The following is a 57,671-nucleotide window of genomic DNA, read 5'->3' on the forward strand; positions in this document are numbered from 1 at the left end:
GAATGCCGGCCTGTCACGCCGGAGGTCGCGAGTTCGAGTCTCGTCCGGTCCGCCATTAAGCACCTTCGGTTTATACCGAACGAATTCTAAAACCCCGGATCATTGATCCGGGGTTTTTCGTATGTGCGCTGGTTGGTTACGCTAGTCAGGCAACCGCGCTAACACCTGCCTTGGCAATCTGGACATCCTGCTCAGGTTTTACACCGGAAATGCCTACCGCGCCGATCACTTGCCCATCGACGATCACCGGAACGCCACCTGACAATAAGCCAGGGAAGGGCGCGGAAACAAATGCAGTGCGGCCACCGTTAATCATCTCTTCAAACACCTGCGTTTCCTTGCGGCCAATAGCGGCATTACGCGCTTTATGAGAGGCGATTTCTGCGCTAAAGGGCGCGGCTCCATCCAGGCGGCGTAGCGCCAGTAGGTGGCCGCCATCGTCAGTGACCACAATCGTCACCGGCCAGCGGTTGTTGTCAGCTTCTTGTTGCGCAGCATCAAGTATCTTGTTGATATCGGTAAGCGTCAGTACGGCTTTGGTTTGCATAGCATTTCCTATTGGTTAGTTGATAAACAGTGCTTTAAAGAGTATCTGGTTAATGAATGTTATTGAGCGAGTGCGGCGTCTACCACTTCGACCCAGTGACGAACCGGCGTGCGGTTCGCGCCTGCCAGGTGCGTTTGGCAGCCAATATTAGCCGTTACAATAAGCTCAGGATTGCCTGCCTCCAGGGCATTGAGCTTATTGTCGCGCAGCTGTGTGGCCAGTTCCGGTTGGGTGACCGAGTAGGTGCCCGCTGAGCCGCAGCAGAGATGAGCATCCTGCACCGGGGTCAGCGTAAACCCTAACGTGGTTAATACGCCTTCAACCGCGCCGTTAAGCTTCTGGGCGTGTTGTAGTGTGCAAGGGCAGTGAAAGGCCAGCCGCTGAGTCTCTTTTACCTGAAGGGCGTCCAGGGGTTCCTCTTGAAGTATCTCAACAATGTCTTTTGCCAGCGCACTGACTCTCTGGGCTTTTTCAGCATAGCGCGGGTCATCCTTGAGCATATAGCCATACTCTTTGATAAATGCCCCGCAGCCACTGGCCGTTTGAACAATGGCTTCCGCTCCTTGCTCAATATGTGGCCACCAGGCATCAATGTTGGCGCGCATGCGTGCTCGGCCGTCGTCCTGGGCATTGAGGTGAAAGTCAATGGCCCCGCAGCAGCCAGCTTCTGTGACGGGCGTTAAGCTAATATCCAGTCGGTCCAGCAGCCGCGCTGTGGCGGCGTTGGTGTTGGGCGATAATCCAGGTTGTACACACCCCTCTAGCATCAGCATTTTCCGAGTATGCTGCGTACTGCCCGGCCGTTTGCCAGCATCAGCGGGCGCGGCTGGTATTTTATTGCGCAGCTTGCCTGGCACCAGCGGCATGAAGGTTTGGCCCAGTTTAAGCAGCGCCTTGAAGCGCGTTGGCTCCACCATCATTTTACGCAGCGCATAGCGCTGGGCACGCTCGGCTGGCGGGCGCGGTACTCGACGCTCAATTTCAGCGCGGCCGATATTTAACAGCTTGTGATACTCGACCCCGGAAGGGCAGGTCGTTTCACAGTTCTGGCAGGTTAGGCAGCGGTCCAGGTGCAGCCGGGTTTCTGCGGTGACCTGGTCATCGTCGTCGCGGCTTTCCAGCAGTTCCTTCATCAGGTAGATGCGCCCGCGGGGGCCGTCACGCTCATCGCCCAGCAACTGGTAAGTGGGGCAGGTTGCGTTACAGAAACCGCAGTGTACGCAAGTGCGAAAAATGCGCTCCGCCTCCTGAATATGCGGCTTTTGAAGATCCGCATCGGTAAAATGCGTTTGCATATCAGCTCTCCTGATTAAAGCGCCGCATAAAGACGACCGGGATTAAAAATAGCGTGAGTATCCAGCTCCGCTTTCAGCCTACGGTGATACTTTTCAACCACGCTGTTTAACGGCGTAAAGGGCTCAGCGGCTCCGCCTTGCGCCTGCGGGGTGTAGCAGGTAGCGTGCCCGCCTGCGGCCTGGCATGCCTTGCGTAACGTTGCTGCATCGAGGGTGGTTTTTACCCAGCGCTGGCTGCCGCCCCAGTCGTAAAAGATATCTTGCTGGGGAATATCCAATGCAAGCGGGGCAGTGTTCGGAGGGAGAGAAAGGCGCCACAGCGGTGGGTCATCGCGGCGCTTAAAGAAGTCATGGGTATGATCACGAAGCGAGGCCCAAAAGCTGGCCTCCAGTGGTTCGCCATCCAGGCGCTCACGGGTCGCTTTTACCGAGCTTTCGCCCCCCTCCAGGCGAATAAACAACTCGCCAGCGTGCCAGGCTGCGGCAGTGATGGGTAGCGGCTCGCGGCCAAGTGCAGCCAGTTTGTGTAAGGCCTCTTCAAGGCTTAGTGACAGGCGCAGACAGTGGCTTGCGGTGGGAACAGGCAGCACCTTAAAGGAGATATCGGCCAGCACGCCAAGCGTGCCTTGGGCACCGGTCATTAAGCGGGAAAGATCATACCCCGCCACGTTTTTCATCACCTCGCCACCAAAGCGCAGCAGTTTGCCCTCTTGGGTAATAATGCGTGTGCCGAGCACAAAGTCGCGTGCGGCACCCGCCCAGGGGCGCCGGGGGCCGGAAAGCCCGGTCGCCACGGCGCCCCCAATGGTGCTGCTCTCATCAAAAGAGGGCGGCTCAAAGGGGAGCATTTGATGGTGTTCGGCAAGCGCTGCCTGAAGCACGCTTAATCGAGTGCCCGCACGCACGGTGACCACCAGCTCTACCGGGTCGTAAGAGACGATACCGCTGTGCTCTGCCATGTGCAGCGGCTGGCCTTCCACTGGGCGGCCATAAAACGCGCGGGTGTTCCCCCCTGCAATACGCAGTGGCGTGCGCGTTTCACCCGCGTTACGCACCTGGTCACACAGATGCTCAGAGATATCGCGGTCTGCGGCGTTAATCGCTAGATCGGTCATGAGTGTTCCTTATGCCATCAAAACCGCGGAAGCTCCGGGTGCGGCAATTCATTGTTATGCACATGCATGGCGCCAAATTCGGCACAGCGAGCAAGCGTGGGGATGTTTTTGCCGGGGTTGAGCAGGCGCTTTGCATCAAACGCGGCTTTTAGCGCATGAAAAATGCGAATCTCATCGGCCTGGAACTGACTGCACATCTGATTGATTTTTTCGCGCCCCACGCCGTGCTCGCCGGTAATGGACCCGCCTGCTTCCACGCAAAGCTCCAGAATCTTGCCGCCAACGTCCTCGGCAAGCGCAAGCTGCCCCTCTTTGTTGGCATCAAACAGAATCAGCGGGTGCATGTTGCCATCGCCTGCGTGAAACACGTTGGCCACGGCCAGGCCACTCTGTTCAGAAAGTGCGGCGATCCCCTTGAGCACACGCGGCAATTCGCGGCGCGGGATCGTGCCGTCCATGCAGTAGTAGTCCGGCGACATACGACCAACCGCTGGGAAGGCATTTTTACGTCCGGCCCAAAACATGGCTCGCTCAGCCTCATCGCGGGCCTGCTGAATTTGCGTGGCGCCTGCCTTTTCGAGTACCCGACGTACCGTTTCACAGTCGTCATCTACATCTGCCTCAACGCCATCAAGCTCACAGAGCAAAATGGCTTCAGCATCCATGGGATAACCCGCTTTAACAAAATCTTCGGCCGCTTTAATGGCTAGCCTGTCCATCATTTCCAGCCCGCCTGGAATGATGCCTGCGGCAATAATATCGCCCACCGCTCGGCCCGCTTTTTCAATATCGTTGAAGCTTGCCATCAAGACCTTGGCGGTTTCTGGTTTGGGCAGCAGCTTGACGGTAATTTCAGTCACCACGCCGAGCATGCCCTCTGAACCATTCATCAGCGCCAGAAGATCAAACCCCGGCGCATCCAGCGACTCGGCGCCCAGCGTCATGTGCTCGCCTTCAATAGTAAGTACGTCAACACGAAGTACGTTATGCACCGTGAGCCCGTACTTTAAACAGTGCACGCCGCCTGCGTTTTCCGCCACGTTGCCGCCAATTGAGCAGGCGATTTGAGATGACGGGTCAGGGGCGTAGTAAAGCCCGTAAGGCGCGGCCGCTTCAGAAATAGCCAGGTTGCGTACCCCAGGCTGCACACGCGCCAGACGGGCGTCCGGGTCAACGCTTAAAATACGATTAAAACGCGACATTACCAGCAGCACACCTTGTTCAAGCGGAAGTGCGCCGCCGGAAAGGCCGGTGCCCGCACCGCGCGTCACTACGGGCACATCAAGTGCGTGGCAGCGCTTTAGCAGGGCTTCAACCTGCTCAAGGTTCTCAGGCAGCGCCACCAGCATGGGTAGCACCCGGTACGCCGCCAAGCCATCGCACTCAAAAGGGCGCAGGTCTTCTTCCCGGTGCAGCAGGGTCATGGTGGGTACCGCCTGCTGTATATCGCTTAAAACCTCGGCTTTATCGCGGTGGACAAGCTCGCCGTCAAGGCGCTCATCAAAGAGAATATTCATCACAACTTCTCTGGTTTTTTATCGTTAAAGGTAACCGCACGGTCAATTAGCTATGGCGTTAATCTGAGCTTTTTTTGTGCGGCTGTCCAGGGTGTGGTGCAATGGTCAGACCAGTAATTGGTCGATGTTGAAACGCGATGGCGCCTACTTGCCGATGAGTAAATCTCACCTTGCCATTGGCGACCAACCGACGCTTGGATGAGAGAAAACAGATGCCCTTTTCCAATCAAGAACCTGTGCTTGGCCTGCGTACGCCTGACCATGTTGCCGCCCGTTTGGAGCGCTTGATTCTGGATGGCGTCTTTCGGCCAGGCCAACTGCTGCCTTCTGAACGGCGCCTCTGCGAGCGGCTTAAAGTATCCAGAGCCTCGCTGCGTGAAGGCCTGCGCATTCTACGTAGCAGAGGCGTGATAGAAACTCGCCAAGGGCATGGCTCAACCGTGGCATCGCTTCTACCCATGCAGGATAAAAGTCCGTTGATGCACCTGTTCCATGATCATCCGCGCACGCTGTTTGATCTGCTCGAAGTGCGCGCCCTGCTGGAAGGAGAGTCGGCTTTTTTGGCGGCGACGAGAGGTACCTCCATGGACCGCGTGTTGATTACCCGGCGCTACCAGGAGCTGGCAGATTATGCCGAGCACGCCGAGAGCATTGATGTTGAGCGGCTGGCACGGCTTGACCACGCCTTTCATCTAGCAGTCTCCCAGGCATCGCACAACCCGGTGCTGGTACATACGCTGCAAAGCCTGACCGACCTGCTGCTAAGTTCGGTATTTGCCTCGGTTAAGCATCTTTACCACCGCGCGGGCCCGCGTGAAATGATCAACCGCCAGCATGCCCGGCTGCATGATGCGGTTGTCGCCGGCGACGCCGAACAGGCCAGGCAGGTGGCTCTGGAGCATCTCACCAGCATTACCGAGCTGCTACGGGAGCTGGAAGCAGAGAGCGAGCGCCTGGAGCGCTCAGCCATGCGTATGGAGCCGTGGTAGCACGCTTAAGCGTTAACAACACTATGCTCTTCAATGGGCGCTTCGTCTTCGATCACCCCAGCTAACGTCGCCACTTCAAGTTTATTGCACAGGTGGTCACGCAGAATCTGGCCGAGCAGCTGGCTATCGCGTTTTTCCAGGGCGTTGATCATGTTTTCATGATCCTTGACAGCCTGATCCCAAAACGCTTGGGTCATCTTTTTCGAGTAGCGCACACGCTTTACGCGTTGGCTAAGATTGCTGTACATCTCCTGAAGTACTTCGTTTTGAGACGCAGTCAAAATGCCTTCGTGGATTTGTCGGTTAAGCTCGAAATACGCTTTTAAATCATGTTGATGGTAGTGCTCAAGCATGTTGTTGTGCAGTGTGCGAATGGCAGCAATTTCTTTATCGGTGATATGTTGGCAAGCTAGTTCACCGGATAGGCCTTCCAGCGCCGCCATAAGATCGTAAGTGTCCTTGACCTTCTTGAAGGTTAAGCGAACCACCCGGGCGCCACGGTTGGGCAGCAGTTCAATCAAGCCTTCGGTCGCCAGTACCTTGAGTGCTTCTCTTAGGGGAGTACGCGAAACGCCAAATTTTTCACATAGCTGTTTTTCTGAGATCCGCTCGCCAGGCGACAGCTCGCCGTGCTCGATAAGATCGCCAATACGGTCGGCGACTTCGCGGTACAAATTGCGCTGCAGTATCTTCGTCATTGTTCTCTCCCTTCTCGGTCATCCACCTGGCGATCCTATCAAGCTTTGCATAGTGCTAATGTAATTTAGCCGACTTCCCGCTTGGTATAGTGGCGAGTCTGCGTATGATCTGTAAAAGTAATTATGAATTCAATATTAACTAAGTTGTAAAGAACCCTCCATTACGGGTACTCGCTTTCTCCTGTTATTAGGAGAACTTAGCAGTTAACAAGGATAACAAGGAGCAATCAATGGCAGGTAACGTATATCTCGCAAATGTGCAGCTGACCCGAGCCCAGGCTAGAGCAATGGTGGAAGGGGCGATTACCCAAGCCCGGGAAGCTGACCTTACGCCCTTAACCATCGTGGTGCTGGATGGTGGCGGCCACGTCGTGGTAGCTGAGCGCGAAGATGGGTGCGCGCCTTTGCGCTACCCCGTGGCGCAAGGTAAAGCCTATGCCGCGTTAGGTATTGGTGTCGCCAGCGGCGTAACAGGGGAGCGAAATCAAGAGCGGCCGGCCTTTCTTGCTAGCGTCGCTGCTGGCTCTCAAGGCCATTTTATTCCCGTGGCCGGTGGCGTACTCATTCTTGATGAACAGGACTGTGTGATTGGCGCAGTGGGCGTTAGCGGGGCATCGTCAAGCGAAGATCAGCAGGCCGCCATTGCCGGTATTGAGGCCGCAGGGCTCAAGTGGGGGCTTGAGCCTACGCCTGATTAACGCTGACCCTTGTAGTGTTATTAACAAAAGCGCCTTAACGGAGGCGCTTTTTTATAGCTAAAGATTTTTACGCTTATCGCCTATAGCTGATTGCTTGTAAATCAAGCAGCTGTGAAACGGATCTTACGATCAATACGAAAGTTTAATACCTAATTTTGAATTTTGAATTCAAATTGAATGAGTGCACAGCAGCGGTGTACGCGTCGTAAGGAAGCGACAACAGAATGAGCGTGTAAGGCTCATCGGGCCTTAAGCCCCGATGGCGACGATCCAACAACAATAAGTTTCTCTTGGAGTGCTCTATGAAATTTTTCAAAACAACGCTTTTGACCGTTGCCGTGGCGATTGGCTTACAGGCCTCTGCGGCGAGTGCCAATACGGAAGTGCGGCTGGGCCATGTGGGCGGCCCAGGCTCGCTGTTTGAAATTACCGCCAATCGCTTTGCCGAGCTTGCCAATGAACGCCTGGAAGGTGTAGCTGAAGTGAATGTGTACGGTAATAGCCAGTTGGGAAGCGACGAGTCGATGATGCGTCGCTTGCGATTGGGGTCGTTGGATTTATCGATTCCCTCAACGGTAATGAGCTCTGAATCCGATCAGTTCGCTTTATTTGAAATGCCCTACCTGATTAAAGACCGTGAGCACATGAAGCGGGTTCGCGATGAAGTCGTTCGTGGACCGCTTTATGAAGCAGCCGAGGCGCGCGGTTTTAAAATTATCGGCGTCTGGGAAAACGGTTTCCGTCAGATCACTAACAACGAAAGACCTATCGTCGTGCCAGAGGATCTTGACGGCATCAAGCTGCGCACGCCCAGCGGCGTATGGCGCATCGAAATGTTTAGAAGCTACGGTGCAGCCCCTTCTCCAATGTCGCTTTCTGAAGTATTCGTGGCGCTGCAAACCGGTGCAATGGATGGCCAGGAAAACCCCCTCATTCAAACCTACTCTTCGCGGTTTCAGGAAGTTCAGGACTATCTCTCCTTATCCAATCACGTCTATACGCCCGCTTATCTAACTGCGGGGGCCAGCTGGAATCGTCTGCCTGAAGACGTGCGCACAGTGCTTGAGGAAGTTGCTCTGGAAATGGAAGATTTCGCCCTCGCAGAGGGACAGCGCTTGGATGAAGAAACCTTGGAGAAAATGCGCGAAGAGGGTATGGAGGTCAATGAAGTCGACTTCGATGCCTTTGTGGAAGCTTCTCAGACCATTTACGACAAGTTCGCCAACGATGTCGAGGGTGGACAGGAACTTATCGATACGGTAGCTGGACTGCGCGACTAAACCAGGTAACCGTCTCTTCGAGGCGCAACACCTGCGTGCAGGGCGCCTCATCGTTCTGGAGGTTTCAATGGGTGCTTACACCAAGTTCAAGAACGCGTACTTTTCGTTTCTTGAAGCAATCGTGGTCATTCTGGTTATTGCTCTGGCCGGGGTCGTGACCATTGGGTTTATCTCGCGGTATCTCGGTTCTCCTCTGAGCTGGTACGACGAGCTGGCCGCTGTGCTGCTGGCGTGGGTGACGTATTACGGGACGGCGCTGGCGGCCGCTAAAGGGGCGCATATTACGTGCCCCAGCGTATTGAATATGTGCCCGCCCTCGATCCGGGTGCCGGTCGCGTTACTAGCAGAGGCAATCACCATCGGCTTTTTCGTATTTCTCGGTCTGGCCAGCTACCAGGTAATGCTGATCCTTGAGGGCGTCAATATGGTCAGTCTGCCGTCCATCTCCATGCAGCTTACCCAGTCGGCTATCCCCGTGGCCTCCGTACTGTTCATTATCGCTGAGCTGCTGCGCCTGCCCGAGGTGCTGAAAAGCGCCCGCGGCAAAGGGTTTATCGATCATGAACTGGAAGAAGCCGGTATCGATGCCGAAGAGGTTGAAGCTGTCAGCACTCATCAGCGAGGGTAGGTAACCAGCATGACCATACTTTATATATTTCTCGCATTGATCGTGCTGATTCTGATCAATGTGCCGGTGGCGGTTGCCTTGGCGTTAGTCGGCACCATTGCCACCTTTATGACTTACGGCAGCATGGCGATGCCGACGGTCGGCATGACCATGTTTGAGGGGGCCACGAATTTCCCCCTGATAGCCATTCCACTGTTCATTCTCGCCGGCGCGATCATGAATGCCTCCAGTATCTCCCGGCGTTTGATCGATTTGGCCATGGCCATGGTCGGGTTTATCAAGGGCGGGCTTTCCATGGTGACCATCGGGGCCTCGGTGTTTTTCGCTGAAATATCCGGCTCATCAGTGGCAGGCGTATCGGCGATCGGCAGTATCCTGATTCCGGCCATGCGTAAAAAAGGCTACTCGAAAGAGTTTGCCGCTTCCATCTCTTCATCTGCGGCCAGCTTGGCAATCATTTTGCCGCCTTCGATTCCCATGATTCTGTACGCCGTTATGTCCGGCGAGTCCGTGGTACAGATGTTTGTGGCAGGTATTTTTCCGGGCCTATTGGGCGCCATGGGGTTAGCCGCCATGTGCTACTACCTAGCCCGAAAGTATAACTTTCCGTCTGAGGGGCGTTTTCAGGTCTCCAATCTGTGGAAAGCCTTCAAGGAAGCGATCTGGGCGCTGCTGATCCCGGTGATTATCCTGGGCGGTATCTTTGGCGGTTTTGTGACGGCAACTGAAGGCGCGGCTCTTGCCGTCTGCGTGGCAATCTTCATCAGTGCGGTGGTGTATCGCGAGTTTACGATCAAGAATTTTATCGACTCGTGCAAGAGCGCTGGTGTGCAAACGGCGGTGGTGATGCTGCTGGTCGCGGCTTCTGCGGTGGTGGGCAGCTATCTCACCGAGACCCGCGTGCCCCAGGAAATTGCCATGCAGATCAGTGACCTGACGGATAACAAATACGTCATTCTGGCCCTTTTGAATGTCATCTTCTTGATTTTGGGGATCTTCCTGCACTCGGCAGCGGCGATCATTCTGGTCGTGCCTATCGTGCTGCCGTTGGTTCTGGAAGTGGGCATCGATCCGCTGCACTTTGGTTTGATTGTCACGCTGAACTTGGCGATCGGCCAGCAAACACCACCCGTGGCAAGTGTACTGATAGCTTCCTGCTCGATTGCCAAATCGGATATCTGGGCGACGTCCAAAACCAACCTGTGGTTTATCGCCGTGCTGTTCACGATTTTGATGATCAACACCTACATCCCCGCGTTTGCACTGGCGCTGGTTAACTTTATCTACGGCTAAGGGAGTCATTTATGAAAGATTCACATGATTCACCGCTAACCGACAGCGTGCAGTTTGAAATTTGTGACGGTGTTGCCTGGGTCGGTTTTAACCGCCCGCAAAGCCGCAATGCGATGACCTGGGAGATGTATAACGCCCTGGAGCACTACTGCGATGTTCTGGTGGATGATGACGAGGTTCACGCCGTGGTGCTTCACGGGGTAGGCGGCGAGGCATTCGTGGCAGGTACGGATATCACCCAGTTTGCCAACTTCTCGGAGCCTGACGATGCCATCGGCTATGAACGCCGGATCGATCAGGTGGTGGGAAAACTTGAGCGCTTTCCCAAGCCGACCCTGGCGCTGATTGAAGGCGCCTGTGTGGGCGGCGGCGCAGCACTCGCTCTGGTATGTGACTTCCGCTACGCCACCTCCACTATGAAATTTGGGGTACCCATCGCCAAGACGCTGGGCAATACGCTGTCGATCAGTAACGTATCGCGCCTGATCGACATGGTCGGCGTGGCCCGCACCAAGGAAGTGTTAATGATGGCGCGGCTATTTAGCGCTGAAGAGGCACAAGCCGCCGGGCTTGTGAACCGCATCTTTGATGCCGACACCATTTACGCCGACGTCGCCAAGCTCGCAGCAGACTTTGCCAAGCGGGCGCCGCTTACCCTGCAGGCCAGCAAAGCATTGATCAATCGAGCGCTTGAGCAACGCAGACTTGAAGCGGATGCCAGCGATGACTGGGTAACAACCTGCTATATGAGCCGCGACTTTGCCGCTGCCGTGGATAAGTTCGTCAATAAAACGTCGTTTGAGTGGACGGGCCGCTAAACACATAGGAGGAGGGCGTATGCTTCCCTTACAAAATATAAAAGTGCTGGACGTCTCCCAAATCATGGCAGGGCCCTACTGCACCATGGTGCTGGCTGATATGGGCGCTGAAGTCATCAAGGTTGAAAAGCTTAATGGCGGCGATGATAGCCGCCAGATGGGACCTTATGTGAATGGGGAATCCACCTGCTTTTCGCAGATTAACCGCAATAAGAAGAGCATTTCACTCAATCTCAAGGATGAACGGGCAAGGCAGATATTCTATCGCTTGGCGAGTGATGCCGATGTCATCGTCGAGAACTACCGGCCAGGCGTTACTAAATCGCTGGCAATCGATTACGACACCATCAAAGCCATCAATCCCGGTATCGTTTACTGCTCAATTTCAGGTTATGGCCAGACCGGTCCCTACAGTCATAAAGGCGGGTTCGACCTAGTGGCCCAAGGCATGACTGGGTTGATGTCGATGACCGGCGAGCAGGGCAGACGTCCGCTGAAAACCGGCATTGCCGTTTACGATATCGGGGCGGGCATCACTGCGGTTTACTCAATACTCGCGGCGCATATTCATAAGATGACCACCGGCGAAGGCCAGCATATTGATATTGCGATTACCGAATGCGGCCTGCCCTGGTTTACCTGGGAAGCAGCGGCGTACTTTGCCGAAGGCACTGTGCCGGGCCCCACGGGGTGGCGCCATCGGGTATCGGCACCTTATCAGGCGGTCAAAGCACGCGACGGGTATTTGATGTTGGGCTGCGCCAACCAGCGCACCTGGGAGCGGTTTTGTCGCGACGTATTAAAGCGTGAAGCCTTGATGGAAGACTCGCGCTTTCTCACTAACCACGACCGTGGCCAGCATGTTGATGAGCTTGAAGCGCTGCTGGAAGAACTAATGGCCGAGGCAGGCGTGGATGAGTGGTTAACGCTCTGCGATAGCGCGGGCGTGCCTGCCGGGCCTATCAATAATTTCGCTGACGCCATGGCCGATGAGCACTATCTGGCTCGCGGCATGGTGGAAGAGATGGAGCACCCGGTAATGGGAAAAATGAAAACCATCGGCTTTCCCAGCAAGTTCTCCCTGACGCCTTCGACAATACGTAGCGCGGCGCCGCTGTTTGCGCAGCATACCGATGAAGTGCTTGAAGGATTGGGTTTTGCTAATGACGAACTAAGCCACTTGCGGGCTGAAGGCTGCATCAAATAGGTTTTTTTAAAGCCAATAATTGAATTCATTATCCATTTTTCAGGTTTTAACCGGCAACAATAACAAGAGGTAACCACCATGCTAAAACTCGACTTTCACCCATCCGGCCGTCATTTCCTGCAGATCCCTGGCCCCTCACCGGTGCCAGACCGCATATTGCGTGCGATGAGCCTGCCCACCATTGACCACCGTGGGCCTGAATTTGGCGCCCTGGGGTTGGAACTACTGGCCAAGGTAAAAAAAGTCTTCAAAACAGAGCACCCGGTGATTATTTATCCGGCCTCGGGTACCGGCGCCTGGGAGGCGGCACTCGCTAATACGATGTCGCCGGGCGATCAGGTGCTGATGTTTGAGACCGGCCACTTTGCCACGCTTTGGCAGAAAATGGCGCTGCGTCTTGATCTGAAGCCTGAGTTTATCGGCCTGCCGGGTTATGAGGGCTGGCGCCAGGGCGTTCAGGCCGACATGATCCAAGAACGGCTCAACAACGACCCCGAACACGCCATTAAAGCGGTGTGTGTGGTGCATAACGAAACCTCAACCGGGGTGACCAGCGATATCGCAGCGGTGCGTAAGGCCATTGATGCCACCGGACACCCGGCGCTGTTAATCGTGGACACCATTTCCGGCCTTGCCAGCGCCGACTATCGCCACGATGAGTGGGGTGTGGATGTCACCGTGTCCGGTTCACAAAAGGGGTTGATGCTGCCGCCGGGGATTAGCTTTAACGCACTTTCTCCCAAGGCGATCGAGGTTAGCCGGGAGGCCAAGCTTCCCAGAAGCTTCTGGGCGTGGGATGAGATTCTGGAAGCCAACCAGAAGGGGTATTGGCCATATACGCCCAGCACTAATCTGCTGTATGGCCTCAATGAAGCGCTGGATATGCTGCTGGATGAAGGTATCGACCACGTGCTGGCGCGTCATCAGCGCTGGGCCGCTGGCGTGCGTACGGCGGTCGAGGCCTGGGGGCTGGAAGTGCAGTGTCAGGACCCCGCGATTTACTCCCCTGTGCTCACGGGTGTGGTGATGCCTGAGGGGGTGGATGCCGATGAGATTCGCAAGATTATCTACGAGCGCTTTGATCTATCGCTAGGCATGGGGCTCGGCAAGGCCAAGGGCAAGATGTTCCGCATCGGCCACTTGGGAGATTGTAACGACCTTACCCTGATTGCCACGCTGGGCGGCTGTGAGGCCGGGATGAAGCTTGCAGGCGTCAACTTGCAGGGCAGTGGCGTCACCGCCGCTCTGGACTACTTTGCCAACAATCCGCTTAGCACAGGCACTTCAGAGCGTTAATGATGGGGAGAGTCACATGACATCACTGACGAAACAGCCCCAATTTCGCGATGCCAGAATCAAACCCGTGGGGGAGCTGGCGGCGCGCTTAAGCCGGGAAATGGCAGGCGACGTGTTGTTTGATCAGGAAACGCGGGGGCGCTATGCCACCGATGCCTCGATCTATCAGATCACGCCGGTGGGGGTGGTGATCCCCCGCCACCAGGAGGACCTCAAGATCGCGCTGGATATCGCCCGTGATGCCCGTGTGCCGGTGCTGGCGCGCGGTGCGGGCACCAGCCAGTGCGGCCAGACGGTCGGCGAGGCGCTGGTCATCGACACCACGCGCTGGCTCAACCAGGTCATCGAATTCGATGCTGAAGCGCAGACGGTGGTGGTAGAGCCGGGCATGGTGCTTGATCACCTCAATGCCTGGTTAAAGCCTTACGGGCTCTGGTATCCGGTGGATGTTTCGACCAGCGCCCAATGCACCATTGGCGGCATGGCAGGCAATAATTCCTGCGGGTCGCGCTCGATCTACTACGGCAATATGGTGCATAACGTAGTGGGCATCGATGCCATACTCGCCGATGGCTTTGAAGCACGGTTTAGCTTTGTGGATAGCCTTGCCGAAGGCTCGCGGGAGCAGCAGCTCGCCCGACAGGTCAAGGCGATTGCCGAGCGGGTCAGCCCAGAGATTCGGGAGCATTTTCCTAAAGTGCTGCGCCGTGTCGGGGGCTATAACCTGGATCTGTTCGACTGCCAGAACTCCATACCTTATGACCCCGAGGGCCGGGCGAATTTAGCCCACCTGCTGATTGGCTCGGAAGGCACACTTGGGGTAAGCAAGCGCATCAAGCTGCGGCTTTCTCCGCTACCCAGCCAAAAGGTGCTGGGCGTGGTGAATTTTCCAACGTTCTATCAGGCGATGGATTTAACCCAGCATATCGTCAAGCTCGGCCCCATGGCGGTCGAGCTGGTCGATAGAACCATGATCGAGCTTGCCCTTGAAAACCCGGCGTTTCGCCCGGTGATTGAAAAAGCCCTGATCGGCAAGCCTGAAGCCATTTTGCTGGTGGAGTTTGCAGGTCAAGATCACGCCGAGCAGCTGGCGGCGCTGAGTGAGCTTAACGAGCTGATGGGCGATTTGGGTCTGCCGGGCAGCGTGGTGAATATGCCTGAAGCAAAAGAGCAGAAAGCGCTTTGGGATGTCCGCAAGGCGGGGCTCAATATCATGATGAGTATGAAAGGCGACGGCAAGCCTGTCTCTTTTATTGAAGACTGCGCCGTGCCCCTTGAACATCTTGCCGAATACACCACTAAACTCACTGATGTGTTCAATCGCTACGGCACGGAAGGTACGTGGTATGCGCATGCTGGCGTGGGTACGCTGCATGTGCGGCCCATTCTGGACATGCGCCGTGATGGCGCTGAAAAGATGCGTGAAATTGCCGAACTGGCTTCCTCGCTGGTGCGTGAATATAAAGGCGCTTACTCCGGTGAGCACGGTGACGGCATTTGCCGCGGCGAGTGGGTCGCCTGGCAGTTTGGCAATACGCTAAACAACGCCTTTCGTGAGATCAAGCAACTGTTTGACCCGGATAATCTGTTTAACCCCGGCAAGATCGTCGACACCCCTAAAATGGATGACGAACGCTATTTCCGGTTCCCCAAATCGTATCAGACGATTCCACTAACCCCGGTGTTTGACTGGTCTGCCTGGAACGTAAAGCGCGACCCGTTAACCGGCGAGCAGACGCCGCCCGGCACCGCAGGCGATCCTACCCACGGGCTCGCCATGGCGGTCGAGATGTGCAACAACAACGGCCACTGCCGCAAGTTCGATGCGGGTACCATGTGCCCAAGCTTTCGAGCGACCAAGGATGAGCAGCATTTAACTCGGGGGCGAGCCAATACGCTGCGTCTGGTACTCTCGGGCCAGCTTGGCGATGAGGGGCTGGCCAGCGACGCTGTTAAAGAAGCGCTCGACCTGTGCGTTTCCTGCAAAGGCTGTAAACGTGAATGCCCGACCGGCGTGGATATGGCCAAGTTCAAGATTGAAGCGCGTGCCGCGCGCACCAAAGCAAAAGGGCTGTCACTGCGTGACCGCATGGTCGGTGAAATGCCACGCTATGCGCCGTGGGCGAGCCGCTTTTCTGGGGTGATGAACTATGTGGAGCGCACGCCGTTTCTAGCCAATCGAGTCAAAAAGGCGCTCAATCTTGCCCCGGAACGGGCACTGCCTGCCTTCAAGGGCAACTTCCTGGCAGGCAACCATAACGCGGGCAGTAGCGAAGTCGCTGAGCGTGAGGTGCTGCTGTTTGTCGATACCTTCAATAATTATATGGAAGGAGACAACGCCAAAGCTGCTAAGCGCGTGCTGGAAGCCGCCGAGTATCGGGTGCACCTCAACGTCACCAAAGGCCAGCGGCCGCTGTGCTGCGGGCGTACTTACCTATCATCCGGCCAGTTCGAGAAAGCCAAGGCAGAAGCCAGGCGAACGCTGGATCACTTGATGCCGTTTGTGGATCGCGGCGTGGCGGTCGTGGGGCTTGAGCCATCGTGCCTTTTAAGCATGCGCGATGAATTTCTGCAGTATGGTTTTGGTGAACAAGCCCGAGCACTCGCCGAATCGGCGTATCTATTCGAAGAGTTTCTGGTGACTGCCCATGAGGCCGGACAGCTGCCGCTGGCACTTAAACATTCAGGCTACAAGCAGGCCCTGCTTCATGGCCACTGTCATCAAAAAGCTTTTGATGCGCTACGTCCGGTCGAGCAGGTACTACGCTGGGTGCCGGGGCTTGAGGTTAAAACCATCGAATCTTCCTGCTGCGGTATGGCGGGTAGCTTTGGCTATGAAGCCGAGCATTACGAAGCCTCGCTTAAAATGGCTGAGCTTTCGCTTCTGCCGGCTATCCGCAAGGCTGAAGACGATGCTGTCCTGGTTGCCGATGGCACCAGCTGCCGCCACCAGATTAAGGATGGCAGTGGCCGAGATGCGATTCATGTTGCCTGCCTGCTGGAACAGGCGCTAGCCTAGGCGATGACAATAATCAAAGGAGAGCGGTGTGGCTATTTACCAGTTCGGTGAGCATCAGCCTGATATTCATGACGACGTGTACGTTGCTGAAACCGCAGACGTGATAGGGCAGGTAACCTTAAAAGCGCGCTCCAGCGTCTGGTATCAAGCGGTGTTGCGCGGAGACAGCGATCTTTTGGAAATAGGCGAAGAGAGCAATATTCAGGATAGCGCCGTACTGCATGCCGACCCAGGGTATCCGCTCAAAGTGGGGCGCGGTGTCACGGTTGGCCACCAAGCCATGCTGCATGGTTGTACCGTAGGCGATGGCTGTTTGATCGGTATTCAAGCCGTGGTGCTTAACGGCGCTGTGATCGGTGAAAATAGCCTGGTAGGTGCGGGGGCATTTATTAAAGAGGGCGCTGTATTTCCGCCCAACTCGCTGATTGTGGGCTCACCTGCGCGGGTAGTACGCACGCTTTCTCCTGATGCCATAGAAGGGCTTAAGCTAAACGCGCAAAGCTATGTCATACGCGGCCAGCAGCATGCAACCTCGCTAAAACGCATCGATTAGCACATCAACTATTACATTAGCGATCACATCAACTATCACATCAACGAATACGCGGCTTTTTAACGACTTTCCTTTCGCGTACTTTTCTTTAAAGCACGATACCCCAAGGCAGGCTTGGGGTGTCGTAAATAGTGAAGCTAATCAGATGTTCTACATAAGTGGGTCCGTAACGCCAAGCACATAGAACGCTACCATCGCAATAATACCCGCGAAGACAAGATAGTAGATGGTGGGAATAATGGTTTTACGAATGGTCGTACCTTCACGGCCCAGCAGGCCAACGGTCGCAGAAGCCGCCACAACGTTGTGAATCGCAATCATGTTACCCGCAGCGGCACCGACTGCCTGCAGGGCCACCATCATGGCGGTTGAAACGCCCAGCGTTTGGGCGACGTTAAATTGAAACTCTGCCAGCATCAGGTTAGAAACCGTATTGGAACCTGCAATAAAGGCACCCATGGCGCCCACTGTGGGGGCGAAGAAGGGATAAATGTTGCCCATGCCATGAGCAACTGCCTGCGCCATCATTACCGGCATTGACACCAGATCCGCCCCATTAACCCCTGAATTGATCAAAATACGTACCATGGGTACGGTGAAAATCAATACAAAGCCCGCGCCCAATATCGTTTTGGTTGACTCTGATACCGCCGCGCTTATTTTGCTCGGGTTCATCCTGTGCAGGAAGTAGGTAACGATCACCACCGCCATAATAATCCCACCCGGTAGATAAAGTGGCTGTACACCACCACTAACGCCCGTCTCGCCTAGAATATTGTTCCAGTCCAAGCTGATAGAAGTGAGTGCCACCCGCAGCGGTTCAATGGTTCGTGAAGCTACCAGGAACAGCGCCAGCAATACATAGGGAACCCAACCCATAAAAGTAGACATCGGGGCCTTTCCGGCGACATCTTCAAGCTTGATTTGCAGGTTGCCAATCCACTCATCCGGCCAAGAGGTTGATTCCGGAAAGTCCCAGGTATCTTTGGGAAGCAAAAAGCCTTTACGCGCTGCCGGTACAACAATTGCCAAGCCGACCATGGCACCAATCATGGAGGGAAATTCCGGGCCCAGGAAAACGCCCACCAGCATATAAGGAATCACAAACGAAATGCCGGTGAAAAGGGCAAACGGTACAATCGAAAGCCCCTCTTTCCAGGAGCGGTTGGCGCCGAAGAAACGCACCATCACCAGTACCAAAATCAGCGGCATGCAGATGCCGATGATGCCATGCGTAATAGCCACTTCGCTGGTGATCAGTTGGAAAAATGTGCCCCAAGTGGAGCCATCCGCTTCCAATTGTGCCGTTATGCCCGCGCGGTCCAGCCCGCTGCCCACGCCCACGATAATAGGCGTGCCCACGGCGCCGAACGACACCGGGGTAGATTGGATCATCATGCCCACCACGACAGCGGCAAGTGCCGGGAAGCCCAAGGCAACCATTAGCGGTGCGGCCACGGCAGCGGGAGTGCCGAAGCCAGAAGCGCCTTCAATAAAGCAACCAAACAGCCAGGCAACGATCAGTGCCTGAACGCGACGGTCCGGACTGATGCCTGAAAAACCATTGCGAATAGCGGTAATGCCCCCTGAATGCTTCAAGGTATTGAGCAGCAAAATGGCGCCAAAAATAATCCACAGCAGGCCTGCTGTTTGTATAAGGCCTTGGATAGTCGAGGCGGCCACGCGGCTAAATGACATATCCCAGGCAGTCAGTCCAATGGTGGCTGCGGTGAGGAATACAATCGGCATCGCTATTTTGGCCGGTATTTTAAAACCAACGAGTAAAATACCTGCCAGCAGTAACGGCAAAAAAGCCAGAAGAGCAAGTGTTGTTTCGTTCATGGGAGAGACGCCTTGTTATTTATTGATATCCCGCAATCGTTGTCTATCGTTTTAAGTACTAATGAGAAAGATACGGCTCAGCACAGGAAATAACACTATTGAAACGTTGATCTTGTCAGAAAACGCGTTGTTTAGGGGCAGCATAATGCTGCGGGGTAATCATCAAGTGATTGTTTCATTGTGGTTATTAAGGAGTTTCAAGCATTGTTGGAAGAGAGCGTCATTAGACTAAAAGAGAGTGCAGGGGCTCTCTACTTCTCCAGACAGTGCTTTAAACTCAATGGCGATGAATGCGCCATTTTTGAATTTCCTCTTTTCATTAACGGTAAGGGCAAAAAGATGACACGTACGCTCTATGACCTGTGTGGCCGTGACGAACGACTGCGTTTTTCTCCCTATTGCTGGCGCGTGCGCATGGCGCTGGCTCATAAGGGGCTGGCCTATAACACCATCGCTTGGCGATTTGAGGACAAGCAGGCGCTGGCATTCGCTGACTATGATAAAGTCCCGGTGCTGTGTGATGGGGATCAGGTCATTACCGATAGTTTTAAGATAATGCGCTACCTGGATAAAGCCTATCCCGACGCCCCTGTATTGGGTGAAGGAACGGCATACCAACGCGCGCTGTTTTTTAAATACTATGTCGAGCGCAGCGTAACGCCCTCCCTGTTTCGTAGCGTTGCACTGGATTTATTGGCCGCCATTCATCCCGATGACCGTGATTACTTTCGTAAAACCCGCGAAGCGCGCTTTGGGGCACGCCTGGAAGAAGTGCATAACCCCGAACAGGGCAAGCAGCAGCTTTACCAAGTGCTGGCGCCGGTACGTGAGCAGTTACATGGCAGCCCTTTTCTGGATGGCGAAACACCCAGCGGTATCGATTACTTACTGTTTGGAAGCATGATGTGGACCCACACCGTCTCGCTTGAGCCGTTGACCGAATCCGATGATCCGGTCTCTGAGTGGTTTACGCGTATGCTGGATGCTCATAATGGGATTGCGCGCCAGGCAATCACGATTCGTGATTTAAATTAAAAATCGAATAAACTGCTGATTAAAAAGCGCCTTGAGAGCAGTACGTGGCGTGCAGCGCACGGGAATATAAAAAACCATGTTGCGCTGCACAAAAAGCACTGCTAGGTTTACGTTCAGCAGCGGCAAATGCCAACGCAATAGCAGCGCCTCCACGACTAATGGGCGGCGGCCTGCTAGCTAACTCAAGGAGATGTCGTGATGATGAAGACTGCAGAGAATAACACCCAACAGTTCGAGTCTGCCTTTGTATCACCTATGCGTTCTTACACGCATGCAGCGCTTGATTACTATGAAAAGCTGATGGGTGCTCAACTTGATGCTGCCCGCGCTTACTCAGATATGACCATTTCCCAAGCACGCACTTGGCTGGATGTTAAAGATGCTGATGGTTTTAAGAAAGCCATGGAAAGCCAGCAGCGCGTTGCAAGTGACTTCATGGAGCGGGTGAAAGGGGATTCTGAAAAAGTAACCTCTATCAGCCAGAGCTTTATGCAGGACAGCGCCAAAATGGCCGAAGAAAATGCCCAGAAGGCGAGCAATGCCACGCAGAAAGCGGCTGATAACGTTCAGAAGTCAGCAGAGTCGGCAAAAAAGTAAATCCCTGTTAAGCCATTCACATGGCGATGAAAGCGCTGCGATCCTCTGGACGCAGCGCTTTTTTTATTGCTCATCATTAGCCAAACGTCATGTAATATCGCCCACCCAAGCGAGGCCAAGCGCGATATCATGACGCGATGCAAACGTAAGGAGGCGATAGGAGAGCCACATGAGTGATGCGCAGGCGACCGCGAAGCGGGTTGCTCCAGAAAAAGAGGGCGATGAACGTCACGATGCTATATATCGTGCGGTAAGCGATGCGATTGTTGAACAGCGCCTAAAGCCCGGTGCCAGGCTGCGTGAAGATGCGCTTGCCGACGTGTTTAGCATTAGCCGTACCGGCATACGCAAGATTTTACAGCGTCTTGCGCTGGAGCAATTGGTAACCCTAACGCCCCGCCGCGGTGCCAGTGTTACCCGACCCACCGCCGATGAAGCCAAGGATGTTTTCGATGCCCGGCAGCTTGTCGAGTGCGGATTAATGCCCGATGTGGCAAAGCGAATCGGTGAAAAAGAAGCTGCTGAACTGCGCGAGATGGCCCGCGAGGAGCGTCACGCACTGCGCAGTGGTCAACAGAGCACCGCCATTCGCCTGTCAGCGGATTTTCATGTGCGCCTCGCCCAGCTTTCCGGCAATGCCACGCTTGCCGAATTTGTAGAACGCCTCTGCTCGCGCTCATCGCTTATTCTTGCGGTATACGGCCACCGTGGTCACCTGGGCTGCGAATCCCACGACCATGATGACCTGATCGGCTATCTGGAATCCGGCAACGGTGAGCGCGCCAAAGCCTTTATGAGCCGCCACCTAAAAGCGATTGAAGCCTCGCTCTCCATGGTCGAAGAAGAGGAGAGCGCCCCGGATCTACAGCAGATATTTGGGGACTGAGGCGAGCTTAATCGCTAAAGCCGCGTGTGGAGCTTACATCAAGCTCCAGAACGCTTCGACCAGCGGGTTTTTCAGGTTCTTCTTCAGGGTAAACAAGCCAATATCGTAGGGCGCTAGTTCCGGCGCCACGTCGAGTACTCGAATGCGACCCACCAATGGGCTGTTGTCGAGGACGATTTTAGGCACCACGCCAATGCCAAAGCCCAGGCTCACCATGCTGACAATGGCTTCATTACCGGTGACCTGGGCATAAATACGTGGCGAGATGTCCAGCTTGCGAAACCACTCATCTACACGCGCTCTGGAGACGCCGCTTTCCGATAGAATCATGGGAGTGTTCGCCCATTCTGCCGGTGTGATCGGTGTCCCGGTTGGCGCATTCGGCACTTGCTGTTCCAGCGGGGCAATAAACAGCAACGGCGACGTAGCGATGGGCTTAAAGGCCAGACCCCGCGGTAGATGGGCAGGCTTTGCTGCAATGCTAAGGTCTTCTTTACCATCCAGCACGTGCGCAATGGCGTGTTCCGGGTCGCCTGTGCGCAGCTTGATTTCAATGGCCGGGTAGGCGATACGAAAGCGGCGAAGCAGCTCGTGCAAAAAGCTGTAGCTTGCCGTCACCGAGCCATACAAACTGATTTCACCGCTTAATTGGTCAAGATTGTCGGTTAACTCATGGCGGATCAAATTCCATTGGCTGCTGGCATCGCGGGCATACGTGAGGAATTTTTGCCCTTCCTGAGTCAACACCACGGTCCGGTTGTCGCGGTTAAACAGCGACACGCCCAGTTCGTCTTCCAAGTGGCGGATGTTGCGCGAAAGCGCAGAAATGCTGACGTAGCACTCGTCGCTTGCACGGCCGAAATGCAGCGTTTCGGCCAGCGCGAGAAATTGTTTTAAAAGTTTAAAGTTCATAAGCGCCATGATAATAGCGTTTTGTGAAAATAGGGACGTGTTGTTGCAAATATATCAATTTAAGAAATAGTCGTTTTTGGTTAGATTGGATTCACTTACATAGCGCTGGATCCCGTATTGAGCGGCTGTGTCACTTTTTTCGTGTCGGTGTGTCGTGCATCGATAGCGTGATGATACTTAATCAGGATGTAAACGATGGCTAACTATTTCAATACCTTGCCGCTACGCGAACAGCTGGCTCAGCTTGCAAAATGTCGTTTCATGTACAGCTCAGAATTTGCTGATGGCGTCGACGCGCTGAAAGGCAAAAAAATGGTAGTGATTGGCTGTGGCGCGCAAGGTCTCAACCAGGGCTTGAACCTGCGTGACAGCGGCTTGGACGTTTCCTACGCACTGCGTCCTGAAGCCATTGCGCAAAAGCGTCAGTCCTGGAAAAACGCCTCTGAAAACGGTTTCGTGGTGGGTACCTATGAAGAGCTGATTCCCACGGCAGATATCGTTTTGAACCTGACGCCGGATAAGCAGCACACAGCGGTAGTGAACGCTGTTATGCCGCTTATGAAAGAAGGCGCTTGCCTGTCCTACTCCCACGGTTTCAACATCGTTGAAGAGGGCATGCAGGTTCGTGATGACCTGACCGTCATCATGGTGGCGCCCAAGTGCCCGGGCTCTGAGGTGCGTGCTGAATACGTTCGTGGTTTCGGCGTTCCTACCTTGATCGCTGTGCACGAAGCCAATGATCCTAAAGGCGAAGGGCTTGCGCTGGCGAAAGCCTACGCAGTGGGCACTGGCGGCCATAAAGCGGGCGTGTTGATGTCCTCTTTCATCGCGGAAGTTAAATCCGACCTGATGGGCGAGCAGACGATTCTTTGCGGTATGCTGCAAACCGGTTCTATCCTCTGCTTTGATAAAATGATCGAAGAAGGTATTGAGCCAGGTTACGCCTCCAAGCTGATTCAGTACGGCTGGGAAAACATCACCGAAGCGCTTAAGTACGGCGGCGTGACCAACATGCTGGACCGTCTTTCCAACCCGGCCAAAATCAAGGCCTTTGATCTGGCGGAAGAGCTGAAAGACATCATGCGTCCGCTGTACAACAAGCATCAAGACGACATCATGAGCGGCCACTTCTCCCGCACGATGATGGAAGACTGGGCGAACGATGATGCTAACCTTCTGAAATGGCGTGCAGACACTGCCGAAACCAACTTCGAGAAAACGCCTGCTAGCGACGTTGAAATTTCCGAGCAGGAATTCTTCGACAACGGCATCTTGATGGTCGCCATGGTGAAAGCGGGCGTTGAGCTTGCGTTCGAAACCATGACTGCAGCGGGCATTATCGCCGAGTCTGCCTACTACGAGTCGCTACACGAAACGCCGCTCATCGCGAACACCATCGCGCGCAAGAAATTGTACGAAATGAACGCGACGATCTCTGATACCGCGGAGTACGGTTGCTACCTGTACAACCACGCCTGTGTGCCGCTGTTGGCAGACTTCATGAAGGGCATTAAATCCGATGTCATCGGTAAAGGCCTTGATCTGGACGACAACGGTGTCGATAACGCACGTTTGATTGACGTCAACGATGCGCTTCGCGCTCATCCGGTGGAAGCTGTTGGCGCCGTGCTGCGTGGCCACATGGCCGATATGAAGAAGATCGTTTAACCCACGGGTTAACCGTTAGGTAGTCAATTGAAAGCCGAGATATCCACCACGATATGCTCGGCTTTTTTATCTCTAGATAAAGACTTTCCGAACCCTGATTTTTTTACCAATGTAAGGAACACGTTCATGGAGCCTTCAACCCGCTTGGCGAGCATTCAGCTAAACAATGCGACGATCAGTTTTGATGATCGCTTCACCCTAAGCGAGATTGACTGGACCATCGAACCTCACCAGCATTGGGTCATCACCGGCGCTAACGGTTCCGGTAAGTCGGCCCTGGCGGCGGCACTGGCTGGCGTTGGCAAGATTGAAGCGGGCACTGTTCAAGGGCTTCCCGAGCGCGTCGGGCTGGTCTCTTTTGAAGTGCAGGCCGAGCTTATCGCCGAAGAGCTGAAAAAAGACGATGCCGACATCATGGATGTCGTGTCGCTCGGCACGCCGGTCAGTGAAATGATTTTCGAGCACTGCGAGGATGCCGAACTGGCTTACGAGCTGGTCGAAAAGTTCGGCCTAACAACACTCCTCGATCGCGCCTTTCGCAAACTCTCCACGGGTGAAACCCGCAAAGTTATGCTGATCCGAGCGCTGGCTAACAAGCCCGATCTGCTCATTCTAGATGAGCCGTTCGATGGCCTGGACGTCGACACGCTCGCCATGCTGCAAGCCCATCTTGCCTCTATTATCGAAAGCGTCCCCATGGTGATGGTGCTCAATCGCTTCGACGAAATGCCGGACTTCATCACTCACGTGGCTTACCTGGATAAGGACCGGCCAGACCCGGCGCAAGAGAATAAAAAGCAAGGCAATAGAGCGCGTAGGGAAGGTGGGCGACTGGCGTTCACAGTAGACCGCCAGGATGAGGCCGCCTTCAACGAGCTTTACCAACTGCTGCATTTGAAAACGACTGACCTAAGCGTGCCCGAGGCCGACCCTGCCCATCAGTTGCCCGCGCTCGACCCCAACCAGCCGTTAGTGAAGCTTAAGCAAGCGACGATTAAATACGGCGATACCGTCATTGTGGACTCGCTCGACTGGACGATCGAACGCGGGCAACACTGGCAACTGAGTGGTCCTAACGGCAGCGGTAAAACCTGCGTATTGTCCTTGATCACGGGAGACCACCCGCAATGCTATACCAACGATATTTTCGTGTTTGGCTTCCAGCGCGGTAACGGCGAAAGTATCTGGCAGATCAAGCAGTTTATTGGCTATGTCTCCACGGCCCTGCAATGGGAGTATCGTGTCAGCACTAGCTGCAGGAACGTCATCATCTCGGGCTTTTTTGATAGTATCGGCGTTTACACAAAATCTACCGATAATCAGCAAAAGATTGCCGACCAATGGCTTGATTTATTGGGTATGAAAACGCGTGCCGATCAGCCGTTCAATAAGCTTTCCTACGGCGACCAGCGGTTGCTACTGATTGCCCGTGCCATGGTGAAGCACCCACCGCTTCTGATACTCGACGAGCCCTGCCTGGGTCTTGACGACATGAACCGCCAGCTCGTTCTCGCGCTCATCGAGAAAATCTGTGAAGGCAAGGAAACCACGGTGCTGTACGTCAATCACCACACGGAAGACAGGATAAAGGAAATAGACAACCATTTAACGCTTGATAAAAACCATTAGGCGCCGACGTTTTCGTAGCCGCTTTCACCCTAAAAAGCGCCATCGGCACGAAGCTAATGGCGCTTTCAAGTTGCCTAAACTGTCAGTTTTAAATCATCAGTTTTTAAATCACCAGTTCCTGAAGTATCCGTTAAAACTCACTCATCTCAACTTGCCTTCTGCTGGGTAAAGGTGGGTGCTGCCTTAAACTGTCGCATCAAGCCAAAGTAGAACGCGCCTCCTAATCCTGCACCAATGAGCCAACCGTAGCCGCCCAAGCTTGAAAGGGCGGGGACTAACACCGTAGAGAGTGAGAAAAGCGCTGCACCACCGAACGCAATCAGCGCACGCGTATTCCAGCCGTTGGTGTAGTAGTAGGTGCTGCCTGGTTTCGATGAGAACAGCGCCTGAATATCCAGCTGTTGGCGTTTAATCAGGTAATAGTCCACCACGATAATGCCGTAGAACGGGGCGACGATGGCGCCTAGCGCATTTACGAAACCGGGAATGCCGATCTGGCTGATAAACGATATCCAGAAGGCGCCGACAAAGAAGGCGATAACGGCGGTAATCAAGCCACCCACCTTAAAGCTGATTTTGCTGGGAAAGAGGTTGGCCAGGTCATAAGCGGGCGGAATAAAGTTGGCGACCAGGTTAATGCCCACGGTAGCGGCAAAGAAGGTGAGGGCGGCGATGATGGTCAGCGGTAATGAATCAACGCGCTCAACAATGTCGGCGGGGTTGGTGAGCGCCTCGCCAAACAGTACCAGCGTACCGGCAGTAATAATAAGCGCGATAAACGAGAAAAACGCCACGTTAAGCGGTAACCCAAGCAGGTTGCCCAGCTTCATTTGCCGCTCAGTTTTTACAAAGCGGGTAAAGTCGCCAAAGTTGATCACCACGGCCGCAAAGTAGGCCACCATGGTGCCTACAATGGCAAGAAACGCGCCTACGGCGCCCATGTTTTGCTCACCGCTTCCGCTAAAGATGGTTCCAATGGCGGGCAGCAACTCGTCTCCTGCCTGGTACCAGACAATCCCCATCAGCACGACCATAACCACGTACACCAGCGGGCCTGCCAGGTTTAAAAAGTGCTTAATCCGTTCGATGCCTTGCCAGAAGATCGCGATTTGAAAAAGCCACACGATGACAAAAGACACCCATGCGACGCCAGAAAGCCCAAGGAAGGTCATGCCACTGCCCGCACCAATAAAGGCGGTAATCAGCAGGGCGACTGCCGTTGATGCGAAATAGGTCTGCACGCCGTACCAAAAGATACCCACAATCGCGCGTAGCATGGCAGGCAGGTTGGCACCGCGCACACCCATGCTGGCGCGCACCATCACTGGGAAAGGGATGCCGTATTTAACGCTTGGTTTACCCGTGAGGTTCACCAAGTACATCACAATAACACCGGCTAGGATAATCGCTGCCATCACTGCCCAGCCGTTCAAGCCATAGGTGAGGAACAGCGATGCCGCGAGGGTATAACCAAACAGGCTTTGGATATCGTTGGACCACACGTTAAAGATTTCAAATGCACCCCAGGTACGTGCCTGGGGCTTTAAGGGGGCCAAGTCTTCATTATAAAGCGAGGGATCGAACTGCTTGATATCAAGATCGCTGTTAGGCGGTTGCTCATGCATGGCAGGCTCTCTCTGCATTAATCGTCAGCACGGCTACACGTGTGCAGCCGCCGGTTGGGAAGGGTTAGCGTGTAAAACGCTGGCAGGCGGGCCAGTGTTTCATCAGTAGGTAATAGGTAAGGCCGGCGGGAATTAAGCTGGCGTACCAGGAGACCGCAGAGAAAGAGAGAGCTGCCAGGATGCCCACCGCGGTCGCAACGAGAGCCGCTTTATTGACGCCTTGATAAGGGCCGGTGGGATCGTAGAGCTTGCTGATATCCAGCGTGCGGCGGCGGATGATGTAGTAATCCACCACCAGGATGGCAAAGATAGGGCCAAGAAAGGCCGAGTAGGTTTGGACAAACAGCTGTAAACCGGCGGCCGAGCCAGGTTGAACCAGCTTCCAGGGGAAGGTGGCAAACGCTAATAGGCCGACAATGACGGTCGCGACCGGGAACTTGATCTTGAAGATGTCCATTAGTACATAGGTAGGCGGCACCACGTTGTTCAGTACATTGGTCGTGACCTGGGCAAAGGCGATAAACAGCAGAGTGGTCATTAGTAGCGGCGTGTTATCCACTGCATTGGCAAACACCTGAATGGGGTCTGCGGTGCCTGTGGCTTCCGACACCATGTAGCCGATCAGGCCCATAAACAGCGTGCAGGGTAGAATTGACATGGCGTAAATGGTGGTAAGCAGGCTCTGGGCCGTGCCTTTTTTATGTTCACGTGAGTAGTCGCTGACGTTAAGCATCATGGTGCTGTAGATGCCTAAAAAGAGCATGGTGGCGCCCCAGAATGGCATACCCCAAGAGCCTTCCATGGTGAACAGGCTGGCGGATAATTCATCGCCATAGCGCTGCACCGTGGCGTAAAACATGTACATCAGCGATGCCAAAATAAACGCGCTGCCGATATTTTCCAGCCACTTGATGCCTTGAAAGCCCATCACCGAAAGGCCGATTTGCAGGAATTGGAAGGTAATAAAGTAAAACACCAGGTTATCAAAGCCGAATAGGGTCGCTGACACCATGTTGAGTGCCCCTGCGCCAATCCAGCTTTGAAAGCCGTACCACACCACGGCAGGCAACGCGCGAACCAGACCGGGAATACGCGTACCGGTAAACCCAAATGCACTGCGCGCCTGCACCATAAACGGAATGCCGTATTTGTAGCCCGCCGCACCGTTAATCGCCAGCGCAATGCCGATGACAAAGCACCCGATGGCGATGGCAAGCGTTGCCTGTAGCAGGTTTAACGTACCTACAACGCTTGAGCCCATGGCAAAGGTACCGATGGAAACGCAGCCACCAAACCAGGCCAGAAAGTAGGAGCCTCGCCCCATAATTCGGGTACCCTGGGGGGCCAAGCTTTCCTCCCCGAGGGCTTTGGTGCGCGCTGTAGAAGAGTCTTCTGACGCAAGAGCAGCATTTGAAATGCTCATGATGTCGTCCTCGCAAGATTATGAGTATTGTTGGTTTCTCAGGTTTTAGCCTGAAAGATGCTTGCGGCATGGCGTACTACTGGACGTTCTGGTTCTTTTACGAATGCACTGCTTAACGAATTTCTGACCTTCTGATGTCCGTGCTATTTAAGCGGCAATTGAAGGTTTGATAGGGCTGCAAACTTACCGGTAAAAGGCTTGGGTCGTGGGTAAGCAAGGTCGCCATGTTTGCTGGTATGCAGTCCCAAGCCGACCAGGGATTCTGCAAGCTTCAAGGCTGCGCTTACACCTTCAACGACGGGTATGCCCACTTCGCGGCTAATCTGTTGGGTGAGGTTCGCCATGCCGCCACAGCCCAGCACAATGGCGCCGATATCATCTTCATCCCTAGCACGGCAGCACTCCTCGACAATTCGGGTAAACGCCGCATCGGGGTGGTGCTCAAGGTCTAGTACCGGAATTTCAGCGGCGCGAATGCGTCGGCAGTGGTGGCGAAAGCCGTACTGCTCAAGCAGGTGCTCGGCAATAATGCCGGTACGCCCCAGGGTGGTAACAATGGAGAAGCGCGTGCTGATTAGCGTGGCTAAATGGAAGGCTGCCTCTGCAATGCCAATCACCGGGGCACGGGTTAACTCACGCGCGGCAAGCAGACCAGGGTCGCCAAAGCAGGCCACAATATAGGCATCAATACCGCCTTGTTGCTCACCTTTAAGCACCTCTTCGGCCACGCCTACCGCGCTTACAACTTCATCAAAATGGCTTTCAATGGAAACCGGACCTGATTCAGGTTGAGACGCGCTTATGTGGGTCCCCGGAGAGGCGTAAAGCTCAGCAGCCTGCCCAATGGCTTGGGTCATGGATGCCGTCGTATTGGGGTTAATAATATGTATGTGCACAGCACGCGATCCTATAGGTAAACAATTCGAGGTATTTTGTATACAAAAATAGGGGGCTTTATCGCCAAGAGCAAGGTCTTTACTCTCATTAAAAAGGCTAATAGATTCGAATACGCACTCAGGCTTAGAGTTTTTTAAGTTACAAGAGGTGTGATGTGTTGGTCAGTCATTCCTGGGCATATTGCCGTGGACTATTAATGTGTTTATTTTGTATACAAGACTGATCAATTAATTAAATTTATACGCTTGGTGATAACCGAAGGGCCCGCTGATGACGCTAACCACTGACCTCTGCTATCCGCGTGACTTAAAGGGCTATGGGCGCACACCGCCGCATGCCAACTGGCCAGGCAAGGCCAAAATCGCCGTGCAGTTCGTCCTCAACTATGAAGAGGGTGGGGAGAACTGCGTGCTGCACGGAGATAATGGCTCTGAGCAGTTTTTATCCGAGATTATCGGCGCGGCCAGTTACGCCGACCGCCACTTGAGCATGGAGTCGATATACGAGTACGGCTCTCGGGCAGGCGTGTGGCGGATCCTTCGCGAATTTGAGCGGCGGGGGCTGCCTTTAACGGTATTCGGTGTGGCGATGGCGCTAGAGCGAAACCCTGATGTCGCCCAGGCATTCAAAGAGTTGGGGCATGAGGTCGCGTGCCACGGCTACCGCTGGATTCACTACCAGGAAGTAGCCGAACACATTGAGCGTGAACACCTGCAAAAAGCCGTGGAGATATTTCAGCGCTTATACGGAGAGAAGCCAACGGGGTGGTACACCGGGCGCGATAGCCCCAATACCCGTAAGCTGATTCTGGATGAAGGCGGTTTTCTTTACGATAGTGACTATTACGGCGACGATCTGCCCTTCTGGACGACCGTTACCGACAGCCAAGGGAGTGATCACTCTCATCTGATTGTGCCCTATACGCTGGACACCAACGATATGCGCTTTGCTGCGCCGCAGGGCTTCAATACGGCGGATCACTTCTTTACTTACCTACGCGATGCCTTTGATGTGCTGTATGAAGAGGGTGAAGAAGCGCCCAAGATGCTCTCTATCGGTATGCACTGCCGCTTGTTGGGGCGCCCGGGACGTTTCCGCGCCCTACAGCGCTTTTTGGACTATATAGAGACCCATGATCGCGTATGGGTCGCCCGACGCGTCGATATCGCCCGTCACTGGGCGAAACACCATCCGCCCGTTACCTCATAAAAGGTCATTCAATGAGCAACCCAGTTTATTATGCCCCTCAAGGCGGGCATCCACCGCAAACCCAAATAACGGCGGATCGGGCCGTTTTTACCGAAGCTTACGCGCTAATCCCGAAAGGCGTCATGCGCGATATCGTCACCAGCAACCTGCCGTTTTGGCAGGGCACCCGTGCTTGGGTGCTGGCGCGGCCGCTCTCCGGCTTCGCCGAGACCTTCTCTCAGTACATTATGGAAGTGCAGCCCGGCGGCGGAAGCGACAAGCCCGAGCCTGAGGAGGGTGCCGAAGGTGTGCTGTTCGTGGTCGAAGGCGAGCTGTCGCTGAGTCTGGACGGCGTGCGCCATGCCTTGGCGCCGGGCGGCTATGCGTTTATTCCGCCGGGCGTGGAGTGGCGAGTGCGCAATGAATCCCGCGAGCCCGTTCGCTTTCACTGGATTCGCAAGGCCTTTGAGTACGTGGATGGCCTTGATGTACCGGAAGCCTTCGTCACCAACGAGCAGGCGATCACGCCCAGTGAGATGCCTGGCACGGAAGGGCGCTGGTCGACCACTCATTTCGTCGACCCTAACGATGTGCGCCACGACATGCACGTCACCATCGTCAACTTCCAGCCCGGCGGCGTGATTCCGTTTGATGAAACCCACGTCATGGAGCATGGCCTTTACGTGCTGGAAGGCAAGGCGGTGTATCACCTGAACCAGCAGTGGGTGGAAGTGGAAGCGGGGGATTTCATGTGGTTGCGCGCTTTCTGCCCTCAGGCTTGCTATGCCGGCGGTCCGGGGCCGTTTCGCTACCTGCTTTACAAGGACGTCAATCGCCACGCAAAGCTCAAGCTCTTTCGCTGAAGTAAAGGAGAAAGCCATGAGGAGGCCAGCATGCTGACACTCACCGCCGAGCCGTTGACGAGTGAGGCCTTCGCGCCTTTTGGCGAGGTCATCGACGCGCGCGAGTCACCCTCGTTTGCCATTAACGCCGGGCGTACCCAGCGCCATCACGACCTGGCGAAGGTGCAGACCCTAGGTGAAAACGCCCACACGCTGATCAATCTGTTTGTGAGTCAGCCCGTTTCCTTACCGCTTGAATTAACCTTTTTAGAGCGCCACCCTCTGGGCAGCCAGGCATTTATGCCGCTGCATCAGGAGCGTTTTATTGTGGTGGTCGCACCGCTAGGCGAGACGATTGATCCAAAGGCAGTGCGTGCGTTTGTTACCGACGGCCGCCAGGGAGTTAACTACCGAGCGGGCACTTGGCATGCAATACAGTCGGTGCTTGAGCGTGAAGGCGAGTTTTTAGTGGTGGATCGCGGTGGCGAAGGTAATAACTGCGAAGAGTGTTCGCTCGAAATTACGGTCGATTTACGCGAATAACTTGTGCACACGCCTTACGGTTGTCATCCTGGTGGTCTTATACTGATACGCTAATGACAAACCCCGTGATTGTTTAGGAAAACTATGAACGCACAGACACATATCCCGCTTCGCCGTACCAAAATTGTTGCCACCCTGGGACCCGCCAGTGACCGTGAGGGTGTTTTGGAGGCAATGCTGAAAGCGGGGGTAGATGTCGTACGTTTGAACTTCTCCCACGGTACGCCCGATGATCATCGTCAGCGTCTTTTACGGGTGCGCGAAATTGCTGCCAAGCTGGGGCGCAGCGTGGCAGCACTGGGGGATCTCCAGGGCCCCAAAATTCGCATTGCCCGCTTTAAAGAGGGCATGGTCGCCCTGAAAGAGGGGCAGCCGTTTGTGCTGGATATGGCGATGGACAGTGATGCAGGCGACGTTCATCAAGTGGGCTGCGACTACAAAACCCTTGCTCAGGATGTGGGCGCTGGCGACCGCCTGCTGCTGGATGATGGCCGTGTGGTGTTGGACGTTACCCGTGTAGAAGGCCAGCAGGTTCATACCCAAGTGGTAGTAGGGGGCAAACTCTCCAACCACAAGGGTATTAACAAGCAGGGCGGTGGGCTTTCTGCCCCGGCGCTAACGGATAAAGATAAACAGGATTTAAAAACCGCCGTTGAGATTGGCGTCGATTACCTGGCGATTTCTTTCCCGCGCCATGCCGAAGATATGCTTGAAGCGCGTCGGCTGTTGGGCGAAGAGGGTAAAGAGATTGGCTTGGTGGCCAAGGTTGAACGTGCCGAGGCCGTTGCCGATGAGGCAACGCTTGACGGCATTATTGAAGCCTCTGAAGCGGTCATGGTGGCACGCGGTGATCTGGGCGTAGAGATTGGTGACGCCAAACTGGTGGGCGTGCAAAAGCGCATGATCAAGCGCGCCCGCTCGCTCAACCGTGCGGTGATTACCGCCACCCAAATGATGGAAAGCATGATCTCGGCGCCGCTGCCTACCCGCGCTGAAGTGTTTGATGTGGCCAATGCCGTGCTGGATAGCAGTGATGCCGTGATGCTTTCAGCGGAAACTGCCGCAGGCGACTATCCGGTGGAAACCGTGGAAGCCATGGCGCGTGTCTGTTTGGGCGCTGAGCGTGAAAAGGTGGCCCAAGAGTCGGGCCACCGGATTCATGAAGGCTTTACTCGCCCCGATGAAACTATCGCCCTTTCAGCGATGTATGCCGCCAACCATATGACCGGTGTGGCTGCGATTGCCTGCATGACCGCCTCCGGTTATACACCCTTGATTGCCTCGCGTATTCGTTCTGGTTTGCCGATTGTCGGCCTTGCCCATAACCCCATCGCGCAGCGGCGTATGGCGCTTTATCGTGGCGTCGTGTCGCTCCCGTTTGATACGTCAGAAATGAGCGCGACCGAGCTTAATCGCCGTGCGCTGGAACTGCTGGTACAGCATAAGCTTGCTGAGCCGGGGGATCATGTCATCCTGACGCGGGGCGATCACATGAATGCCCATGGCGGTACCAATACGATGAAAGTCATGACGATTGATCAGCCTGCTGACTAAAGGACCTGCCTCCATGAACCCGACTCGTCGTCTTATGCTAAAAGCTGCATTAGGTTTGCCTTTAGTCGCGCTGCTTCCCGGTACGGTTTGGGGCGCGCTCGCTTGGGCTGAGGGTGCTGACCCAGAGAGCGATTTACTGTCCCTGGCTATTCATAGTGACGGAGGCCCGCACCGGCTGGAAGTGGAAGTGGCCAAAAGCGCGGCGCAGCGTCAGCGAGGGTTGATGGAGCGTGAATCGCTGCCTGAAAACCGCGGCATGCTGTTTCGTTTTGAGAGCGAGCAGCCTGCTGGCAACACTTTTTGGATGTACCGCACGCGCATTGTGCTGGATATCGCGTTTATCGATCAGGAGGGGCGTATCGTAGCGATTAACACCATGCCTCCCTGTGAGGCCAGTGTTCCGACCAATTGTCCCTCCTATCCGGCAGGTGCCGCCTTTTGGGCAGCCCTTGAAGTCAATGGCGGCTACTTCGCCGAACGCGGTATTAAAGTGGGCGACTGTATTTCGATTCCGGATCAAGCCGGCTTCTGCAAGCCCATCGATCAATAGGCATCTGCAAAGTGTCGGTCGGTGCTTGCATCGCCATAAGAAACGGTAAAAAGGAACCACATCACGCTTAAGGCGTGGGTGGTTCTTGCCGTTGCCGGAGTGCAGGTAGCGAGTACCCAGGGAGCCTTCGTGCGGGCTTTGGCGCCCAGGGTTTTAGTGGTTGTATTTTGGCTACCCCCGTCTATTGAGCTATACCTTATTAAGCAGCCAGCCTCCAGGCGGCCCAAGCAGGTTTTCGGGAAGTTTGATTGCTTATCTCATACCCCCTATGCAAAAGAGGCATAGCAATTAACGGTGACTAAACGTTACGTAGCGTTAGAGTCGTGTTTCAATAGGCGCCGCACGTATACTTGAAGCCACGCATTGGCTTCGCTAATTAGCGTTTTTTTCGCTAAAGTAGTTAAGGTCGGCACTACAGGATGTCGAACTGTAACAGTTTGTCTTGAAAACGTTTTGGAAGAAAAATCACCCGAGGGAACAGATCATCGGTGGTTCCAAAACGCATAACGCTCACAACATCAAGATAGAGGTGTATCCATGAATCGCCATGTGTTTTCTACCGCCACTTTTTCTGGCGCGTTGATCGCAGCAGCTACGTTTGCTGCCCCCGCTGTTGCTCAAGAGCGCTATATTACAATCGGCACAGGCGGCCAGACCGGTGTTTACTACGTCGTAGGCCAATCGGTCTGCCGCATGGTTAACCGTGGCAGCGAAGAGCACAGCATTCGCTGTAATGCGCCTTCTACAGGCGGCTCTGTTGCCAACGTGAATGGCATGAAAAGCGGTGAGTTGGATCTGGGCGTTGTCCAGTCTGACGTTCAATATCGTGCTTACAACGGCGAAGCCAACTTTGAAGAAGAAGGCCCTTGGGAGGACATGCGTGCGGTATTCACCATGCATGGTGAACCTCTTACTGTTGTCGCGCGTGCGGATGCGGGTATCGACAATATCAGCGATTTCCCAGGCAAGCGCGTTAACATTGGTAACCCAGGCTCTGGCCAGCGCAACACCATGGATGTCGTCATGGAAGCGTTTGGTTGGGACGAAGATACGTTCGCGCTGGCATCTCAGTTGGATGCGGCGGAACAGGCTTCAGCTCTGTCTGATAACAACATCGATGCGATGGTCTATGTTGTAGGCCACCCGAATGGCTCTATCCAGGAAGCCACCACCACGATTGATGCGAACCTGGTATCGGTCACTGGTGATGAAATCGATGCGCTGATCGAAGAGTATCCTTACTACACGCGTTCTGTGATCCCTGGTGGACTGTACCGTGGTAACGACGAAGACGTTGAAACCTTCGGTGTAGCAGCCACTTTCGTTTCATCTGCTGACGTGGATGAAGAGGTGATTTACGAAACAGTTAAAGCGGTATTTGATAACTTTGATCGTTTCAAGCGCCTGCACCCGGCGTTTGAAAATCTTAACGAAGAAGACATGATTTCTGACGGTCTAACAGCACCGCTGCACGATGGCGCTGCACGTTACTACCGCGAGCGTGGCTGGATCGAATAAGACCCAAGTGTGACGCTATTAGCCAGGATCAATAGCGATTGCTTTTGAAGTTCAAGCGCGGGCACCTCGGGTGTCCGCGCTTCTTGTTGAAAGCGCTGATTGTCAGCGCTGACCATTAGGCAGGGCAAGCGTATGCGTGATGACAAACAACCCTCTAACGCCACTGAGAGCGACCTGGAGGATATGGTCGCCGCCAGTGACACAGGGGCAAGGAAGCCTCACGGCGTACCCGGTAAGTTGCTGGTAAGCATGGCAGCAGCGTGGTCGCTGTTCCAGCTATGGATTGCATCTCCACTCCCTTATATGGTCGGCTTCGGTGTTTTTAGTGCTACCGAAGCACGCTCTATTCACTTGGCATTTGCGCTGTTTTTGGCCTATATGGCCTATCCCGCGTTAAAGCGCTCACCGCGCGACCGTATTCCGCTACAGGACTGGATGTTTGCAGCGGTGGCGGCCTTTTGCGGTGGGTATCTGTTTCTTTTCTATTCAGAGTTGGCGCAGCGTCCCGGGCGCCCTATCACGCAGGACATCGTGGTGGGTATCGTCGGCATTATCATGCTGCTGGAAGCTACTCGGCGTGCGCTTGGCCCACCCCTGATGGTGGTTGCCGCGATATTTATTGGGTACTCCCTGTTTGGCCCGTACATGCCGGGCATTCTTGCCCACCGGGGCGTAAGCCTGGGAGGGTTGATCAACCACCAGTGGTTAGGTACCCAGGGTGTCTTTGGTATCGCGCTAGGCGTATCTACCAGCTTTGTCTTTCTGTTTGTGTTGTTTGGTGCGTTGCTCGATAAAGCTGGTGCCGGTAACTATTTTATAAAAGTCGCGTTCTCGATGTTAGGCCATCTTAAAGGCGGCCCTGCAAAAGCGGCCGTTGTGGCATCTGGCATGACCGGGCTAATCTCCGGCTCGTCCATTGCCAATACGGTAACAACGGGTACCTTCACTATTCCCATGATGAAACGGGTGGGATTTAGCGCTGAGAAAGCCGGTGCAATTGAAGTCTCCTCATCGGTGAATGGGCAAATCATGCCGCCGGTAATGGGCGCGGCTGCGTTTTTGATGGTTGAGTATGTAGGCATCTCGTACGTGGACGTTATTAAACATGCCTTCCTGCCTGCGATTATTTCCTATATTGCGTTGATTTATATCGTTCACCTGGAAGCCCTTAAAGCCAATATGCAAGGGCTGCCTTCCAACAACCCTGCCCGTCCCTTGCTCAACAAAATCATTGGTTTTTTAACCGGCCTGCTGCTGTTAATGGGGCTGTCGGTGGTGGTCTATTACGGCCTTGGATGGCTCAAACCCTTGCTGGGTGAGGCGACGCCGTGGGTCATTGCAATCGGCCTGGCCGTTATTTATGTAGGACTTTTGAAAATCGGGTCTCGCTATCCTGAGCTGGAAATGGACGACCCTAACGCCAAGGTTATTAAACTGCCGCAAACACGGCCCACCGTTATGGTCGGTTTGCATTATATTTTGCCGGTTGTTGTGCTGGTTTGGTGCTTGATGGTCGAGCGGCTCTCGCCTGGGCTTTCCGCCTTTTGGGCCACGGTGTTCATGATCTTTATTATGGTGACGCAGCGTCCGATTATTGCCACCTTTCGTGGGCGCAGCAAAATGGCAGCCGATATCAAAGAGGGCTTTTTGGACCTGTGGGACGGCCTGGTGACCGGCGCGCGTAACATGATCGGTATCGGTATCGCGACGGCCACCGCGGGTATCGTGGTGGGCGCGGTGTCGCAAACCGGTGTGGGCCTGGTGCTTGCAGATGTGGTTGAAATCCTGTCAGGCGGTAACCTGATGATGATTTTGTTTTTAACCGCCTTGTTGAGCTTGATTTTAGGCATGGGCTTGCCCACGACCGCTAACTATATTGTGGTTTCGGCCTTAATGGCGCCGGTGATTGTGATGCTGGGCCAGCAAAATGGCCTGATTGTGCCGCTGATCGCTGTACACCTGTTCGTGTTCTATTTCGGCATTATGGCGGACGTGACGCCGCCCGTGGGGCTGGCCTCTTTTGCGGCAGCCGCCGTGTCGGGAGGGGACCCGATTCGTACAGGCTTCCAGGCGTTCTACTACAGTCTGCGTACGGCAGCGCTTCCGTTTCTGTTTATCTTTAATACGGACCTGCTGCTCATTGATGTTACTCCGATGCAGGGCGTGGTGGTGTTTGTTGTGGCCACCGTTGCGATGCTGATTTTCGCAGCGGGCACGCAAGGTTACATGCTAACGCGCAATCGTTGGTATGAGTCGCTGCTGCTGCTGTTGGTCGCTTTCACGCTCTTCCGCCCAGGCTTCTGGATGGACAAGATACATGACCCGTATGAGTCGGTGCCGCCTGCCCAGTTTGCTGATGCCCTTGAGCGTGTCGAGGATGGCAGTAATCTGCGAGTGCAAATCGCCGGCGAAGATGACTTTGGTTCACCAATGACGACCTACGTACTGGTCCCGGTACCTCGTGGTGATACGGGCCAGGAACGCCTGGAAAACCTCGGTATGGAGCTGTATGTAGACGGTGATCAAACGCTTGTCGACTTCGTCGCCTTCGGTAGTCAGGCCGCAGACCTGGGCTTTGACTTCGACCAGGAGATTATCGAAGTACTGGCCCCTGTAAACCGCTGGACGAAAGAGTGGATGTGGCTACCGGCGTTGGCAATATTTGGTTTTGTTGTGCTCATGCAGCGTCGTCGGCGTAGTAAAAAGTCTGATCATGATGGCGCGGCAGTGGCCTAGGGAGGTTGTCATGTACCAAAAAATATTACTGCCCGTGGACTTGAATGAAGAGGGTTCCTGGAAGAAAGCGTTGCCCACGGCGGTAACGCTTTGCCAGACCTTCGGTGCGTCGTTGCACATTGTCACTGTGCTGCCAGAACTCAAAATGCCGATGGTAGGGGCTTACTTCCCCAAGAATTTTTCTGCAAAAGCGCATGAGGCCATGAAAGAGGCGCAGCATACGTTTATTCAGGACAATATTCCGCAGGATGTTAAAACCCAAAGCATTATTGTTGATGGCTCCCCTTGGGAGGCCATTATTAAGGTGGGTAAAAAGCTGGACGTTGACCTGATCGTGATGGCTTCTCATACTCGGCATAAGTTTGTCGACTATGTACTGGGCCCGAATGCTGAGCATGTTGTTCATCATTCAAAGGTGTCCGTCATGATCGTTCGCTAGCCGCTTTTTAAAAGGTGTCAGGCACTATGAAAACTCCAGCTCATATGAGCTGGAGTTTTTTTTAACCCCACGATAACAACTAGTAAAATAATAGTCTTTAAGTGGTTATTTAGGTGTATCTAACTGTAATTAATATATAAAATCGCTTTTTTTCCTGACCTGGGCAAGCAGATCGCGATACTCTACTGGTGTCTGTATCGAAAGTTGAATAGAAAACTATAGAGCAAAGTTATATGAGGATGTCATCGTGAGAACATTATTACTGGGGTGGGTTCTGCTGGCGCTAGGGTCTCCCTTGGCTGGATTTGCCGATGTGTCCACCCCCTTGGAAGCACCAGACGGTGCCGTTTTGCTGGAAGTAAGGGGCAATATTGCAAATGTGAATACCGAGGTGGGTGCCGACTTTGATATTGACATGTTAGAGGGTCTGCCACAGCACGCGTTTGAAACGAGCACGCCTTGGACAAGTGGCGTCAGCCAATATTCAGGCCCGTTGTTACGTGATGTGCTTGAGCTCGTAGGTGCCAAGAGTGATGCGATAGAGGTAGCGGCCCTTAACGGCTATGTGGCTGAAATACCGATCAAGGATTTTTATGATTACGACGTCATTCTGGCGCTTAAACGAAATAACCAGCTCATCCCTATTCGTGAGTTCGGGCCTCTTTGGGTGCTTTATCCGTTTGATCAGGACGAGACGCTGTTAAGTGAAAGAGTGCGCTTTAGAGCTGTTTGGCAGGTTAGGCGTATAGATGTTCTTTAACCGAGCCAAGGTGAGCTCGCCCCGCCTGCTGCGTTACCCTCGTCGCCTTAAACTGGTGGCCATTATTACCGTGTTGCTGTTTGCATCAGCATTAGTAGTCGCTGCTCTGGCCTCTTGGCGGCAGGACAATCTCACACAGAGTTTGCGCGAAGATACCTCCTGGGTAGCCTATAAACTCGATCGTGACGCAGTACAGCTGCTTAATCACTTGCTTTCAGAATCCCGTGCAGAGATGACCCTGGCGGCTCAAAACGAGCTGAATATGCGCTTTGAGCTTTTGTATAGCCGCCTTATGTTGCTTCAAGAAGGGGAAGTTAACTCGCTGATTACTGACATTGAAGGGGCGGGGCAGTTGCTAACGCAAATAGGCCAGCAGATGGAACCGCTGGACCTCTTGTTTGCACCTCATGAAGTGCTGGATCAACTGCCCGTTGTTTTAATTGAAGCAGAGCTTGAAGCACTCACCCAGCTAACCGAGCGGTTTGTCATCACCATCAACGGTTACTTGGCGGAGTCTGCCACTGAAGAACGTCGTGTATTAAGCACGCTTTATAAATTATTAATGACGCTGCTGGTCGGTATGAGCTTGGCCGTGCTGTTGGTCATTGCGTTCCTGATTCGAGAAATGCGTGAAAGTGCGACAGCCCGGCGCCGACAGGAGCAACTAAGCCAGCAATTGGAAGTGACCGCTGAGCAGGCGCAGGCTGCTAATCATGCCAAGTCCGACTTCCTGGCCATGGTGAGCCATGAGATCCGTACTCCGCTTAATGGCGTGATCGGCATGAGCGAGCTGCTAAGTGAGCCAGCAAGCTCGGCCCAGGTAGAAGATTACGCACGCACGATTCATGAGAGCGCCAACCAGCTGTTAGCCATGATCAATGAGATTCTCGATTTCTCCAAAATCGAAGCAGGCCATTTAACACTTGAAGCGTCACCTACTGAATTAAGGCCCTTGGTTGATAGCGTGGTAGCGCTATTTGAACCGCGTTCGAGCGCCAAAGGGGTTGCATTAAGCATGCATATCGACCCGCTGGTACCGCGTTGGGTGATGGCTGATGCAGGTCGTCTGCGGCAGATTTTACTTAATCTTGTGGCGAACGCGACCAAGTTCACCGATCACGGAGCAATCACTGTTCGGGTCTCTTCAACGGTGGAGCACCTGCTACTGGAAGTTAGCGACACTGGGTGTGGGCTTAGTGAAGAGCAACAAACGACGTTATTCGAACCTTTTCAGCAAGCGGGTGCATCGGTCGCTCGCCGCTACGGGGGAACTGGCCTTGGGCTTGCTATCTGTAAGCGCTTAAGTGAAGCCATGAACGGGCAGTTGGGTGTGCAGAGTAGGCTGGGGCAGGGAAGTACATTTTGGTGCAAACTGCCGCTGGTTAAAGCGATGCCCGTCGAGGCAGCGCTTCCTAATGAGCAGACGAGAAACTTTGCGGGTACAGCACTGCTGTTAGTGGAGGATAACGCCATTAATCGCAAAGTCGCGATCGGGCTTTTGTCACGCTTGGGGTGCGAGGTCGTGTGTGCCGAGAATGGGCAGGATGCGCTAGACATGGCGACGTCCTTGCCGGTGCACTTAATCTTTATGGATATACAGCTGCCCGATATGGATGGCCTGATGGTGACGCAGCGCCTGCGCGAGCAAGGAGGCTGGTTGGCGAACGTGCCCATTGTTGCCATGACGGCGGGAGGCAATGACCGTCAGCGCTGCCTGGCCGCCGGAATGAACGACTACATTACCAAGCCGCTTTCGCTTCGGGCACTGGGTGACGTGCTTGCTCTGCATTTATCGCCGACAGCGCCAGCCCGTAAAACAACGCTACCTGCGCAGCTGCAGGGCGATACGTTTGAGCACAATGTTTTTGAATACAATGTTTTTGAGCACAATGTACTGAATGCTGACACGCTCAGCATGCTTCAGGAGAGTCTGGGCGATGAGCACTTAATAAACCTGGTTGCTTTGTATCATCAGCAGATCAGCGACTACGTGTCCCAACTGAGCGCGTGCCTTGCCACGCCGGAAGCGCCTTTTAGCGAACAGGCTCGGCAGCAGGTAGCCAGGTTGGCACATCAGCTTCGTGGGGAGTCGCTGAGTATGGGCGCAGAGGCGTTGGCGGCGAAGGCCAAAAGCCTTGAAGTGTTAGCTCGTGAGGAGGGAAATACAAAAAGCCAGTTTGATGAATCACTTGGCGTCGTGCGCCACACCGCTGCACGAACCCACAGCGCACTCAAACGTTGGCGGCAGAGACAATCTTCTACCAAGGGATAAGGGCTAACCCCGGCATCAAGCTATATCGTCATTGGCAATAATAAACAATACTGTTAGGGCACGTTTAATAATCATAATCCTCAGGAGCCTTCTCATGATTTATGCCAATCCGGGTGATAATGGGTCCGTCGTCTCGTTTGAAAAACGCTATGGTAATTACATCGGTGGTGAGTTTGTTCCGCCCGTTAATGGGCAGTATTTCGATAATATTAGCCCTGTGAATGGTCAGGTCTTCTGCGAAATTCCGCGCTCTACTGCTGACGATATCGATAAAGCCCTCGATGCAGCCCATAAGGCTGCACCTGCTTGGGGGAAAACCTCTGCCGCTGAGCGCAGCAATACCCTGCTAAAAATTGCTGATCGCATTGAACAGAACATTGAAAAGCTGGCCGTGGCAGAAACCTGGGATAACGGCAAGGCCGTGCGTGAAACCCTGAATGCTGATATTCCTTTGGCGGTTGATCACTTCCGCTACTTTGCGGGCTGCATTCGGGCGCAGGAAGGCTCCGCTGCTGATATTGACGCCAACACAGTGTCTTATCATTTTCATGAGCCGCTGGGCGTGGTGGGTCAGATCATCCCCTGGAACTTCCCGATTTTAATGGCTGTTTGGAAGCTGGCCCCTGCGCTTGCCGCCGGTAACTGCGTAGTACTTAAACCTGCCGAACAAACGCCAGCATCTGTGCTGGTGCTGATGGGATTGATTGGAGATTTGCTGCCGCCGGGTGTGGTCAACATCGTCAATGGCTTCGGTGCAGAAGCCGGCCAGGCACTGGCCAGTAGCAAACGTATCGCCAAAATCGCCTTCACCGGTTCCACGCCGGTGGGGTCACATATTCTTAAGTGCGCCGCTGAAAACATTATTCCTTCCACCGTGGAGCTGGGCGGTAAATCACCCAATATCTACTTTGCCGATATCATGAACGCCGAGCCGACGTTTATCGATAAAGCGGTAGAGGGTCTAGTGCTGGCCTTCTTTAACCAGGGCGAAGTGTGTACCTGCCCCTCACGTGCGCTGATTCAAGAGAGCATGTACGAAGAATTCATGGTCAAGGTGCTTGAGCGCACCAAGACTATAAAGCGTGGCAACCCCTTGGATACCGACGTGCAAGTAGGCGCTCAAGCCTCTCAAGAGCAGTACGACAAGATCATGTCGTACATGGATATCGCCCGTGAGGAAGGCGCTGAATTTCTGACCGGTGGAGGTAAAGAAAGCTTCGACCCAAGCTACGACAAGGGTTACTACATCCAACCGACGCTGCTGAAAGGTGACAACAAGATGCGCGTCTTCCAGGAGGAGATCTTTGGCCCGGTGGTGGCGGTCACCACCTTTAAGGATGAAGAAGAAGCGCTGGCGATTGCCAACGACACCGAGTTTGGCTTGGGTGCAGGTGTATGGAGCCGGGATATTAACGTTGCGTTTCGCATGGGGCGGGGCATTCAGGCTGGTCGCGTATGGACCAACTGCTACCACCAATATCCTGCCCATGCGGCATTTGGTGGCTACAAGAAGTCCGGCGTTGGCCGTGAAACCCACAAGGTAGCGCTTGAGCACTATCAGCAAACCAAGAACCTACTGGTCAGCTACGACATCAATCCGCTCGGTTTTTTCTAATCCGCGCCCGCTCTCCCGCTCGGCATGGTGCCGAGCGGTATTATCTGTCCCTCTGACGCTCTAATTTACAACCCGCTTGCGACGACTAATTGATTACACCCTCTCCGCCGTTGATTCTCAGCCTCGGGGGCGCGAGATCCGAACGTTTAGGCACAAAAAATCCCGGCACATAGGCCGGGATTCATCTTTTGGGTAAATGCGATCACGGTTACAGCTGGGCATTCTCCGGCGGTTCGCCGATGCTGCCAGGCATGGGCTGTACGGTGCCGCGCTCCTGGCCTGCCAGGGTCAAAAAGTGCAGGTGGCGCTCGTACTCGCCTACCAGGTCGCCAATCGCCTGGCCACGGGTATAACCGTTCAGGTCTTTATCCAGCCCGCCTTCAGCCAGATAGACATCCAGACGCACATAGAAGTCATCGTCGGCTTCAATAAAGCTCGGTGTGCGCATCCGGTGAGGATACACCTGATAGACAAAGCTGGTGGCATCGCCAAAATCCACCTGCAGCGTTAGCCTGGGGAGCGACTCGCCTTCCAACTGCTCTTCACTCACATTGGCGGGCTGGCCACGGCTTTCAAGCTCTTGGGCAAACTGGGTCATGGCCGGGCGAATCGAGTGCTTGATGGTTGCAGCAGCGCCAGCTCGGTTGGACGTGTCCAAGGCGCGATCCAGGCGCTCCTTCCAATCGCCGCCTGGGGCGCTGCCGGTAATGGCGCGGCGTGCGTCGGCCTTGTTGCCTTCAAGTTTTAGCGCCTTGTACATCCCCACCATGACCGCGAAAATTACCACCGAGAAGGGTAACGCGGTAATCACTACTGCGCTTTGCAGAGCGTTAAGCCCGCCGGCCATCAGTAGAGCAATGGTGATCAAACCAATCACGGCCGACCAGAAAATGCGCAGCTTGATGGGCGCATCGTGGTTAACGTCACTTAAGATAGACGTAAAGTTAGCCAGCACCAGCGCGCCGGAGTCAGCGGAGGTAATAAAGAACACAACGCCCAGGATCGTGACAACTACTGCCGTGATGGCTGCGTAAGGATAGTACTCAAGTAGAGTGTAAATCGTGGTTTGCGGTGTATTAAGCGCCTGCTCGCCGAGTACTGCCACGCCCTGGTTGGCGACCAGCTCAATACCGCTATTACCCAATACCGACATCCATACCATAATGAAGGCAAGCGGTATAAACAGCGCACCGGCGACAAACTGGCGAATGGTGCGACCACGAGAAATACGCGCCAGGAAAAGACCCACAAACGGCGTCCAGGCGATCCACCAACCCCAGAAGAAAATCGTCCAGCCCATCTTCCATTCCTGGGCACCATCATCGGTAAAGGCGTGCGTGTCAAAGCTTGCCGCCACAAAGCCGGAAAGATAGTCACCGGCGTTGTTAACTACCTTATCGAGCAGTGTCAGCGTGTCGCCTGAAAAAAGTATGAACAGCATCAGGCCGAGTGCCAGCAGCATATTGAACTCGGATAAGCGGCGGATACCCTTTTCGACCCCGGTAACCACGGAAATGGTTGCCAGTATGACCACCAGTACAATCAAAAGAATTTGTACCGTAATCGTTTCCGGTACATCGAACATGTAGGCCAGGCCGTAGTTAAGCTGAATGACCCCAATGCCGAGGCTGGTGGCAATACCAAATACGGTAGAAACCACCGCCGTGATATCCACCGCGTTACCGATAGGCCCATAAATACGCTTGCCCAGAAGCGGGTAGAGCGCGCTGCGAATGGCTAGCGGCAACCGGTGGCGATAGCTGAAGTAGGCCAGCGCCATACCCATCAACACGTACAGCCCCCAGCCGGAGAGCCCCCAGTGCAGATAGGTTTGAACGACGGCGTTACGCATCGCAGCCTGGCTTTCGGGTGTCAGGTCGGGCGGTGCCAGATAGTGGGCAATCGGTTCAGCCACGCTGAAAAACAGCAAATCAATGCCGATACCTGCAGCGAACAACATCGCAGACCAGGAAAGCAATGAAAATTCAGGCCGCGAATGATCGGGACCCAAGCGAATGCTGCCAAACCGCGACATGCCAATCACCACGACAAAGACCAGATAGGCCACAATCGCCAGCATGTAGTACCAGCCAAAGGTGGTACTGACCCAGGCAAGCGCTGCATTAAAAAATGCACCGGCTTGTTGGGTAAACAGCAGGGTGAGCACCAGAAATATCAATATACCGGCCATACTGCCATGGAAAACCACGGGGTTGAGGCGGTCACGAGAGGGCAGGGAAGGGTTGTCTTTCGCCATGCAGGCGGACTCCTGTGGTCGAGGCTAAAGGTGGCGAAAATTTATTTTTGAATGACTGTTCAATTAAAATACTTTGTTAAGAAGTTTACTTCAAGCCAGTATCGTTAGGATGTGCTGCCCATGAGTTCTCTTTTGGCAAACTGCAAAAACAAAAACGCCCGGCAAAAGCCGGGCGTTTTGACAACACGTAGTTATCAAGTTTTTACTCGCTAGCGGTTTTCGCAGCGTCTTCATGCTGATCACGCGGGCCGTGTCTACCGTGGCCTCTACCATCCCCGTGGTGCTCGTCACGCATTTCTTTCATGGCGTTCTTTAAAGACTCGCGCTCCTCTTCGGAAAGAATATCCGCAACTTTATCCTGATGCTCTTTACGCAACGCCTGCATGGCCTGGAAGTGCTCTGCGTTTAGCTCATTGAGGGCCGTTTGCTGCTCCTCGTTCAAACCGGCGCGGTCGTACACTTCATGGCGGCGCTCTTCCATGCGCTGCGAGAAGGCTTCGCGGTCAGCGCCTGAATGACGACCTTCATGCTGGTCTGCCTGTGCAACCACAGCAAGTGGGGTTAGCGCGATAGCCAGCAGAGCCGGGGCAAACATTTGGCGTAATGACATTTTCATAACGTACCTCCTGGTAAGTTGACAATGTCAGTATCGAACGGGGGAGTGCAAACCGTATGCACGGAGTGTGCAATAACGGTGATGATCCCTTCAATCGTGTAGCACCGATTATAGAGCTCAATGTTGGTAGGGGATTGGTGCCGTGCAAGGTTGGCAGTGGGCGGGTGGGATGGCGCCGCTTACTTCAGAAATTTGTATAAGTTTTTGTACGTCATTTTGGCCAACAATCCGACTTAAACAAGGATTGACAGATCAAGTGGCTATTGCTAGTTTTTAAGTAACTAAACGGTTATAAAAATAAAAAGGTAGCCAATGCGAATCTCACTGTGCAATGAAGTTTTGGCACATCTTGATTTTGAACATCAGTGCCAGTACGCCTATGGTCTGGGGTATGACGGTCTTGAAGTCGCGCCTTATACCTTGTCAGATAATCCTGAACATTTGTCCGAAAAAGAACTTCTTGGTTACAAAGCTATGGCCGAGGATGCCGGAATCGCTATTACCAGTCTGCATTGGCTACTGGTGGCGCCGAAGGGCTTATCCATTGTCGATCCTGACAAAACCTTGCGTGAGCAGACGTTCGAGTTGATGTATCGACTGGTTGATCAGTGTGCAGTTCTCGGTGGTTCTGTGCTGGTGCATGGATCACCTAGCCAACGCCTCTTGAGCCGTGATGGGGACCGGGAGCGCGCGGAAGCGTTCTTTGATGCAGCGGGAGAGCGGGCAGCGCAGGCAGGTGTTACCTACTGCATTGAACCGCTTGCGCGCAGGGAGACCAACTTCATTAACACCCTGTCGGAAGCTGTAGAACTGGTTAAGCGACTGGGCCGGCCTCATCTGAAAACCATGCTGGATACATCCGCCGCGGCTAATACCGAAACCGAAACACCTGCCCAGCTGTTGGAAACCTGGCTGCCATCCGGGCTGATCGCTCATATTCAAGTTAATGATCGCAACCGGCGTGGCCCCGGCCAGGGTGATGATCGTTTTCGAGGAGTGATTGAAGTGCTTGGGCGGCATGGTTGGACGGGAACATTGGCGGTAGAACCCTTTGTCTATGAACCTGACGGCCCAGCCACGGCGGCGCGCGCTATCGGTTACCTGCGCGGGCTCATGGAGGTATGAAATGAATGCTCCCAAACTGATTGTATTGTCAGCCGAGGCCTTTGAAAGAGACCTGCGCATGCGCCTCCCGTTTCGCTTTGGCGTGGTGACGCTGCGCGAAGCGACGCAAGTCTACTTGCGGATTAAGGTTCGGGATGCAGATACCGGACTTGAAGCTGACGGACACGCCGCTGAACTGATGGTGCCTAAATGGTTTGATAAATCACCTGCGCTGAGCGAAGCGGACAATGTTGATCAACTGCGCCGTTCAGTTAAGTGCGCCATTGATCTCACGCTGAATGCCGAAGACCCTTTGACCGCCGCCGACCATGCCTGGCGCCTGGATGCCAAACAGCGCAAAACGCTTTCTGATGAAAACGGGCTAGTGGCCGGTTTCGGCCCAGCGCTAATGGCCAGAGCCGTGCTTGATGCGCTGGCCCGGCTAAAAAAGCTCCCCTTTTACCAGGTTATTCAGCGCAACGTGGCGGGGCTTACATCCGAGCACTTGCCGGATGACCTTGAAGGTTTTGCGTTGGATGAGTTTCTGGCCAGCTTGCAACCCCGATCAAGCATCGCCTTGCGTCATACCGTTGGTCTTGCCGATGCCTTGACGCCCAACGACATCACTGAGCGCCTCGATGACGGTCTTCCCGAAAGTCTCAGTGAAGTGATCTATGTTTACCAGCCGAATTACTTCAAGTTAAAGGTCAGTGGCGATCTGCATACGGATCTACAGCGGTTGACCGATATAGCGGCGTTGCTGGAACGGCTGCCTGACTATCTAGTCACGCTGGATGGTAATGAGCAGTTCGCATCCGTGCAGCATTTCGTCGACCTGCTTGATGCCATCGAAGGAGCGCCTGCACTGCGCCGTCTGCGTCAAGCATTGCTCTTTGTAGAGCAGCCACTACCCAGAGCGTTGGCGCTGGACTGCCCGGTGCATGCGTTGTCACGGCGCGTCCCCCTGCTGATCGACGAAAGTGACAGTGAACTGAACAGTTATCACCGGGCTCGTGAACTTGGTTATCAGGGCGTTTCGTCGAAGAACTGCAAGGGCCTGTATCGCTCCCTGCTCAATCTTGCTCGAACACAGCACTGGCCAGGGGAGGGCTGGTTTTTGTCGGGAGAGGACCTGACCACTCAGGCAGGGCTTTGTGTGCAACAGGATCTAGCCCTGGTAGCGCTGCTGGGCTTGGAGCACGTTGAGCGCAATGGTCATCACTATGTGGACGGTATGAGTGGAGCGGCGGAGTCTGAAATGGACGCCTTCGCTCGAGCCCATCCTTCGTTATATCGACGTGACGAAAGTGGGCTGCATCTGCGAATTAATGAAGGGCGTATTGCCCTAGATTCGCTCGGCAGTATCGGTTTTACCAGCGAAGCAGTACCTGCGTATGACGTTATGCGCGTCATAACCTAACGACATAAAAGCAACAAGAGGATAGTCAATGGCTACACAATCTTTAGGCATCATCATGAATGGCATTACGGGCCGTATGGGCATGAATCAGCACCTGATTCGGTCGATTCTGGCTATTCGCGATCAAGGCGGTGTCACCCTGAGTAATGGCGATCGAGTCATCCCCGACCCGATCCTGGTAGGCCGTAATGCAGACAAGCTCAAACGCCTTGCTGAAACCTACAAGGTGGAGCGCTGGACCACCGACCTGGATGCGGCGCTGGCCAATAAGGATGACCGCATTTTTTTCGACGCGGCCTCAACACAGTTGCGCTGTGAATTACTGCGCAAGGCGATCAGTGCGGGCAAGCACGTTTATTGCGAGAAACCGATTGCTGAAAACCTGGCCGATGCCCTCGATATCGCCCGTACCGCCGAACAAGCGGGTGTCAAGAACGGTGCTGTCCAAGACAAGCTCTGGCTTCCCGGTTTGCTGAAGCTAAAACAGCTTAACGATACCGGCTTCTTCGGGCGCATTTTGAGTGTCGATCTGGATTTCGGCTACTGGGTGTTTGAGGGTGACACCGTGCCTGCACAGCGTCCTTCCTGGAACTACCGCAAGGAAGATGGCGGCGGCATGATCCTGGACATGATGTGTCACTGGCGCTATGTCATCGATAACCTTTTTGGTGAGCCGACATCTCTGGTGTGCTTGGGTAAAACGCACATTCCCGAACGCTGGGATGAAAACGGTAATGTCTACAAGGCAACGGCTGATGACGCTTGCTATGCGACGGTGGAGCTCGATAACGACGCTATCGTGCATATCAAGTCGAGCTGGAACACCCGGGTGCGCCGCGATGACCTGGTGACCTTTCATGTTGATGGCACCCATGGTTCAGCCGTCGCAGGCCTAACCGATTGCTACATTCAGCCACGTGAGGCAACTCCCAAGCCCACCTGGAACCCGGACCAGAAGCAGACAATGGACTTCTTCGGCGACTGGCAGAAAGTCCCCGAGCGTGAGTCGACCGATAACGCTTTCAAGCATCAATGGGAAATGTTCATCCGCCACGTGGTGGAAGACGCGCCTTACCGCTGGACGCTGCGCGAAGCGGCCAAGGGCGTTCAATTTGCCGAGCTGGCGCTGCAAAGTTCTGCCGAGCGCCGTTGGCTTGACGTACCTGCGCTGGAGAAGTGAAATGAGCCCCCGACTGATATTGCCTGACAATGTTGGCAAACCGGTTGCGTATCAACTGGGCGAACCACTGTCGTTCACGGAAAACCTTGGTGCTCCCAAATCGAGGGTTGCCTATGCAGCAGCTCATGTAGTGTCTGACCCGCTGGCGCTGGTTGATCCCTGGCTGGGTACTGCCATTGACTGGGAGCGTACCATCGACTATCGGCGGCACCTGTGGCATTTGGGTTTTGGTGTTGCCGAATCGATGGACACGGCTCAGCGAGGCATGGGACTGGACTGGCCGACTAGCCTGGAACTGATTCGTCGTTCAATCGACGCCGCGCGCGATATGCCAGGCGCCACCCTGGCATGCGGTTGCGGTACTGACCACTTGGGGCCGGAGAACTACAAGGATATAGACGGAGTCATCCGCGCCTACGAAGAACAGATGAGCGCGATTGAAGCCTTGGGTGGACGACTGATCATAATGGCCAGCCGCGCATTGGCGGCCTTGGCTACCTCGCCAGAGGATTACGGCCGCGTCTATGACCGGCTGCTATCTCAGGCGCAGGAGCCGGTCATTCTGCACTGGCTTGGCGATATGTTTGATCCGGCTTTAACCGGTTACTGGGGGCATGCTGATACAGAACAGGCCATGGAGGTTTGTATCGACATTATTGCTCGCCACGCCGCCAAGGTAGACGGTATCAAGATCTCGCTGCTGGATGCGGACAAGGAGATCTCCATGCGTCGGCGTTTGCCCGCTGGCGTAAAAATGTACACGGGAGACGATTTCAACTATCCCGACCTGATCGCCGGTGACGAACAGGGCTATAGCCATGCGTTGCTGGGTATCTTCGATCCTATCGCCCCGGCAGCCGCCGCCGCCATGGCTGCATTGGACGCGGGGGATCTAGACACCTATCACCGAATATTTGCGCCAACAGTGCCACTGGCTCGCCATGTTTTTGCCGCACCCACGCGTTTTTACAAAACGGGTGTAGTGTTTCTGGCTTACCTGAACGGTCATCAGAATCACTTCACCATGGTTGGCGGGCAGGAAAGCACCCGCTCTACCTTGCACTTGGCCGAGCTGTTCCGGCTCGCTGACCAGGCCGGGCTGCTGCGTGATCCGGAATTGGCCACGCAACGCATGACGCACGTAATGGCAACGCGGGGGGTGGCGCAATGATCGCACAACCACTGACGGACTTTAGCCGACTGTCGATTAATGATGCCACGACCAAGGTTCAATGGACCCTGGAAGAGGAAATTCGTGGCTATGCTGACATGGGCATCCATGGAATTTCCATCTGGCGCGACAAGCTGGAAGAGTGCGGGGTAAGCAAAGCGGCCCAGCTGCTACGCGATAACAACATGACCGTTACCGGCGTTTGTCGCGGCGGTATGTTCCCGGCGACCACGCGAGAGGCCCGCAAGGCCGCGGTTGAAGACAACTGGCGCGCCATAGATGATGCCGCGCAACTGAATGCACAGTGCTTAGTGCTGGTGGTGGGTGGCCTGCCGGAACACTCCAAGGATATCGCCGGTGCCCGCCAGATGGTCCTCGATGGAATGCATGGCATTGTTGAACATGCCCGCCAGGCAGGTATGCCGTTGGCCATAGAACCACTGCATCCGATGTACGCGGCAGACCGCGCCTGCGTCAACACCATGGGCCAGGCTAATGATCTATGCGATGTGCTTGGCGAAGGCGTCGGCATAGCGCTCGATGTCTTCCATGTGTGGTGGGACCCAGAGTTGAAGAAACAGATACAGCGGGCTGGCAAGGAACGGCTATTGGCTTTCCATATCTGCGACTGGCGCATGCCGATGTCTGACATGCTGCTGGATCGCGCCATGATGGGCGATGGCGTCATTGATATACCGCTGATTCGCAGCTGGGTCGAAGCCGAAGGCTACCAGGGCTTCCATGAGGTGGAGATATTTTCTGCGGATCATTGGTGGAAGAAGCCCGCCGAGGAAGTGCTTCAGGTGTGTAAGGAGCGTTATCTGACGGTGGTGTAAATCAATGACACTGTGATCAAAACGAAACTGTGATTAAAGCTAAGCCGTAATTAAAACCAAAGCGCGACGATTACTATAAAAATAAACGTATCAAACGTGTTCGGAGTCCATGAATCCCTTTGAGCAAACGAGAGCGGCTTTAAAGTCGCTTAAATAACAACAACGGAGAGAGCTATGAATGTCATTAAGACCACACTGAGCAGCGGTTTAATAGCGGCTGTCACCTTAACGGGGTCCGCGCTGGCGGAAGATTGGCAGCCCACGAAACCCATTAACATCATCGTGCCTTGGGGCGCGGGCGGCTCTACTGACCAGGTGACCCGAGTAACCGCCGCTCTCCTGGAAGAGCACTTGGGTCAGAGCGTGGTGGTGGTAAACCAAAGCGGTGCCTCCGGTGCTATTGGTACACGGGAAGTGTTGGAATCCGCACGAGATGGCTACACTTGGACCGCCAATGCCATCGCCAATAATGCTAACTACTCAATTACCGGTCTGATTGAAGACACGGATATTGATGATTGGCATATTTACCTGTCGGTCGCTAACGTGCCGGTGGTCAGCGTCCCCTCCAACAGCGAGTTCGATAGTTTCGGCGAGCTACTTGAGGCATTGAACGAACGTGGCAATCAAATCACCGTGGCAACCGCTGGAGTGACATCCTCCGGCGGGACCGCTATTGCCACGCTCAGCGATGAGGGCGGCCTTGACTACAACATGATCACCTACGACGGTGGCAATCCCGCCGTGGTGGCGGCAGCACGCGGCGAAGCCATGCTGACCACTCAGCTGGCCGTGGAACAGGCCGAGATGCTCCGTGGCGGGCGGCTTAAGCCTTTGGCCGTGTTAAGTGATCGTTCCTTAACGATTGATGGCATGGACGAGCCCATTCCGCCCATCACTGAATGGCTGCCCGACATACACGTCGCACCTGACTACTTCGGGATTTTCATCCCGCGTGGCGCGCCGGATGAAGTCGTCGCCACCATGGACCGCATCTGGGAGGAGCATATTATGACGTCCCAGGAACTGCAGGATTATGCGGACAGGCAAGGCGCCATCTTTGACCCATCCTATGGCGATGAAGCGCGTGAGCGGGCCATGCCGATCGCTATTCAAGAAGCCTGTGCCTACGTTGACCGCGGCGAGGCTGAGATTGATCCCATCGAAATCGGTATTGATTGTGAAACGCGCAGCGAAGTGTCCCAGTGACAGTGAGGGCGGCCGGGAAGGCTGCCCCTGCTTTTTACCCAAGCCTGTGGTTCCGTTCATCTATCAATGTTATTTGCCTACCCATAGGAGAAATGACCGATGACGAATAACTCCAACCGTTTGAGCCAAGCCGACCTGGTCACCGGCATTGTATTTGTGGTGTTGGGTCTAACGGTCTTCTATTTGTCCTGGACCATGCCACGCCTTGAGTCGAGAGGTATACATCCTTCAACCATTCCCGGGTTGGTACCCATGATTCTGGGTGGTTTGCTGGCGCTCAGCGGTCTGCTCTTGGCTTTGCGCTCTTGGCGTCAGGGGGCGAGTAGGCACTTCAGCCCCCTAAATAGCCTGCGCGCTATGCTGGCTAACGAAGAATCCCGACGTCTGTTGGCCATGTTAATTCTAACGTTGAGCTATGCACTGATATTGGTCGGCTGGTTACCGTTTTGGCTGGCTACCGGTGTGTATATTTTTGTCTCAATCGTATTGTTTGAGCGCTATTTGACCGCTAAACCCGTGCCATTGGCGCGTTGCTTGATCCTGGCAGGCATCCAATCGGTAGTGGTGGCGTTGGTAGTCACGCTGGTATTCCAGGAAATTTTCCTGGTGCGTCTGCCATGAAGGGCTCTATGAGGAAGTCACTATGTTTATGATGGAAGAACTCGGCATGCTGGCCCAAGGCGTGGGGCATTTTATGACCCCAATGAGCCTTTTTAATATTGCCTGGGCGAGCCTGCTGGGAATTGTTATCGGCATGTTGCCGGGCCTGACAGCCACCATGGGGGTGGCGTTGCTGGTAACACTCACCTACGGCATGCCGGGTGACCAAGCCATTCTGACGCTGATCTGTATGTACGTTGGGGCCATTTACGGTGGTGGACGCAGTGCCATTTTGCTGAATATCCCCGGCACTCCAGCCAGCGCAGCAACCAGTCTGGATGGCTACCCACTGGCCCAGCAGGGGAAGGCCGGTTATGCAATGGGGCTGGCCACTACAAGCTCGGCGATTGGCACCTTCGTTGGTATTTTCTTCCTGGCCATACTGGCATCCACACTGGCCGAGTTTGCTTTCAATTTTGGTTCCTATGAGTTCTTCTGGCTGGCGGTCTTTGGGGTTGTCATCTCTGGGCGATTGACCGGTGCCGACGATCCCTTGAAAGGTTATATCGCCGGGTTGCTTGGCTTGCTGGTGGCCATGATCGGGATGGAAAGCCTGCATGCTTTCCGGCGCTTCGATTTTGGCATTTCCAATCTTTCAGGCGGCATCGACATTATCCCCGCCATGGTGGGGGCCTTCGGGTTTGCTGAAATTTTGACCGTTATGCGGCGTAAGCTGGACGCCCAAGTAATTGTTTCTCAAGGGCGCACTATTCCTCACTTTAGGGATGTCTGGAATTACCGCCGAACGGCGATTCGATCCGGAATCATTGGAACGATAGTGGGCATTATCCCCGGTGTGGGCGAAGATATCGGCAGCTGGTCTTCCTATGCCGCCGCACGTCGCGCCAGTAAGGAAAAGGAAAAATTTGGCAAGGGTTCGTATGAAGGGCTGACCGCAGCAGAAACCGGTAATAGTGCTGTCATTCCTGGCGCGCTGATCCCGGTGTTAACGCTGGCAATCCCCGGCTCTACCGCCTCCGCCGTCCTCATCGCCGCCATGTATATTCATGATATTCGGCCAGGCCCAATGCTGATGATTGAGAACCCGGATTTTCTCTATCAGGTTATTGCGATGCTGCTGTTCACCACGGTGGCCATTACTATCTATGGTCTATCGATGACCAAATTGCTGGTCAAAGTATTGAGCGTACCTCGGCAAAAATTGATGCCGGTGATCTATGTGCTCTGCGTGGTGGGTTCGTTTGCCATTTCCCAGCAAATGTTTGACGTCTACGTGATGGTATTCTTCGGGTTAGCCGGCTACCTGCTGCGAGAAATGAAGTATCCCATGGCACCTATTGTGCTGGGCATCATTCTGGGTAGCTTGCTCGACACCAACCTCCGCCGAGGGCTTGCGCTGACCGGAGGTGACATGACCCCTTTCTTTACCCGCCCGGTGAGTTTGGTACTATGTCTAATTAGCGTTATTGCAATCCTGCTGAGTATCCCGGCTGTTAACCGCCTGCTCTTGCGAGGTCTGAAAAAGGTGAGGCTAGTAATAAAATGGCCTGTCAAAAACGGAGCGTAATGCGGTCATTCGAATAACTTACAAGGTGCTTATCAGTGGGTCGTAAACGCAATCCGGACTTAACTCGACAAGACATTCTTAAAGCTGCGCACGATGAATTTTGCGAGCGGGGCTTTGAGGGTGCTCGCGTCGACAGCATTGCAGAAAAAGCCGGTGCTAATAAACGCCTGCTTTACCATTACTTTGGCAATAAGGAAGAGCTCTACAAAATCGTATTGCTGGGCGCTTATCAGACGATTCGTGCTGGCGAGCGAGAGTTAAGCCTGGATCAGTACTCGCCGGAAGAAGCCATGGATCGGCTAGTGCGTTTTACCTTCCGGCATTTTCATCAGAACCCCTGGTTCTTGCGCCTGTTGACGACGGAAAATCTCAACTATGCACGCTTTTTGAAAACGCTGCCGGAAGTGAAGCAACTGCATTCACCGCTGGTTGCTCAAATCCGAACTCTGATCCAGCGGGGTGCAGAAAAAGGCGTGTTCCGGCAGGATGTGGACCCGATTCAGCTGTACATTTCTATCGCCGCATTAGGGTATTTCTACATCTCTAATGTCCATACGCTGTCGATCATTTTCGATAAAGATCTTTCGCACATTGCCATGATTCAGGAACGTGAAGCACACGCTGTCTCCATGGTGCTGGATTATCTGCGCTATCGAAAAAGCGACTGACAGCCAAGGCTCATCTGCCAAGCCGCGTTCAAGGCGGCTTGGTCAAATGCTGAGCTCTGATAGCCGGTTGTGGGGGCGCTTGTAGGCCTTTGAATCCTGCGGGTTAGCCCTCGGGCTGATATTTGTACCCTACCCCATACACCGAACGAATGATCTCCTGCTCGGGGAGGGCTTCGGTGATTTTTTTGCGCAGCTTTTTAATATGGCTGTCGACGGTGCGTTCAGAAACAATCCGGTTGTCGCGGTACATATGATCCATTAGCTGCTCACGGCTAAAGATTCGTCCAGGTGACTGCATCATTACCCGCAGCAGCTGAAATTCAACCGCGGTGAGGCCCAGGTCATGGCCGTTGGCTAGCGCCTGCCAGCCATCGTCATTTAGGGTCACGGGGGTTGAAACCGCTACCTCAGGGGTGTGGGCCTGTTCGGCAAGTGCTTGGCTGCGGCGTAGTACCGCTTTCACGCGGGCGACTACTTCGCGGGGGCTGAAAGGTTTGCAGATATAGTCATCGGCGCCCAGCTCCAGCCCTAGCAGTCGGTCTACTTCCTCTACCTTGGCGGTCACCATAATAATCGCGATAGCAGGCCACGCCTGACGTATTTCCCGGCAGAGCGTCAAACCATCCTTGCCGGGCAGCATGACATCCAAAAGCACCAACGTGGTGGGGTGCTGCTGCAACCAGGGTATCACATTGTCGCCATGACCTAGCGTTGCAACATTAAAACCGTGGGAGCTTAAATAATCATCCATGAGGCGGGCAATTTTGGGCTCGTCCTCAACAATCAATAGCGGGGCGTCTTGGGACATGGCGGGCTCGCTTGTCATTAATGGGAAGTCAGTAACGGAAAACGTAAGGTCCAGCAAAGCCCGCCTAGCGGAGCATTGGATGCCTCAAGCGTTGCACCGTGCGCAATCACCAGGGCGCTTGCAATGGATAGCCCCAGGCCGCTACCGCCGCTTGCCCGGTTGCGTGACCCTTCAACACGGTAAAGGCGCTCGGTAAGTCGGGAAAGCTCACTTTCTGGAACGCTCGGTGCGCTATCCTGCCAAACAATCACTGCGTGGGCACGCTCAATGTTGAGCGTTACTTGAAGTTTTCCCGGTGCATCGGTGTAGGCACAGCTGTTATCCAACAGATTATTCCATAGCTGATGCAGTCGCTGGGCATCACCTCGAATTATCACGTCGGGGGCAATGTGCGTCGTGAGCGTAAGGCCGCTGCCATTGAGCCAACGGTCTGCATCTTCAAGGCGGCTGGCCAGGCTTTCGCTAAGATTCATGGGGGCCAGATGAATATCAAGCGCGCCAGCATCGCTTTGCGAAAGCAGGCGTAAATCGGCGACCAGGTGCTCAAGTTGGGCAACTTCCTGTGCCAGCGAGCTGAGGTTTTCCTGATTTAGTGGGCGAATGCCGTCCTGCATGGCCTCAATCTCTCCACGTAGCACGGCCAAGGGCGTGCGCAGTTCGTGGGCGGTGTCGGAGACCCAGCGTGCACGGGCGTCACGGTTGGCTTCTAGCGTCGCCGCCAGCACGTTGA

Annotated in this window: 49 protein-coding genes (1 of these 49 running past the window's edge); 35 read left to right on the forward strand and 14 right to left on the reverse strand. The window is 54.4% G+C overall.

Going from position 1 to position 57,671, the window contains the following annotated elements; genetic code table 11:
- Positions 1–145 precede the first annotated feature (145 nt).
- From CZ787_RS18080 to glcD, 4 genes are read right to left on the reverse strand one after another with little or no spacing between them, the layout of a single operon-like run.
- Complete coding sequence (locus tag CZ787_RS18080; protein ID WP_087111863.1) at positions 146–547, reverse strand: GlcG/HbpS family heme-binding protein; 402 nt, start codon at positions 545–547, stop codon at positions 146–148.
- Between the two features lie 59 nt (positions 548–606).
- Entirely contained in the window at positions 607–1,842 is a 1,236-nt protein-coding gene (glcF, locus tag CZ787_RS18085; protein WP_087111865.1) for a glycolate oxidase subunit GlcF, read from the reverse strand.
- Positions 1,843–1,856: 14 nt separating this feature from the next.
- On the reverse strand, positions 1,857–2,957 hold the full coding sequence (glcE, locus tag CZ787_RS18090) for a glycolate oxidase subunit GlcE (RefSeq protein WP_087111867.1): 1,101 nt from the start codon (positions 2,955–2,957) through the stop codon (positions 1,857–1,859).
- A gap of 17 nt (positions 2,958–2,974) precedes the next feature.
- Positions 2,975–4,474: a glycolate oxidase subunit GlcD gene (glcD, locus tag CZ787_RS18095; RefSeq protein ID WP_087111869.1), complete on the reverse strand. Its 1,500-nt coding sequence runs from the start codon at positions 4,472–4,474 to the stop codon at positions 2,975–2,977.
- A gap of 212 nt (positions 4,475–4,686) precedes the next feature.
- Between glcD and glcC the strand changes: the two genes are divergently transcribed.
- The gene (gene glcC, locus CZ787_RS18100) at positions 4,687–5,463 is read left to right on the forward strand and encodes a transcriptional regulator GlcC (RefSeq protein ID WP_087111871.1); all 777 of its coding nucleotides are present in this window, start codon (positions 4,687–4,689) and stop codon (positions 5,461–5,463) included.
- Positions 5,464–5,468: 5 nt separating this feature from the next.
- On the opposite strand, the gene CZ787_RS18105 is transcribed toward glcC, so the two are convergent.
- Positions 5,469–6,161: a GntR family transcriptional regulator gene (locus CZ787_RS18105; protein ID WP_087111873.1), complete on the reverse strand. Its 693-nt coding sequence runs from the start codon at positions 6,159–6,161 to the stop codon at positions 5,469–5,471.
- Positions 6,162–6,391: 230 nt separating this feature from the next.
- Between CZ787_RS18105 and CZ787_RS18110 the strand changes: the two genes are divergently transcribed.
- From CZ787_RS18110 to CZ787_RS18150, 9 genes are all read left to right on the forward strand, one after another.
- Positions 6,392–6,859 carry a GlcG/HbpS family heme-binding protein gene (locus CZ787_RS18110; protein WP_087111875.1) on the forward strand — a complete coding sequence of 156 codons (468 nt, stop codon included), beginning with the start codon at positions 6,392–6,394 and terminating at the stop codon, positions 6,857–6,859.
- A gap of 302 nt (positions 6,860–7,161) precedes the next feature.
- Entirely contained in the window at positions 7,162–8,139 is a 978-nt protein-coding gene (locus tag CZ787_RS18115) for a TRAP transporter substrate-binding protein (RefSeq protein WP_087111877.1), read from the forward strand.
- Positions 8,140–8,206: 67 nt separating this feature from the next.
- Positions 8,207–8,767 carry a TRAP transporter small permease gene (locus tag CZ787_RS18120; protein ID WP_087111879.1) on the forward strand — a complete coding sequence of 187 codons (561 nt, stop codon included), beginning with the start codon at positions 8,207–8,209 and terminating at the stop codon, positions 8,765–8,767.
- A 9-nt stretch (positions 8,768–8,776) separates the two neighbouring features.
- Entirely contained in the window at positions 8,777–10,060 is a 1,284-nt protein-coding gene (locus CZ787_RS18125) for a TRAP transporter large permease (RefSeq protein ID WP_176372257.1), read from the forward strand.
- Between the two features lie 11 nt (positions 10,061–10,071).
- Positions 10,072–10,878, forward strand: coding sequence for an enoyl-CoA hydratase (locus CZ787_RS18130; protein ID WP_087111881.1), 807 nt, complete (start codon positions 10,072–10,074; stop codon positions 10,876–10,878).
- Positions 10,879–10,897: 19 nt separating this feature from the next.
- The gene (locus tag CZ787_RS18135; protein WP_087111883.1) at positions 10,898–12,085 is read left to right on the forward strand and encodes a CaiB/BaiF CoA transferase family protein; all 1,188 of its coding nucleotides are present in this window, start codon (positions 10,898–10,900) and stop codon (positions 12,083–12,085) included.
- A gap of 78 nt (positions 12,086–12,163) precedes the next feature.
- Positions 12,164–13,381, forward strand: coding sequence for a pyridoxal-phosphate-dependent aminotransferase family protein (locus tag CZ787_RS18140; RefSeq protein ID WP_087111885.1), 1,218 nt, complete (start codon positions 12,164–12,166; stop codon positions 13,379–13,381).
- 16 nt (positions 13,382–13,397) lie between these two features.
- Positions 13,398–16,400 carry an FAD-binding and (Fe-S)-binding domain-containing protein gene (locus CZ787_RS18145; protein ID WP_087111887.1) on the forward strand — a complete coding sequence of 1,001 codons (3,003 nt, stop codon included), beginning with the start codon at positions 13,398–13,400 and terminating at the stop codon, positions 16,398–16,400.
- Between the two features lie 28 nt (positions 16,401–16,428).
- Positions 16,429–16,953, forward strand: coding sequence for a gamma carbonic anhydrase family protein (locus CZ787_RS18150; protein ID WP_087111889.1), 525 nt, complete (start codon positions 16,429–16,431; stop codon positions 16,951–16,953).
- 150 nt (positions 16,954–17,103) lie between these two features.
- Here the strand turns inward: CZ787_RS18150 and CZ787_RS18155 are convergent, their stop codons facing one another.
- Complete coding sequence (locus CZ787_RS18155) at positions 17,104–18,795, reverse strand: L-lactate permease (RefSeq protein ID WP_087111891.1); 1,692 nt, start codon at positions 18,793–18,795, stop codon at positions 17,104–17,106.
- 339 nt (positions 18,796–19,134) lie between these two features.
- Between CZ787_RS18155 and CZ787_RS18160 the strand changes: the two genes are divergently transcribed.
- The 3 genes from CZ787_RS18160 to CZ787_RS18170 all read left to right on the forward strand — a co-directional run bounded on the left by CZ787_RS18160 (position 19,135) and on the right by CZ787_RS18170 (position 21,313).
- Positions 19,135–19,830 carry a glutathione S-transferase family protein gene (locus CZ787_RS18160; RefSeq protein WP_087112060.1) on the forward strand — a complete coding sequence of 232 codons (696 nt, stop codon included), beginning with the start codon at positions 19,135–19,137 and terminating at the stop codon, positions 19,828–19,830.
- A 198-nt stretch (positions 19,831–20,028) separates the two neighbouring features.
- Entirely contained in the window at positions 20,029–20,427 is a 399-nt protein-coding gene (locus CZ787_RS18165; protein WP_087111893.1) for a phasin family protein, read from the forward strand.
- Between the two features lie 169 nt (positions 20,428–20,596).
- Positions 20,597–21,313: a GntR family transcriptional regulator gene (locus CZ787_RS18170; RefSeq protein WP_087111895.1), complete on the forward strand. Its 717-nt coding sequence runs from the start codon at positions 20,597–20,599 to the stop codon at positions 21,311–21,313.
- Positions 21,314–21,346: 33 nt separating this feature from the next.
- Here CZ787_RS18170 and ilvY read toward each other — a convergent pair whose 3' ends face one another.
- A complete protein-coding gene (gene ilvY, locus CZ787_RS18175) occupies positions 21,347–22,225 on the reverse strand; it encodes an HTH-type transcriptional activator IlvY (RefSeq protein WP_087112062.1) in 879 nt (292 codons plus the stop codon).
- A 195-nt stretch (positions 22,226–22,420) separates the two neighbouring features.
- On the opposite strand from ilvY, the gene ilvC reads away from it, so the two are divergent.
- A complete protein-coding gene (ilvC, locus tag CZ787_RS18180; RefSeq protein ID WP_087111897.1) occupies positions 22,421–23,893 on the forward strand; it encodes a ketol-acid reductoisomerase in 1,473 nt (490 codons plus the stop codon).
- A 126-nt stretch (positions 23,894–24,019) separates the two neighbouring features.
- Positions 24,020–25,522, forward strand: a complete 1,503-nt coding sequence (modF, locus tag CZ787_RS18185; protein WP_087111899.1) for a molybdate ABC transporter ATP-binding protein ModF — start codon at positions 24,020–24,022, stop codon at positions 25,520–25,522.
- 146 nt (positions 25,523–25,668) lie between these two features.
- On the opposite strand, the gene CZ787_RS18190 is transcribed toward modF, so the two are convergent.
- The 3 genes from CZ787_RS18190 to CZ787_RS18200 form a co-directional block, all read right to left on the reverse strand.
- A complete protein-coding gene (locus tag CZ787_RS18190; protein WP_087111901.1) occupies positions 25,669–27,147 on the reverse strand; it encodes an NCS1 family nucleobase:cation symporter-1 in 1,479 nt (492 codons plus the stop codon).
- Positions 27,148–27,211: 64 nt separating this feature from the next.
- A complete protein-coding gene (locus CZ787_RS18195) occupies positions 27,212–28,570 on the reverse strand; it encodes an NCS1 family transporter (RefSeq protein ID WP_087111903.1) in 1,359 nt (452 codons plus the stop codon).
- Positions 28,571–28,713: 143 nt separating this feature from the next.
- Entirely contained in the window at positions 28,714–29,466 is a 753-nt protein-coding gene (locus tag CZ787_RS18200; RefSeq protein WP_087111905.1) for an aspartate/glutamate racemase family protein, read from the reverse strand.
- Positions 29,467–29,737: 271 nt separating this feature from the next.
- Between CZ787_RS18200 and puuE the strand changes: the two genes are divergently transcribed.
- From puuE to CZ787_RS18255, 11 genes are all read left to right on the forward strand, one after another.
- Positions 29,738–30,676 carry an allantoinase PuuE gene (gene puuE, locus CZ787_RS18205; protein WP_087111907.1) on the forward strand — a complete coding sequence of 313 codons (939 nt, stop codon included), beginning with the start codon at positions 29,738–29,740 and terminating at the stop codon, positions 30,674–30,676.
- Positions 30,677–30,687: 11 nt separating this feature from the next.
- Positions 30,688–31,518 (forward strand): bifunctional allantoicase/(S)-ureidoglycine aminohydrolase, encoded by an 831-nt coding sequence (locus CZ787_RS18210; protein WP_087111908.1) that lies wholly within the window; start codon positions 30,688–30,690, stop codon positions 31,516–31,518.
- A 30-nt stretch (positions 31,519–31,548) separates the two neighbouring features.
- On the forward strand, positions 31,549–32,040 hold the full coding sequence (locus CZ787_RS18215; RefSeq protein ID WP_087111910.1) for an ureidoglycolate lyase: 492 nt from the start codon (positions 31,549–31,551) through the stop codon (positions 32,038–32,040).
- Between the two features lie 84 nt (positions 32,041–32,124).
- On the forward strand, positions 32,125–33,594 hold the full coding sequence (gene pyk, locus CZ787_RS18220) for a pyruvate kinase (protein WP_087111912.1): 1,470 nt from the start codon (positions 32,125–32,127) through the stop codon (positions 33,592–33,594).
- A gap of 13 nt (positions 33,595–33,607) precedes the next feature.
- A complete protein-coding gene (locus CZ787_RS18225) occupies positions 33,608–34,144 on the forward strand; it encodes a DUF192 domain-containing protein (protein ID WP_087111914.1) in 537 nt (178 codons plus the stop codon).
- Positions 34,145–34,681: 537 nt separating this feature from the next.
- Positions 34,682–35,662 carry a TAXI family TRAP transporter solute-binding subunit gene (locus CZ787_RS18230; RefSeq protein ID WP_087111916.1) on the forward strand — a complete coding sequence of 327 codons (981 nt, stop codon included), beginning with the start codon at positions 34,682–34,684 and terminating at the stop codon, positions 35,660–35,662.
- 132 nt (positions 35,663–35,794) lie between these two features.
- Positions 35,795–38,398 carry a TRAP transporter permease gene (locus tag CZ787_RS18235; RefSeq protein ID WP_087111919.1) on the forward strand — a complete coding sequence of 868 codons (2,604 nt, stop codon included), beginning with the start codon at positions 35,795–35,797 and terminating at the stop codon, positions 38,396–38,398.
- 10 nt (positions 38,399–38,408) lie between these two features.
- Positions 38,409–38,837 (forward strand): universal stress protein, encoded by a 429-nt coding sequence (locus CZ787_RS18240; RefSeq protein WP_087111921.1) that lies wholly within the window; start codon positions 38,409–38,411, stop codon positions 38,835–38,837.
- Positions 38,838–39,084: 247 nt separating this feature from the next.
- Complete coding sequence (locus CZ787_RS18245) at positions 39,085–39,597, forward strand: molybdopterin-dependent oxidoreductase (RefSeq protein WP_087111923.1); 513 nt, start codon at positions 39,085–39,087, stop codon at positions 39,595–39,597.
- A complete protein-coding gene (locus CZ787_RS18250; protein WP_087111925.1) occupies positions 39,587–41,869 on the forward strand; it encodes an ATP-binding protein in 2,283 nt (760 codons plus the stop codon). The genes CZ787_RS18245 and CZ787_RS18250 overlap by 11 nt, the downstream gene beginning before the upstream one ends.
- Positions 41,870–41,963: 94 nt before the next feature.
- Positions 41,964–43,484: an aldehyde dehydrogenase family protein gene (locus CZ787_RS18255; RefSeq protein ID WP_087111927.1), complete on the forward strand. Its 1,521-nt coding sequence runs from the start codon at positions 41,964–41,966 to the stop codon at positions 43,482–43,484.
- Between the two features lie 208 nt (positions 43,485–43,692).
- On the opposite strand, the gene betT is transcribed toward CZ787_RS18255, so the two are convergent.
- Positions 43,693–45,741: a choline BCCT transporter BetT gene (betT, locus tag CZ787_RS18260; protein WP_087111929.1), complete on the reverse strand. Its 2,049-nt coding sequence runs from the start codon at positions 45,739–45,741 to the stop codon at positions 43,693–43,695.
- Between the two features lie 202 nt (positions 45,742–45,943).
- A complete protein-coding gene (locus CZ787_RS18265; protein ID WP_087111931.1) occupies positions 45,944–46,357 on the reverse strand; it encodes a hypothetical protein in 414 nt (137 codons plus the stop codon).
- A gap of 312 nt (positions 46,358–46,669) precedes the next feature.
- Here CZ787_RS18265 and CZ787_RS18270 point away from each other — a divergent pair, with 312 nt between their 5' ends.
- The 9 genes from CZ787_RS18270 (at position 46,670) to CZ787_RS18310 (ending at position 56,133) form a co-directional block, all read left to right on the forward strand.
- Positions 46,670–47,482 (forward strand): sugar phosphate isomerase/epimerase family protein, encoded by an 813-nt coding sequence (locus tag CZ787_RS18270; RefSeq protein WP_087111933.1) that lies wholly within the window; start codon positions 46,670–46,672, stop codon positions 47,480–47,482.
- Between the two features lies 1 nt (position 47,483).
- Complete coding sequence (locus CZ787_RS18275) at positions 47,484–48,881, forward strand: hypothetical protein (protein WP_087111935.1); 1,398 nt, start codon at positions 47,484–47,486, stop codon at positions 48,879–48,881.
- A 28-nt stretch (positions 48,882–48,909) separates the two neighbouring features.
- Complete coding sequence (locus CZ787_RS18280) at positions 48,910–50,061, forward strand: Gfo/Idh/MocA family protein (protein ID WP_087111938.1); 1,152 nt, start codon at positions 48,910–48,912, stop codon at positions 50,059–50,061.
- Between the two features lies 1 nt (position 50,062).
- Positions 50,063–51,232, forward strand: a complete 1,170-nt coding sequence (locus CZ787_RS18285; RefSeq protein WP_087111940.1) for a dihydrodipicolinate synthase family protein — start codon at positions 50,063–50,065, stop codon at positions 51,230–51,232.
- On the forward strand, positions 51,229–52,068 hold the full coding sequence (locus CZ787_RS18290; protein ID WP_087111942.1) for a sugar phosphate isomerase/epimerase family protein: 840 nt from the start codon (positions 51,229–51,231) through the stop codon (positions 52,066–52,068). The genes CZ787_RS18285 and CZ787_RS18290 overlap by 4 nt, the downstream gene beginning before the upstream one ends.
- Before the next feature lie 174 nt (positions 52,069–52,242).
- Positions 52,243–53,277: a Bug family tripartite tricarboxylate transporter substrate binding protein gene (locus CZ787_RS18295; RefSeq protein ID WP_176372258.1), complete on the forward strand. Its 1,035-nt coding sequence runs from the start codon at positions 52,243–52,245 to the stop codon at positions 53,275–53,277.
- A gap of 99 nt (positions 53,278–53,376) precedes the next feature.
- On the forward strand, positions 53,377–53,898 hold the full coding sequence (locus CZ787_RS18300; protein WP_087111944.1) for a tripartite tricarboxylate transporter TctB family protein: 522 nt from the start codon (positions 53,377–53,379) through the stop codon (positions 53,896–53,898).
- A 22-nt stretch (positions 53,899–53,920) separates the two neighbouring features.
- Positions 53,921–55,465, forward strand: a complete 1,545-nt coding sequence (locus tag CZ787_RS18305) for a tripartite tricarboxylate transporter permease (RefSeq protein WP_217883902.1) — start codon at positions 53,921–53,923, stop codon at positions 55,463–55,465.
- 35 nt (positions 55,466–55,500) lie between these two features.
- Positions 55,501–56,133, forward strand: coding sequence for a TetR/AcrR family transcriptional regulator (locus CZ787_RS18310; protein WP_087111946.1), 633 nt, complete (start codon positions 55,501–55,503; stop codon positions 56,131–56,133).
- A gap of 103 nt (positions 56,134–56,236) precedes the next feature.
- Here CZ787_RS18310 and CZ787_RS18315 read toward each other — a convergent pair whose 3' ends face one another.
- Together CZ787_RS18315 and CZ787_RS18320 are read right to left on the reverse strand one after the other, a co-directional pair.
- A complete protein-coding gene (locus CZ787_RS18315) occupies positions 56,237–56,941 on the reverse strand; it encodes a response regulator (protein ID WP_087111948.1) in 705 nt (234 codons plus the stop codon).
- 17 nt (positions 56,942–56,958) lie between these two features.
- A protein-coding gene (locus CZ787_RS18320) for an ATP-binding protein (protein ID WP_087111951.1) crosses the window boundary here: on the reverse strand, positions 56,959–57,671 show its 3' portion. Its footprint extends 688 nt past the window's final position; the window shows 713 of its 1,401 coding nt (coding positions 689–1,401); its start codon lies beyond the right edge, outside the window — the gene reads right to left on this strand; the stop codon is at positions 56,959–56,961.

The sequence above is a fragment of the Halomonas citrativorans genome (genome assembly GCF_900163645.1).
Classification (GTDB): domain Bacteria; phylum Pseudomonadota; class Gammaproteobacteria; order Pseudomonadales; family Halomonadaceae; genus Vreelandella; species Vreelandella citrativorans.

Coding starts and splice junctions, on each gene's coding strand:
- CZ787_RS18080 (WP_087111863.1), bottom strand. CDS start 547: ATGCAAACCAAAGCCGTACTGACGCTTACCGATATCAACAAGATACTT.
- glcF (WP_087111865.1), bottom strand. CDS start 1,842: ATGCAAACGCATTTTACCGATGCGGATCTTCAAAAGCCGCATATTCAG.
- glcE (WP_087111867.1), bottom strand. CDS start 2,957: ATGACCGATCTAGCGATTAACGCCGCAGACCGCGATATCTCTGAGCAT.
- glcD (WP_087111869.1), bottom strand. CDS start 4,474: ATGAATATTCTCTTTGATGAGCGCCTTGACGGCGAGCTTGTCCACCGC.
- glcC (WP_087111871.1), top strand. CDS start 4,687: ATGCCCTTTTCCAATCAAGAACCTGTGCTTGGCCTGCGTACGCCTGAC.
- CZ787_RS18105 (WP_087111873.1), bottom strand. CDS start 6,161: ATGACGAAGATACTGCAGCGCAATTTGTACCGCGAAGTCGCCGACCGT.
- CZ787_RS18110 (WP_087111875.1), top strand. CDS start 6,392: ATGGCAGGTAACGTATATCTCGCAAATGTGCAGCTGACCCGAGCCCAG.
- CZ787_RS18115 (WP_087111877.1), top strand. CDS start 7,162: ATGAAATTTTTCAAAACAACGCTTTTGACCGTTGCCGTGGCGATTGGC.
- CZ787_RS18120 (WP_087111879.1), top strand. CDS start 8,207: ATGGGTGCTTACACCAAGTTCAAGAACGCGTACTTTTCGTTTCTTGAA.
- CZ787_RS18125 (WP_176372257.1), top strand. CDS start 8,777: ATGACCATACTTTATATATTTCTCGCATTGATCGTGCTGATTCTGATC.
- CZ787_RS18130 (WP_087111881.1), top strand. CDS start 10,072: ATGAAAGATTCACATGATTCACCGCTAACCGACAGCGTGCAGTTTGAA.
- CZ787_RS18135 (WP_087111883.1), top strand. CDS start 10,898: ATGCTTCCCTTACAAAATATAAAAGTGCTGGACGTCTCCCAAATCATG.
- CZ787_RS18140 (WP_087111885.1), top strand. CDS start 12,164: ATGCTAAAACTCGACTTTCACCCATCCGGCCGTCATTTCCTGCAGATC.
- CZ787_RS18145 (WP_087111887.1), top strand. CDS start 13,398: ATGACATCACTGACGAAACAGCCCCAATTTCGCGATGCCAGAATCAAA.
- CZ787_RS18155 (WP_087111891.1), bottom strand. CDS start 18,795: ATGAACGAAACAACACTTGCTCTTCTGGCTTTTTTGCCGTTACTGCTG.
- CZ787_RS18160 (WP_087112060.1), top strand. CDS start 19,135: ATGACACGTACGCTCTATGACCTGTGTGGCCGTGACGAACGACTGCGT.
- CZ787_RS18165 (WP_087111893.1), top strand. CDS start 20,029: ATGATGAAGACTGCAGAGAATAACACCCAACAGTTCGAGTCTGCCTTT.
- CZ787_RS18170 (WP_087111895.1), top strand. CDS start 20,597: ATGAGTGATGCGCAGGCGACCGCGAAGCGGGTTGCTCCAGAAAAAGAG.
- ilvY (WP_087112062.1), bottom strand. CDS start 22,225: ATGAACTTTAAACTTTTAAAACAATTTCTCGCGCTGGCCGAAACGCTG.
- ilvC (WP_087111897.1), top strand. CDS start 22,421: ATGGCTAACTATTTCAATACCTTGCCGCTACGCGAACAGCTGGCTCAG.
- modF (WP_087111899.1), top strand. CDS start 24,020: ATGGAGCCTTCAACCCGCTTGGCGAGCATTCAGCTAAACAATGCGACG.
- CZ787_RS18190 (WP_087111901.1), bottom strand. CDS start 27,147: ATGCATGAGCAACCGCCTAACAGCGATCTTGATATCAAGCAGTTCGAT.
- CZ787_RS18195 (WP_087111903.1), bottom strand. CDS start 28,570: ATGAGCATTTCAAATGCTGCTCTTGCGTCAGAAGACTCTTCTACAGCG.
- puuE (WP_087111907.1), top strand. CDS start 29,738: ATGACGCTAACCACTGACCTCTGCTATCCGCGTGACTTAAAGGGCTAT.
- CZ787_RS18210 (WP_087111908.1), top strand. CDS start 30,688: ATGAGCAACCCAGTTTATTATGCCCCTCAAGGCGGGCATCCACCGCAA.
- CZ787_RS18215 (WP_087111910.1), top strand. CDS start 31,549: ATGCTGACACTCACCGCCGAGCCGTTGACGAGTGAGGCCTTCGCGCCT.
- pyk (WP_087111912.1), top strand. CDS start 32,125: ATGAACGCACAGACACATATCCCGCTTCGCCGTACCAAAATTGTTGCC.
- CZ787_RS18225 (WP_087111914.1), top strand. CDS start 33,608: ATGAACCCGACTCGTCGTCTTATGCTAAAAGCTGCATTAGGTTTGCCT.
- CZ787_RS18230 (WP_087111916.1), top strand. CDS start 34,682: ATGAATCGCCATGTGTTTTCTACCGCCACTTTTTCTGGCGCGTTGATC.
- CZ787_RS18235 (WP_087111919.1), top strand. CDS start 35,795: ATGCGTGATGACAAACAACCCTCTAACGCCACTGAGAGCGACCTGGAG.
- CZ787_RS18240 (WP_087111921.1), top strand. CDS start 38,409: ATGTACCAAAAAATATTACTGCCCGTGGACTTGAATGAAGAGGGTTCC.
- CZ787_RS18250 (WP_087111925.1), top strand. CDS start 39,587: ATGTTCTTTAACCGAGCCAAGGTGAGCTCGCCCCGCCTGCTGCGTTAC.
- CZ787_RS18255 (WP_087111927.1), top strand. CDS start 41,964: ATGATTTATGCCAATCCGGGTGATAATGGGTCCGTCGTCTCGTTTGAA.
- betT (WP_087111929.1), bottom strand. CDS start 45,741: ATGGCGAAAGACAACCCTTCCCTGCCCTCTCGTGACCGCCTCAACCCC.
- CZ787_RS18265 (WP_087111931.1), bottom strand. CDS start 46,357: ATGAAAATGTCATTACGCCAAATGTTTGCCCCGGCTCTGCTGGCTATC.
- CZ787_RS18270 (WP_087111933.1), top strand. CDS start 46,670: ATGCGAATCTCACTGTGCAATGAAGTTTTGGCACATCTTGATTTTGAA.
- CZ787_RS18275 (WP_087111935.1), top strand. CDS start 47,484: ATGAATGCTCCCAAACTGATTGTATTGTCAGCCGAGGCCTTTGAAAGA.
- CZ787_RS18280 (WP_087111938.1), top strand. CDS start 48,910: ATGGCTACACAATCTTTAGGCATCATCATGAATGGCATTACGGGCCGT.
- CZ787_RS18285 (WP_087111940.1), top strand. CDS start 50,063: ATGAGCCCCCGACTGATATTGCCTGACAATGTTGGCAAACCGGTTGCG.
- CZ787_RS18290 (WP_087111942.1), top strand. CDS start 51,229: ATGATCGCACAACCACTGACGGACTTTAGCCGACTGTCGATTAATGAT.
- CZ787_RS18295 (WP_176372258.1), top strand. CDS start 52,243: ATGAATGTCATTAAGACCACACTGAGCAGCGGTTTAATAGCGGCTGTC.
- CZ787_RS18300 (WP_087111944.1), top strand. CDS start 53,377: ATGACGAATAACTCCAACCGTTTGAGCCAAGCCGACCTGGTCACCGGC.
- CZ787_RS18305 (WP_217883902.1), top strand. CDS start 53,921: ATGTTTATGATGGAAGAACTCGGCATGCTGGCCCAAGGCGTGGGGCAT.
- CZ787_RS18315 (WP_087111948.1), bottom strand. CDS start 56,941: ATGTCCCAAGACGCCCCGCTATTGATTGTTGAGGACGAGCCCAAAATT.